This is a genomic window from Francisella sp. SYW-2 (assembly GCF_008711475.1).
Classification (GTDB): domain Bacteria; phylum Pseudomonadota; class Gammaproteobacteria; order Francisellales; family Francisellaceae; genus Francisella; species Francisella salimarina.
In genome coordinates this window covers 56,519-114,189 of sequence record NZ_VXKO01000002.1, presented here as the reverse complement: position 1 = coordinate 114,189, position 57,671 = coordinate 56,519, and the positions used below count along the sequence as shown (strand labels likewise).

The following is a 57,671-nucleotide window of genomic DNA, read 5'->3' as shown; positions in this document are numbered from 1 at the left end:
AATAGTGGTACAACCTCAATATCCAAATCTGCCATATATGATGCAAAAAAACTATAATGTTGCTCAGCCAAAATCTCTGTAGGCGCCATCACAACTGCTTGGTATCCAGATTTAACCGCGGTATATACAGCCATAGCTGCCACAATTGTTTTACCAGCGCCAACATCACCTTGCAGAAGCCTTATCATTGCACTTGATTGACTTATATCCACTAAAATCTCTGTGATTGTACGTTGCTGAGCTTGGGTTAATTGATAAGGTAACTTTTTATAAAATTCATTTTGCTGAGACTCTTCTAAAGACAATCTTGGAGCACTACTATTTATTATGCTTTTACGAATACTCTCCTCAGCAAGTTTGTAGGCAAGCATTTCTTCAAACTTTATAGAAGATCTAGCAATATTTATAAATTTGTCATCTATAGAATCTGTAAGAGCATGGACATAATACAAGGCATCACTAAAACTCATCAAACCAAATCCACGCAATAGCTGTCTTGGTAAAATATCTGCAACACTTTTACTTTTAAGGCAAGATAAAATTATTCTAGACACCACTTTATCAGAGACCTTTTTTAACCGATAAACTGGTGAAAACTCTTTTTTGATAGCACACACACCATCTTTTATAACTGCCCATTCTGGATGAACCATTTGTGGACTCAAAGATAAATCGACTTTACCATAGCAACGCACATATTCAGCATTTTCAAGTGCAACTATTTGATTAGGGTAAAATTTAAACATTACAATAGTACAAATTCCAGTCTCATCATTTACTACAAAGCGTAAGAATTTTTTGCCAAACTTCTTGTATGTTAAATTGGTTATTCTACCCTCAATGAGATACTTCTTATCCGCCACCAAAGAACTTATGGTGCTGACAAAACGAGTATCTTTATACTCTTTAGGGAAGATTGTCAAAAGGTCATCCGGATTATACAGATTATATTTAGCTAGCGCTTTAATAGTTGCCTCACCAACACCTTTGACTTCATTAAATTGCATAAACTTTTAAACTAGAAAGTCGACTAAACTGAATTTTAACATCTCAAAAGTTAAATTAACAATTCAATTGCTAATAGTACCATTTATTGTTAAATTTGAATAAGCAATTTATAACTAAAAAATATAAACATCATGAAGAGAAAATTACTAATTACTATTTCAATCGCATCAATTTTAGGATTAACTGCTTGTGGTCAAACTGGAGCCTTATACTTACCAGATGAAAAGAATGCAAGCTCAGGTTCTACAATTGCCACTTCAGGCTCTAGCATGATGAACAAATCAAAACAACAAAGTTCATCATCAAGCAACAGCGATGACAAAATAGATAATGACCCAAACACCCCACCAAGATACGCTAATCCAACTCTTGCCGAAGGATATGAAGGAGAAACTAATTTCACCTATAACAATAACATTCAAGACTCTGCTCAAGCAGGAGGAATGCCTCTTGTATAAACATTAAAGCTTATAATCAAAAATAAACAGTAAAACTTATTTATATTACTAGTTTACTTTTTGGACAAAAAATAATAAAATCATCGAGATATTGTATAAAAATAATAAATAAATTTGCCCAGGGAGGGTTTCTAGATGTCTAAAGTTTGTATAGTTACAGGTAAAAGACCTGCTACTGGTAATAATGTTTCTCACGCACAAAACAAAACAAGAAGAAGATTTTTACCTAATCTTCACACTCATAGATTTTGGGTTGAGAGTGAAAATAAGTATATCAAGCTAAAGGTTAGCTCAAAAGGTATGAGAATTATTGATAAAAAAGGTATTGATGCCGTTCTTGCTGACCTAAGAGCTCAAGGTCACAAAATTTAATTAAGCTTTGTATAAAGAGGAATAAGAAAAATGAGAGAAAAGATTAGATTAGTATCTTCTGCTAAGACTGGACACTTCTACACTACTACTAAAAATAAAAGAGAAATGCCAAACAAAATGGAAATTAAAAAGTTTGATCCTGTAGTTCGCAAACATGTAATGTATAAAGAAGCTAAAATCAAATAGAAATAATATATTCTTAAACTTTTAAGGCCTTACACATGAAGCAAGCTTTTCATTTTAAAGGTGGTAACTATACTATCAGTGCCATTAATATTAATGTAACTGAAATTACACAGATTGAGAGTTTACTCAACTCAAAACTCTCGCAATCACCATCTTTTTTCCAAAACACTCCTTTTGCGATTGATATTCGCGATATAGATAAAAGTGAAAAGTGTTCTCTCAATTTTTTAGAGAAAGTTATAGAATCATTCAAAAACAATGGTATGGTTCCAATAGGCTTTGTAGTTGATAACAAAGAGATAAAAACCCAGCTAGCCAAGTCTGGACACAATATTCTTAAAAGTGGTAAAGCCAAAGAAGCAGCTATTGATGAGGCTAAACAATCCTATTCAACAAAAATAATTACCTCTCCTGTGCGTACTGGTCAGTCTATTAATGCCCGAGATGCAGATGTGATTGTCACGGCAAATGTTAATAATGGTGCTGAGATTATAGCCGATGGTAGTATTATTGTATATGGCAGGGTTGGCGGTAGAGTAATTGCTGGCAGCTCAGGAAACAAAGATGCTAAAATAGTATGTAAAGACCTTAAAGCAGAATTAGTCTCTATCGCAGGAAAATATGTTACACTCAACAATGAAAGTATACCTGTTGATAGTTCCAAAACTGATGGGTATATAGTATATCTACAAGATGATAAAATCCATATAGAAGGTTTTTAAAGTAATTAAAAATAAGAGGCTTAAACTAAAATGAGTGAAAAAAAACAAGGTAAGGTTTTCGTAGTTACTTCAGGTAAAGGCGGCGTTGGTAAAACAACTTCTAGTGCAGCTATTGCATACGCTTTCGCAAGAAGAAACCTTAAAACAGTTGTTATTGATTTCGATGTTGGTTTAAGAAACCTCGATCTTATTATGGGTTGTGAAAGAAGAGTTGTTTATGACTTGATAAATGTTGTAAGAGAAGAAGCTACTATAAACCAGGCTATTATCAAAGATAAGAGAATTGATAACTTATATCTTATACCTGCTTCACAAACTAGAGATAAAGATGCTCTTACTGAGGAAGGTGTAGATAGAGTAGTCGAAGAATTAAAACAGTCTTTCGATATAATTATTTGTGACTCGCCAGCAGGTATTGAAAAAGGTTCTTTAATGGCTATGAGATGTGCAGATGCTGCAATTATAGTAACTAACCCTGAGGTTTCATCTGTAAGAGACTCTGATAGAATATTAGGAATGCTATCTAGTAAAACTCTAAAGGCACAAAAAGAAGGTGAGTTTAAAGAAATTCATCTACTTCTGAATAGATATGATTCAGCTAGAGCAAAAGCTGGAGCAATGCTAAGGGCTGAGGATGTTAGTGAGATACTATATACTCCTATCGTAGGAATAATTCCAGAATCTAAAGATATTCTAGAAGCTTCAAATAGCGGCCATCCCGTAACTCATCTTGACGATACTATAGCTGCCAAAGCATTCTTTGATGCAGTAGATAGAATTCTTGGTAAAGATATACCAATGAGATACACAGAGCAAAAAACTGGTTTCTTTAAAAAATTAATAGGTAAATCGTAACTATGTTAGCTAAACTTTTTGGATTAGGCAAAAAACAACAGAGCGCCTCTTTAGCAAAAGAAAGACTTCAAATCATTGTTGCACATCAAAGAAATGAGTTGCATCCAAGATCTTCAAAAATCAGTAGTCATTTACTCGCTGAACTTAAAGATGAAATCATTGAAGTTGTTAAAAAATATGTCGCTTTATCCGAAGATAATATTCGTGACATTGATATAAAAGTTGAAGATAGTAGCAAGAATTCAACAATAGAAGTTAATATTCCTTTTAATTAGTCTATTATTTTATAATGAGTAATATTGAGTTTAGGAATGTTTCCTTTTATAGAGATGAGCGCTGTATTTATGATGATATTTCATTCTTAATACCATCTAACAAAATAACTACAATCTTAGGGCCATCCGGAGCTGGGAAAACAACTATCTTACAACTCATTGCAGGGCTAATAAAACCTGATTCAGGTGATATATATATTGATAATTCTATTATCAGCAAAAGCACACGAGAGAAACAATTAGCCAGACTACGCAAAAAAATGGGGTTTCTCTTTCAATCAGGGGCTCTTTTTACACATCTAAGTGTCTATGATAATATTGCTTTCCCGCTACGAAAAAATACAAACCTTAGTGAAGAATTAATTCATAATATCGTTTTACTAAAACTTCAAGCTGTTAGGCTAGCACACACAATTGATATGATGCCAAGTGAACTATCTGGAGGAATGGCTCGTAGAGTCGCGCTTGCAAGATCAATAGCTATGGATCCTGACATCATGATGTATGATGAGCCATTCACAGGTCAGGACCCAGCCTCTTTTAACAAATTATTAGAACTTATTTCTACACTAAATGAATCATTAGGAATGACTTCTTTAATTGTCTCTCATGATATACAAGAGTCATTAAGTATCTCTGATCATATTATTATAGTAGGTAACAAAAAAGTCATAGCTAGCGATACGCCTGAAAATATAAAAAATAGTAAAGATAAGCAAATACAAGACTTCTTAGCTGGTAGACCTCTAGAAAATAGAGATAAAAAATCAGTAGATAAAAACTTCTTTTACAATGAGATTTTAAGGTGAACCATGTTAGCGTTTAGTAATATATATAAACTTACAATCTCTCTATCGTATAACTTATTAAGATCTGTTGATCTTATATTAAGAATAATTTTCAGTAAACTAAACATAAGAGATTGCATAACACAGATAAAAGCTGTTGGTGTAAATTCTATTATTATTATAGTTACATCTGGAATTTTTATAGGACTAGTATTAAGTCTACAAGGCTATTATACACTATCAAAATTTGGAGCTCACTCATTACTAGGTGTAATGGTTGCTTTAAGTGTTCTAAGAGAACTTGGCCCTGTAGTCACAGCAATGTTATTTGCTGGACGAGCTTGTAGCTCGATCACATCTGAAATTGGATTGATGAAAGCAACAGATCAAATCAATAGCTTAAAAGTTATGAATGTTAATCCTATTAGTTTTATACTATCCACAAGATTCTGGGCATGTGTAATTAGCGGACCAATCTTAGCACTTATCTTTGCAACTGTTGCAATACTTGCTGGGTTCGTACTTGCAGAGGCTGGATTAGGAATCAGTTATGGGGAATTCTGGAGCAATATCCAATCATCTGTCACAATTTCAGATATTACAAACGGTATTATTAAGAGCCTTGTTTTTGCATTTATAACTGCATGGATAGCGCTATACCAAGGCTACTACTGTATCGCTGACTCAAATGGTATTGCTAAAGCTACTACAAAAACTGTTGTATACTGCTGTATGAGTGTCTTAGGTGCAGATCTAATTTTAACATCGATTATGTTTGGAGGAATTTAATGAGGAACAAACATTTTGAAACCTCTGTAGGAATTTTTATTATCATAGGTGTTTTATGCCTTGTATTTTTAACATTTAAGGTAAGTGGAACATCTTTTAAATCATTTGGATCAAACGAATACACAATTGAAGCAGATTTCAAAAATGTAGGATCCCTACGCACAAATGCCTCTGTAAAAATTGCTGGTGTAGAAGTAGGTAGAGTTACAAAAATTTCATTAGAAAAAACTTATAACGGCTTTATGGCTGCAGTCACTATCACAATAAATAGCGATAAGAAAATTCCTGCCAACTACTCTGCTGCAGTAGCAATGTCAGGCATTTTAGGAGATAACTATGTTGCACTAACTCCACCTAGTGAAGATATAATGTCTATAGCAGGTATTGGTGATACTGAAAGTAACTCTGAGCAAGATAAGTACTTACATCAAGGCAGTGTAATAGAGCTTGAAAACACGCAATCTGCTTTAGATCTAGGATCATTAATAAACACCTTTGTAGCAGGAAAGGATGACGATAAAGGCAAGTGATAAGATTTGCTACTTTAAAATATATTATTTTTGTATTAAAATCTATGCTGGTAAATTAAATCTAGGAAAACTGACTATGCTACGTAAAATTTCAATTTTATTTATGATTATGGTGTTAACTATATCAAGTGCTTGGGCTATAGAGAACCCAGTTGATATGCTCAACAGAACTATAGTAAAAACTCAAGATAAGCTAATCAAGAATGCAGAAGAGTACAAGCAAGACCCTTATAAATTGTTACGTCTTGTCGATGCAGAAATTATTCCAATAGTTGCACCCAAAGTAATTGCTCAGCTTGTAGTTGGCACACCAAAATGGAAACAAGCAACTCCAGAGGAACAAAAACAATTTATACGTTCAGCAACAGAGATGTTAGCATTTATGTATGCCAAAAATGTGGCATACGCAGGCAAATACAAGTTAACACTATTCCCGTTCAACAAGGATGACAATAGTTGGGAGAAAAAACCAATAGTTGTAGTAAATGGTAAAATTACTAACATTGATAACAATCAAAGCTCTGACTTTGCAGTGAAAATGTTCCAAAAAGATAATCAATGGCATATATATGACTTTGATGTTGCAGGTGTAAGTATTCTAAGAACATACCAACAACAATTTGCAGCCTATAAAACTGTTCCAGAAATGACAGAAGCCGCTAAAAAAGTTACTCAAAAAATTAAAGAAAAGACATATCCAAAACTTTTGGACAAGAACTATAATCTTCAAAGTATAGAATGATAGCAATAAATAATAATAAATGGATTATAGAATCAGAATTGACTCTAAAAACAGTTTCACAACTCTATAAGACATACAAAAAAGATCTAACTAAGCTAGACATTATATGGATTATCGATTTTTCACCATGTACAAAAATTGATAGTTCGGGTTTATCACTCATAATTGAATATATAAAATATGCCAAAAGAAATAGTATACAACTAAAGCTAGAAAACATTGATCAGAAAACATTTTCTCTAGCTAAAGTTCACGGCGCAGATACTATACTAGAAGAGTACTTAATTTAGTAAAATTGGGAGAAAATATGACAAAAGAACAACTTAAAGACATTTTAGAAAACTCACTAATAAACTGTAACGCTGACATTCAGAGCGATGACAATGTACATTTCTCAGCGACTATAATTGCTGATGATTTTAACGATATGAAAAGTAAAGTTAAAAGACAGCAGTTAGTTTATTCTAAAATAAATGAATATATTCTTTCTGGCGAGCTTCATGCCATTGCAATGAAAACTATTGCTACAGATGAAGCTAAGTAATTATTTATTACACCCGCTCTTAAAAACTTAAGTCAAAGCCAATATTCCTCTATACTTAAATCCTAATAATCTTACTATACTAAAAGATTAATGACAGACCATTATAAAGAGAGCAATGAACTTATCGTTTTAGCAGCACCAATTTCAAATTATTATAAAAAATTTAAAAAACAACTAATTAACTTTCAGATAGAATATGCCAAGAAGATTTTAGCTAGTAAAGATGATGTTATTATACTTACTAATAAGTCTAATATGTCTACATATAGCGAGTCATTAGGTAAAAATCGAGTATTAGATTTCCCAATGCATGATATATGGATGCGAGACTTTACGATAACAAACCCTCATAAACCTATCATGTTTAGATACACTGCTGCTGGACAGGGAGTATCGAGAAATGCACAAAAGCTTGCTGACAATACTCAATATCAATTTCTTAAATTAGCAAACAAATCTAAACTTTCCTTTATCAAAACCGATCTACTAAATGATGGCGGAAATCTAGTTGATAACTATTATGGTGATGCCATTCTTAGTAAGAAATTTCTTGTTGATAATAAATTAAATATTTCACAAGCAACGAAGAAACTCTTAGCTCTTGGTTTTGATAGAGTTGCATTTATAGAACCTGATGAGCCATATGGCTTACAACATTCTGATGGAATAGTAAGTTTTATCAATAAAGATAACGCTATAATTAATACTTATCAAGATAGGAGATACACAACCAAACTAAAATCTGATATATCTAATGCTTTACCTAATGTTAATATCTCAGAGATAGTTACTTCACATTGTGAATCTACTACTTACGACAAAAATTTTGGATCAGCGTTTGGGCTATATGTAAATATGCTAGTCACTAATAATAACATATATCTTCCACAGTATGATATTGACACCGACATGGTAGCTATAAGCCAGATGGAGAAGATTACTACCAAAAATATAATCCCTATTAACTGCGCTGAAATTTCTAAGCTTGGAGGATCAGTTAGATGTATGTCTCTGCAGTTAAAAGGCGAGAATAGAGATAAACTTATGACATTAGCAGAAAAATCTCTATGACTGTGAAGAATTAACCTTGCTCTGCAAGAGTTTGTATAGTCGAAGCTGGTGAATCTGCATCGCCTGGCAGATCTGCCTTAGCATCATTAATTTTAGTTTGAAGCTTTTCAGACTCTGTTTCGATAGTGTCATCTTTATCAACATTAGCCAAATCAAGAGCACTACTATCAGTTGAGTAACTTTGATCGAAGGCCTCTTGAACTTGAGTAGCTTTATTAACTGTACCAATATTACTTTTGAATATAACTGGTGGCTCTGAAGACTTAGTCGCAGCAGACCCTGTGCTAGCAATCTTACCTTCTACATTCTCACTATCCATTCCTAGTACACCCAATACAGCCATATCTGTCTGAAGTGCCGCATCGTCTTTACGTAGATCTTGCTTAAGCACTTTAGCTATACCATAGTCATAACTTTGTAGATAAGCATTTCTCATTGCTATATATGGATCTACTGATACCTCTTTCAAATTCGAGTAAGAAGGCAAGTATGATACACCCTGATTCACATAATATGTACCGGTAGTACCAACACTCACACCCCAAGAAATAGCTGGCGCTACAGGCGCGAAGAAGAATATATACGTCAATGGATTAAATAACGCATCTACACCTGTTGTAACATCCTCTAAAGTACCTGGTCCAATCAAAGGCCATACAACATAAGGAGATGCCTCATTATCATCATACACACCCCATTTATGTAAAGTAACAGCGAAGCTTTGATGATATCTCATTGGCTTATCAAACCAGCTATCAGCAACATCAAAATAACCAGCTAAACCTAAAGTAGTATTTGTCAAAAATCTCACACTATCATCACCTGCATAATCTATTTCACCTTGGAATAAATCATTCACGATTCTTGCTGGCTCTGCTAAGTTTTGGAATATATTGAATATACCACTCTTGAATGAATCTGGAACAACAGTATCATACGCATTTGCTGCTGGAGTCAGAGTATCGTAAGCTTTGTCATTAAAAGCATACATAGATCTGTTATAGCTCTCAAAAGGATCTCTATTATCTTTAGTTGCTTTCATACTAGAACAACTACCTAAAGTTACTCCAATAACAGATAGCATTAAAATATTTTTAACATTAAATTTCATTAAAATTAGTCTCTTATTTCAGGTTGGCAAAAATATACAGAGCCTATTATAGTAAATTAACACCAAAAACTCTAATAAAAATTTTCTTAGATATTATATCTTTGGTATTATTTAAAAAATATATACATAATAAAAGAATATTAACTATGAGTAATATTGACAATAATGAAGTTGATAAATTTTCTCGTTTAGCTAGTGATTGGTGGAATCCAAAAGGTGAACTAAAAACTCTACACCAGGTGAATCCCCTAAGATTAGAGTTTATAAAAAAATTTACTAATCTAAGTAGTGAAAAAATAATTGATGTTGGTTGTGGCGGAGGAATTCTAACTGAATCTTTGAAGAATCAGACAAATAATGTTTATGGATTAGATGCTTCCTCACAAGCTATTAATGTGGCTAAAGAGCATGCAAAACTGAATAATCTTGAAATAGAATATATAAGTTCCACTATTGAAGATTTTATTACCAATAATGATACTCAATTTGATGTTATAACTTGTATGGAAATGTTAGAACATGTCCCAGATCCTGAAAGCATTATTGCCTCTATTTCAAAGCTTATCAAAAAAGATGGACTATTTTTTGCATCAACACTAAATAGAAATATTAAATCTTATCTATTATCTATAGTTGCTGCTGAACACATCTTAAAAATGGTACCTCAGGGAACACACCAATACGCTAAATTTATTAAACCTTATGAGCTTATAAAAACAGCTGAAAAATATGGTTTTAGTGCTCTAGAAATAATCGGCGTACACTACAATCCTATAACTGATAGTTTTAAACTTGGTAAAGGTACTGATGTTAATTATATTGTCGCATTCAAAAAGGTATAAATATGCAGTATAACTATTTTAACTATCCTAATGAGAAACTGCCTCCATATGGGTCTGTGATGTACTTTGCATATCGTAAATTGGATACTGATAAACAAGAAATACTTTATTTACTAGATCAGATAAAGTCTCAAATTATTTCATGCACAGAGCTATATAATAATATAGAGATTGCCAATGAAAAAATGAATTGGTGGCTAAAAGAGGTAAATACCTTAAATAATGATAAAAATATTTCGTCTCCTCAACTAAAAAGATTAGCTGAAGTTTTTGATGCTAAAACCTTATACAAACATTTAGTAGATGATATAGGTACATCTATAGATAGTAGTAGCGCTACAGAGAGAGATTTTAATCAACACATATCTAATAATTTTTTGGGTATAGAAACTTTGAAAGCTACATATCTAAATGATTTTGCAGCAATTGATGAATCTTTGATTAGACAAGTTAATATTAATAATGAAATAATAAGACATATTTTCTGTATGCCTAAACATTTTTATAATCAAATTTCTTTTGATAATAAGATTGCACCAACCATGACTAAAGATGATTTTAGAAATATAGCTAATCAATGGTTGCAACATTACAAAAAGATAAGCCTGAGCAAAAAGCTTAAGCCATTAGAGAAAATCAACAATATCCATTATAAAATGGTAAAAAAATATATTAAGAAAGTTGATAATCCCTTTAGAGAGACATTACACTTTTCTCCATTAAATTTACTATTTTACTCAATTTAAAGATAGTGCTAGATGACACCCAAATATAAACTACTCTTATTCTTTTCATACTTACTTAGCATAAATCTAGCAACTGCAATCCCATCAACCTACCCTTATACAGGGTCTACAGAACAACCAGACTTCAAGTATGATAAAAATCTAAGCCCCTATGTTAGTAACTATGGTCCACTCTATAATCAACAATATCAACCTATTAAAACAAACTCTTCTCCATATCAAGTTGATATCCAAGGTCAAAACAACTCAGGAGGGTTTTATACAGGTATCAGTAAAAATTTTACCTTCTAATTTTTTAGTTTACCAAATAACTCTATTGCTAAATAGCTCAATTAAAGTGTATATTCTAAATTACCTGTGTATTTTTTAAAAATAGGAAAACTTATAATGGGGACGATTAATTCGAAGAAAATGTCACTAATGAGTGCAGTACTTATAGGTGTGACATCAATGGTTGGCTCTGGATGGTTATTTAGTGCCCAACTTACAGCAAAAGCAGCAGGAAACTGGGCTTTCTTGGCTTGGGTGCTAGCATCAATTATGATTATGATGGTTGGCCTATGTCTAGCTAAAGTTGTTTCTGTATTTCCAGTAAGGGGTGCTACTACAAGATCAAGCGCCCTCTCTCATAATAGCCTTTTTGCTATGCCTTTTTCATTTGCTAACTGGTTTGGTGTTGTAGTTATGATTTCTACAGAGGCTCAAGCAACTACCCAATATTTGGCCGGGCTAAAAAGTTTTAGCTGGTTGATGGACGGCGGAGTAATCTCTACTTATGGAATGATATTATCATTATTTATTCTTTTTCTTTATCTGATTATCAACTTCTACGGTGTAAAACTGTTATCAAGTGTTAACAATGGTATAACCATATTTAAGATGACAGTACCTGCAATTATAGTTTTTATATTTATCATCTACGCATTTACACATAGTGGCGAACATCATAGCTTACTATCTCCAGAAATACCTAATAATAATTTCACAGCCTACAATGCTCTTACTGCAATTGTCGCTGGTGGACTTGTATATACATTTAATGGCTTCCAAATAGTTGTTGCCTACAGTAGTGAAATCAAAAATCCTTCTAGAAATGTTCCTATTGCAATAATATTATCACTAACAATAGTTTTAATACTCTATATTGCTTTACAATATGCCTTTATGGAGGCTGTACCTCATAGCTACCTTATAGAAAAAGGTGGTTGGGCAGGACTAGATTTTGAGTCTCCTTTACTACAGGTTGCGACAATGATAGGACTAGGATATATTGCAGTACTACTAATCATTGATAGTATTGTTAGCCCTTCTGCAACTGGCTATAGTTATCTTGGTGCTTCTTCTAGAATGTTATATGCAATGTCTGCTGAAGGTCAAATGCCAAGATTTTTTGCGAAAATAAATCAAAAAGTTAATATTTCGAGAAGATCACTGATTGCTAACTTTATTTTATGTGCAGTATTCTTAATGTTTGCTGATAACTGGGCTGCTTTGATGTTATTTGTCACGGGTTTCAATATTATAGGTTATATGGCGGCTCCTGTTAGTATGGGCGCTATTGCTCCTAAACTAAGAATATTCGGCCTAGTTGTATTTGTACTTTTAACTCTTCTATTAAATACTGTTGATATCCTGTCAAATATTTATCTTGGTGTAATTCTCGCTGTACTGGTTATTATATTCTGCTTTTTTGAATATAAACGTGTCGGTATCAAAACTCTAATGATACTAGTACTTCCTTTTATAATATTTATATGTGCCACAGCTCCTATTGAGAACTATATAGTTAATGCTATTGTGGGGGCTATATTCTATATTATAGTTACTGATAAGCGTTATGTTGCATATTGTAAAGAAACAGCTAATAAAGATAATATTGTTGAAGATTAAAATATCTCAATTATCTAACTAAAATCCTCATCTTACCTAGCTTGTTATAAGCGAACATTTTAGCTAAACTCTAGGTCAAATTAATATTTTGAATAGCTAAAAAATGTTAGTAGATAAGCTAATTAGCCTTAAAACAGCTATAGATGTAGTTAATGATAATAAAAACAGCTCTTTTGGTTACGCTATAAAGAATGCTAAAGGACAAGTAATAACTTGTAATCGCATGTTCTTAGAGTGCACAGGAGTGGCCAATTTGAAAGAGCTACAAGGTCTATCAGATCAAGATATAGATCTGTGGAAAGATGATGTCTATGACTATGCTATAGGAGAGAAGATATCAATTGATTCAAAATCATATTATCTTTCGACTGAATCTCTAGCAAATCAAACAAGTATTGAACCAATAACAATTCTGACAGAGAAGATTCCATTTTATGATGAAGATGGTAAAAACTATGTTCTGGTCAGAATTAAGATTCTAGAAAATAATGATTTAACCAAATGTAGAATTTACACGCTCAATGATGCTCCAATAATTGAGTTTAAATATTATTTTGAAACATTGAAATTCACATCTAAAGAATATCGTATTCTTAAATATCTAATTGAACACAACCTAGAATATAGCCAAATAGCAAAACTGATGAATTATACTCCTAGTTCGATAAAAGCTTGTATTTCAAAGATGTATGACAATCTTAATATATATTCTAAAGACTATAGAAAACTAAACTTTTTACGCTCATTATTAAAATATATGTTCCTACCAGAGCTAAATAAGGAAATTTCAAAAATTATAAGATTTTAATTTTAAACAAAAAAACTAGGAGATAAAAATGAATCAATCTACACAGTCAAATAATAACCCTGTTACTAATTTTCTAAAAAAATTTATAAGCTTTGAGAATTTTATTACACCAACGATTATTGTTTTTATTTTTTGGCTTAGTATTATTGGAGTGTGCTTAAGCGGTTTAGCAGCTATATTTTCGGGTTATATTTTATCCGGTATTCTAGAGATTATTTTTGGTGCAATTTTCGCTAAAATTTTTTGTGAAATACTTATGGTGCTTTTTAAGATTAACGATAGTCTCAAAGAAATTGCAAAAAACACTCGTAAATAATCTATAACGGATCTCTCAAATGTTTGTTACGCCAATAGACAAAAAGCATAAATAATGAGCAAACAAATAAAAATCCGCATAAATATAATCCTGCATAAGTTAATGAATCTATACTTACCAAATTTTTCGGCATAACAAATCCTGCTATCATGGCAACTAAGATACCTAAAATACCCATAATACATAAACTATAAAAAACTAGCTCATTGTGTATTATAGTCTTTTTTGATGTTCTTCTAAGTCGTAAAGCTGCTAAAAACATCAAGATATACATAGTCAAATATACTTCTGTATTAAGTGATATTAGCACCCAATAAAAAGAGTTCATATTATCCACCATAGTTATCGTCAATGATAATCCAATAACAATTAACCCTTGTATGTACAAAATATTACTAGGAACACCATAATTATTATTTGTAGAAAATCTCTTTGGTAAATAGCCTCTTTCAGCAGCTTGGCACAAACTCACAGCAGGACTTAAAGCCCAACTGATAGCCGAGCCAAATGCTCCTAAAACCAAACCAATACTAATCAAAGGCATTGCTGCTGGTAATCCTAGCCTTTCAAAACCAATCTTAAAAGTCTCAAAAAGACCATTATATAAACTTATAGAACCAGCTGGAATTAGAAAAGCTATAGTCAAAGCTCCCAAAAACATCATTAATACAATAAATATTACAGCTAAAAAAATTGCTCTAGTAAATGTTTTCTGAGGATCTTTTAGCATCGGAACATATACTGAACATAACTCTATTCCCAAAAAAGAAATAATAACCACTGTTAATGCAGATATGTCTTTCAGTGCTGATAGGTTAAATGATATCTGTGATACTTTAAGCTCCAGAGGATACCCTTTTACCAACCAAAAACCAAGAAATATAAAAAGTACTAAAACAGGAATTACTACTCCAAGAATCATACATATAAACGATACTATGGCAGATTCTTTGACACCAAAATGATTAATAGCCATTATTAACAAATACAAAGTTACCATAATACTAGCGATAGCTGGAGGACTGGCAAAACCAAACACCGAGCATATAGTTGATGACATAAATAGCAAGCTAGCAGGAAACCAGATTACATTACTACTCCATTGTGCCCAAATTGCAAACATACCAGCATTATCACTGATACCTTTAGAGCACCATTGGAAGATTCCATTTTGATGCTGATCGGCAAAACTTGCACTAAGTTCAGCCGAAATAAATGCTACAGGTATAAGAAAAAATACAACACCAATTATAAAAAATAATGGTAAATACTCGCCAAATACAGCTAAAGAAGGCAAATTTCTCACAGAATCTACTGATATAATTATCAAACCTGTTAACATTAATAGAGATAGATTATTTTTCATCAACATTGATCTTTTATGAATTTAAGTCCTATAGTAGAAATAAATAGCAAATTAGTAAAGTCAAATATTGAGTATCTACGTAATAAAAACCCTCACTCAAAAATAATGTTTATCGTCAAAGCTAATGCCTATGGCATAGGTATAGAAAACATCTATAAGGTAACCAATGATCTAGTTGATGCTTACGGCATAGCTCGCATAGAAGAGTACTATGTTTTAAAGAGTTTAGGCTGTACAAAAGATATAGTTTTCCTAAGTGGTATATATGCAGAATGCTTTGACTTTAAAATACCTAAAAATGTTATTCCTATACTTGGTAATGAATTACTAATCAAAGACTATATAAAGTATGAAGATGATAAGTCAAAACAAGTTATACTTGATTTTGATTGTGGTATGGGAAGATTTGGTTTTTATAGAGACGACTTTATAAAACATCTTGATACAATAAAAGGTTCAGGATTTTCAAATATAACATTATTTTCACATATTCCAACAGGCTATAATGGCTATGATAGATCTAAAAAATATATTGATAAAATTCTTTCGTTAGCTGAAGAAACAAAACTTAAATACACTTTCTCTAACTCACCAGTTTCTCTTTTTGATACAGACTTTCAACAAGAGTATATCCGTTCTAGCTCAGCAGTATTAGGCTATGATCAAGAGCCTAAAGTAATCAAGTTTAGTTTATCTCTTAAAGCTTGTATTATCTCTATCAGAGATATCCCAAAAGGAGAATATATAAGCTATGGTAATGAATATTTCTGCAATGAAAATACGACTGTAGCTATTTTAAATATTGGCTATGCCGATGGTTTAGGTTGTGAAATTCATCATGACTCATATCTACTTATCAATGCTACTAAGTGCTCTATCCTATCAATAAATATGGATTATTTATACGTAGATATATCAGCGATTAAACATCAACTAAAAGTGCTTGATATGATTGAACTATTTGGACCTAATAGCCTAAGCTTAGAACAACATGCCAATATGTACAATATAACTAAAGATGAAGCACTCACTAAGCTTAATGCTCTGAGAGTTAAAAAAGAGATAATTTAACTTTATATCTTGCATTTTTTAATATCTATAGTCTTGAGTATGACTATCAATAATGGTGGTACCATCATTAATAATCCAAATAAAAATTGATTATTAAGGCTAATACTAGAAACAAGTGATGATGAAATAGTAGTTACAGCTATCTGTATAAATCCGAATATTGCCGATGCTACGCCAATCTCTGTGTGTATATCCTTATAAGCACAAATGTAAGTAGCTGTATATTGAAAAACATTCCCGCAAAAGGCTAAAGCACATAATACAACAATTACCTTAGCATCTAATCCAAAAATAAAATATGATAAAGCCAGTAATATACCACTTAGTGCAGAAAAAGATCCACAATAAAGTATTACCTTATCCATATCTAGTTTACTAATCTTATTTTTAAAGATTATTAAAAATATTGCTGAGGGTATAATTACTGCTGCTGATAAAAATGAAAACTCAACAGCAGAAAATCCTAATTTTACTTGGAAGAAAAATGGTGAAAGTGTTGCAAACACAAAAACAAGCGATAATGCCAAACCGCTACATATTGCATTAAGGACAAAGACCTTATGAGATAATATTCTCTTATATGACTCTAGAAGCTTATAATTACTTTTTGGTATAGCCTCTAGATGTAAGTACTTGATAATCAAAACTGTAATCGTAAGTGCCATTATTGAATGCAAAGCAAAATTACCACGCCAACCAATAGTCTCTTGGATAATTCCTCCAGTAATCGGAGCTAGAGGTGGAGTTAATGAAACTATACTAGTGATTACAAGACTAGCCTTTGCAAGTGATTGGTTATCACTAAAACATCTTTCATAATTGCACGAAAAGATACAAAAGAACTACCCATTCCAATACCCTGTAAAAAGCGAAAAAATAACAACTGCTTTTCACTTTGAGCCAGCATACACAAAATACTTGCGATACAAAATACCAAATATCCAGCTAATAATGCTTGTTTGCGACCATATTTGTCAGATAAGTAACCAAATCCAAGCATTGAACATGTCATACCGAAAAAGTATATCCCAACAGTTAATTTAATATCTTTGGCAGCTGCATGAAAATAATCTGCAATATGTGGTAGTGATGGTGTGAAGCTGTCAGTAGCAAATTGTGACATCAAACCAAAAAGACAAATTATGAGAATAACTGTTTTATCAGATGATATTTTTTTAAAAGGATCATTAGGCATTCACTAATCCTAAATTTTTAAAAGATTGAATTCTGAAGAGATTATAGACTAAATATTAGCTTTGGAAATATTTTTTAAATGAATCTTTATATTTAACTAGTTCATCATAAGTAAGTAAAAACACACCATCACCACCATCAGCAAAGCTTAACCACGTAAAAGGAATATCAGGACACATCTCCATAAGAGCATACTGACTATTGCCTACCTCAACGATCAATACTCCCTTTTCTGTCATATACTGATCAGCTTCAAGAATTATTTTTTTTGCTAAGTCTAAACCATCATCTCCAGCTTCTAGAGCAAGTTTAGGTTCATAATGATACTCTTGTGGCATACTATTTAAATCTTCTCTATCAACATACGGAGGATTCGAGACAATCAAATCAAACTTTTGGCCCTGAAGACTACCAAATAAATCAGACTTAACAGCTTTGACCCTATCACCTAACTGGTGCTTTTTGATATTATGATTTGCTACAGCTAAGGCATCATCAGATATATCAACCAAAGTTATATTTGCATCTTCAAAAACATTACTACAAGCGATGCCTATACAGCCACTACCCGTACATAAGTCCAATATATTATTAACATCATCAATATCATTAATCCATGGTGAAAACTCATTACGTATAAGCTCAGCTATTGGTGAACGAGGAATAATAACTCTCTCATCAATATCAAACTCCATACCTGCAAACCATGCTTTTTTTAGAATATATGGTAAAGGTCTACGCTGACAAGCTCTTTGATAAACATAATTAATAATTATTTTTTTCTCTTCTTTGAGCAATCTTGAGCCTACCATATTGCTATCAATATCATGAGATACATTTATTGCACTAAGTACAAGATGTACAGCCTCATCCCAAATAGATTCAGAACCATGACCAAAATAAACATTATTTGCTGTCATCTCCGAGATTGTCCAACGGATATAATCTCTAATTGTATGTAGATTATCTATAATATCTTGTTGTTTTTCACTTGAATACATCTATTAACCTTTCTTCCATGTAGTACCAGTTGCACTATCTTCTAATATTATTCCCTGATTATGAAGCTCATTTCTAATCTCATCAGCTCTAGCATAATTTTTATCTTTTTTAGCTTGAGCACGCTCTGCTATAAGCTTCTCAATTTCGCTAGCATCTACACCATCACCCTGCTTGAAGTAATCTTCTGTATCAGTAAATAAAATACCCAATACATCACAAAGCTTGCGTAGTAAAAATGCATAACCACTAGCTTTATATTTATTTGTTGTTTTTAATGTATTTATCTCTTTAGCCAAGCTAAATAGAACTGCTAAAGCCTCCGGGGTATTAAAGTCATTATCCATAGCTTTGATAAACTTCTCTTCATACTCGTTAGCATCATCAGGCAGATTTACTTCAATTGGCTCAATATCTCGAAGAGCATTAAATAGCCTTTCGACAGACGCTTTGGCATTATCAAGATTCTCTTTTGAATAGTTGATTTCACTTCTGTATACAGTAGAAGCCAAGAAATATCTTATAACTTCAGGATGGTATTCTTGTAATACTTCTTTAATAGTAAAAAAATTATTCAAAGATTTTGACATCTTCTCTGCATTAACTTTTACCATGCCAGAATGTAGCCAATAATTTACATATTTACAATCATTACAAGCTTCTGATTGAGCTACTTCATTTTCATGATGTGGAAATCTAAGGTCTGAGCCACCAGCATGAATATCAAAGGTATCACCCAAAATCTTCTTTGACATTGCTGAACACTCTATATGCCAACCCGGACGACCAGCGCCCCAAGGCGACTCCCACGCAGGCTCACCCTCTTTTGCTTTTTTCCAAAGTACAAAATCCATTGGGTTCTCTTTTTCTTCAACAACATCCACTCTCGAACCCTGCTCAAGTGCTTCAAGATTTTGTTTACTTAATTTACCATAATCAGCAAACTCAGCCACTCTATAAAACACATCTCCATTTGCACCTTGATAAGCAAAGCCTTTCTCAACGAGAGTTTCAATCATAGCTATCATTTCTGGGATGGTTTCTGTTGCTTTAGGTTCAAAAGATGGCTTAAGAATATTAAGTTTATTAAACACTTCATGCATTGCTTTAATATTTCTATCAACTAGCTCAATAGTAGATTCACCATTTTCTTTAGCTCTTTTGATAATCTTGTCATCTATATCTGTGATATTACGCACGAATGTAACATCAAAGCCACGATACTTGAAATATCTATTAATAACATCAAAAGCTATGTATGTTCTAGCGTGACCGATGTGACAATCATCATACACTGTAACCCCACATGCATACATCTTAATTTTATTAGGCTCAATTGGCTTAAATTCTTCTTTTTTACCAGATAAAGAGTTATAAAAAATCATAAACTAAAAGTCCATCTCTCGAATCTTATAATATAAGTTATCAGTATAACTAAATTTTAATATTTTTGGAAAAAATCTTAATAACTGAAATTCTTATAAACTATATTTAAGTACGATGACAAATCATCAAGCTTAGTCATCGCATCGCAACCACCACTATATACACCACAACCACTATCAAGATAAACCCTAGAAGAAGTATTACAATTGCCATTGATAGTACATGTAAAACCATCTGGCATAGCATAAATTCGACCACTACTATCTCTAGCAATTTGATAATTTGCTCCAGATATAGCAACTCTACTTATAAGTGCTGAATCTGATACATCTTCAACATAGATATTACTGTCTGTAATAATAAAAAGAGCACCATACTTAGCAACAACTTTCTGAACCGTTTGCCCAAAAAAACTATTACTTAATACTAACGATGGTGCTGACACACCAAAACTATACAGATATTTATACACAGTACTACCATTGAAATAAACTATATAAAACTGTGTAGCATTCTTTTTGAGGATAACTGGTTTTTGTGTAACATCAGCTGTTAAAACTGATTTAGTTGAACCTACCCCATCACCTAATGTATAAGGAGCATCATAATTAAAGTCTATGATATTCTTACCTTGAAAGATTAATGGTACTGCACCGAATAATGTAAATAAACTATCCGGAACGACTGTAAAAACCTCTTTATCATTAAAATCGGCCGATCCAGTAACAAATCTATCCGTTAGCGTAGCTGCATAAGTTTTGCTAGCTGAAGCATAAGTTGTTCGATAAACATCCATATCATAGTCACCATCTCTAAGAAATTTTTCCAGAATTAGTAACTTTGGAACATCTTCTACATTATCAAAGTACCATGTTACATTAACAATATCACCACCATCAAACTCTTCTAATCCAGAGACCTCTTTCCAGTTTGATAAAGATACTTCTGCTGTTGATGGATTGTTCTTGATATCATTGAGAGCAGCTGAAGAAGTATAGACTCTATCTAAATCATAAACAGCTAAATAAAGAGTCCATTGACCATTTTCAAGACCCCAACCTACACTGAAATGATAATAACTCAAAGCCAAAACCTCAGGGAAAGTCATAGTTAAAGTATTACCATATACATTTATCGTAAAACTACGTGAACCATTATCCAGACAAGGTCCTCTATAATCACCATGATCATGGTGAGCGTCCCAAGAATTTTCAGATACAACTATTCTATTTCCACCATCCTCTGGCTTATGACATAAAATATACTTTATATTACCATTACCTTGCTCAACGATATAGTCATCCTTTGATCCAGTACCATCATAACCATCTATCACAGGCTTTTGTAGATATCCAATGTATCCTCCTTCCACAGGAGCGTTATTCTGACCTCCTACTTTATAATCATATTCTGCCTGACTCATAGCTTCAGTGTTAACATATGGAAGATTTAGAGGAATAATTGACCTATCGTATTGAGTCATATTATAAGAAACTGGTAATGTATTATATATAAATTCTCTGGTGTATCGGTTGATCTCATTCTCAAAAAATCTATGAGTATAATTATAAGTTATTATATATGGCTCTGCTTCATATAAGTCAGCATTATTGTTATCATACAAAAATTTCAGGACTGAAGAATCAATAGTTGTCTGAAATCTATAACCATCTATTGTTTCTTCTTTATCTTGTGAAGTATCCAAGCCTCCTATAATGCTGCCAAAATAGCCCTCATCCACACCTATATTTTGCTTTTGATCAAGCATAGTACTAACCGCTAAAGAATCCATCCTGTAGTTATACGCAAGTGCTGATACTACTACCAATATTACGAAGGCAAATATTAAAGATGCTAATAGTGCAGAGCCTTTAATTTTTTTTGTCATTTTAATAACCTATAAGTTAATTATCTTACGAAATGTTTGCCCATCTAAGTCAAAAGATATCTTAATTGATGAATAGTTAGAACTACTAACATCTATATCAGTAGAAACATTATTCCATGTTATATTACCATTACTAATAGTTGCTAACTCAACTGTTAAGTTATCAACACCCCTTACAAGTTCGTGAGATACCCCATTAGAATTACTATCTTTGATAAATACATATAACGAATAAATACTTTGTCCGTCATCATCTTTCTCTCCAGTATCTCTAATATACAAAATTTGTAAAGAATATTTACCGACATAGTCTCCAGGGTAATAATCACTACCCTGTGGTGCTCGAGATAAGTCAACAATACCACTTCCACTATTGATACCCGTTGCTTTGACAAGATTAATATGATTTTTATTACACAGAAACAAATAGTCTCCAGCAGATATATCTTCTACTGAAGTAGTATGTAATTCTGAACTAGAGGAGTTTATTTGTGTAAGATAAGCATGACTTTCTTCTTTCTTTATCATTATGTAATCTGTGCCACTCTTAAAGCACTCTCCAGAGCATCCATTTTCTAAAGCCTCTGATAAATGATCAGAAACTGGTAGAGGCAACTGGCCTACTTGAATCATTGCTGAGTTATAAAAGAAATTATCAAGAGAATCGGAGGTACTATCATAATATGTTTGATTTAAGCTACCAAAATTACAGGCAAAACCCACATCTTTAATAAAATCATATAAAAAATTTTTAACCAGTAACTCACTAGATTCTGCAGTTGTTTTATCTTTATACTCTGTATAGCTTTGCTTAACTCCCATATATGTATTAATCAAAGCAGAAAGTGCAATCACTGCAATCACTGTAGCAACTAATAGTTCTGTTAAAGTGAAGCCTTTTTTATTTCTTTTGTTCAAAAATGCTAGCATCTCTATCCTCTACTATAAAACACACCAAGAAGGAAGCAAATCAGAATCAAACCCAAAAGCCGTACAGTGCCATAAAATAGCCGGAGTAATATCAGCATTAGTAAATGGTGCTACAGTTATATAAGCTCCAGAACCAAGTGGCGCATCGGCTAATGGAACTGTCGTCACAATCTGAGTGGTACCTAGATTCAATAGTACTGCTGTACTTGATGACCACTTACTCGTACTAGCTGACAAATACTGATTCCTTGCCACCTCTATATCCGCTAATACCGCTGGATCATCAATCACACTTGCATTTTTCTCAATATATATTTCATTAGCACGACGCATATATGGACCCAGCTCACGATCAATAATCTCAGCAACTGTTATAGGCACATAAGCTCTCTTGATAACTTGTAATGAAAAGTTAGAATTTGTTCCTATGAATTCACGTATACCACTGCCACTATCAACCCTACTAAAAGTCAATTCTCCTGATGGACTATCATCAAAATTTCCCGCTAACATATAATTGTCTACTCTAGCCTCTAACTCATTTGCTAGTTCAACCCTTTTCTCAGTTAAAACCCCATTTGATAGTATATTTCCAACCGCATAAAAAACAGCAATAAGAACAAACACACCCAATAATGAAGCAATTAAAACTTCTAGAAAGGTGAATCCTTTACATTTTTTAGTATTTAAGCTCTTATTGTACTTTCTCAAGATATAAATCACATCAGCATTTCTATATAGATAACTAATATAATATCATAAAAACACTCATCTATCCTTTACTAAATTTAATATTAATCTAATTTTTGGTAAATAATGCCAAAATTTAGATAACCCAAAACTTTTTGTAACGATTTATGATTTTCTAAATTATTTTGATTTAGAAGCTTTATCCTACCATCACAATCATCATTTAATGTACATTTGAAGCCATCTTTAATTGCAAAGATATCTTTTGATGCAGTTCTATAAAACTGAAGATTATTACCACTACTTTTTTGAATTTTGTATGAGTTTTTTACAATCCCGCCCCAAAGAACCTCATAATTCAAGTTACTATTCTTTTTCACAGTTATTTTTAGTTTTACTGGTTTATCCTTATATGCAAAATAATCAAAGTCGATAAACAAAGTTTTTTTTGAGATATTTAAACTAACTCTTTTAACATTTTCAGCAATATCATCAACAGAGTATTTAACATCTGCATTTGCAAGATCTATTGAATCAACATCAACACCCTTTCCAATTAGATAAAAAACAATTTTATTATCATCAAGCGATATTTCCGCATCACAACTAAACTCTAAAAATCCCTTATAGCCACTCTGATTATCAATAAGCTGACAACTACTAGCATATACCAAATTAGAGACCAGAAAAAAAATAGATACTAATACAACATATTTTAGCTTTATCAAGTTATTCACCTATATCTCAACTGTCTCAACACGCTCATTATTAAAGTCCTCTATATAAACTTTCATCCTAGTAACTATAAACTTTAGACCGTATTTAACTATTATATTTTGGATTTTTTCTTTGGGATATCTTATTATTTTTACAACTCTAATGAGCTTAGTATTATTAGTATATAAATACTGATAATAGTGATCCCCATTATAAGCCAAAATATAATTACTATATTGATTTTTCCTAACAATTATAGGAGGGTTCTCAACAACTTTACCTAAATCAACCTCTTTTTTACTAGCTTTGAAAGAGTTATCTAAACCATAAACTATTAATTTATTTCCAATGAATAGATACAGTAAGCTTTTTGAAAGAGTTCTACTTGGGTCTAATGCCTGTACATAAATATTACTATTATTAGTTTCCTCATTCGTATTTATTATATCTTTTATCAAAACTGTATATCTACTATTAGACTCGTCATATTCAACATCTTGCACAATAATACTCATACTACCTGAACTATCTCTACGTGTAGATAAAACTACCAAACTAGGTTGCGTTTCATCTAATTGATAGTACCAACTTAATGCTGCTATATCCTTGGGTGTATTAATTATTTTACATGGCGTTGACAAATCTAAAATTGCCTTAGAAAAATTATTTGTCAGATCGCTTAGCCTAGTTTTGAATATATACAAATGCTGACTATCATATATGGCTAATAATAAGTGCCAGTTACCCTTACGAAGCTGCCAACCAACTTTAATATTATAATTTTCAGACAAATCTAAATTTTTCAGATTTATAATTTGGATATTATTATTAATCGATACCAACAGCCAATCATACTCTTTTTTGATGTATCCTATATAGCCTCGCTCTGAGTCACTAATCTCCTGATTTGTATTAAGTCTATAAAATTTCTGTGAACTACTCATTCTTGCAACATCAACATACGGAACATTAATTGGTATCAAAGATGAGTGATAGTCAGTCATCGAATGTTTTGGTAACTCTTTATAGATTATTTTCTTAGTTAACATTAGCTTATTTTTATAAAAAAGCTTATGCTGCATATCCATACTTATTGCCGTCGGCTCCGAATCATATAGATTTACCACAGTATTACTATTAGAGAAAATAGCTTGTCTATTACGCTGTAACGCATTTTCTATGAGATAATCGCCAAATTCAGAACTTCCTGTAGCTATAGCTCCTTTGCGAGATATTTCTTGAATATATTGCTGCTCCACCGTTGATATTATTTCTTGTGACTGGAGACTTTTTATGCTCAATAAATTGTATCTAACAATATATGCAAGGCTTGATACTGTAACTAACACCACAAAGGCGAATATCATTGCCGATAATAATGAAGATCCTGACTCCCTTATCAAACTCACTAAACGAAAATATTTCATAATAAAACTACTTTATCATAATACAGATTATCCAATTTAAATGATATTTTTAGTGCTTTAACTCCTATTTCATTCAAGCTTGTATCTTGATATATTTCTTTCCAAGAAAGATTCTTGTTATCTGAAGCAGCATAAGTTAACTTAAGATCAGAAACCCCTTCCACGATGGGATATACTGTTGCATGAGCTTGACCGTTTTTAACTAACATATACAAAGAATACTTATATTCACTTGGTTTCTTAGGATCGACTGTAGCAGCTGTAAAAAAAATTTGAATATTTATCTTACCTATATAATCACCGTTGTTAAATTCATTAGCTGGCGCTGAGGCAAGTCTTATTTGTTTTGTTTCATTATTAGTGCTAGATATTTTAACAATATCTATATAGTCATTATTACAAAGTGCTAGATAATCACCATTCTGCCATTGCTGAGTTTTGTCTAAATACAAACTTAAATTTAATGGTTTTTGCGTAAGTTCTGCAGATGAGTTTTCTGTTTTAACCATCAAGTAGTCTGTACCAGAATGGAACAAAAATTTTTGCTTAGAAGAGTTTTTTAACAAATTTTCTATGGTCGATAACTTTCCTAATCTAACTGAATAATTATCGTAAAAAAACTTAAATCTACGAGAGTCTTCTCCAGTTCTATTGACATAAAGTTGATGATCTGATCCATATTTACATGATAAACCTGCATTTACAATAGCATCAGAAAGCACTTTCTGCGCTGAAATAACTTTTATATTTTGCTCAATATTAAGCTTTGCTTTTTGATAACTCCTTTTTGTAGACACATATATATTGACTGCCATCGTAATCACTATGATAGAAATAGTGATACCAACCATGAGCTCAACTAGCGTAAAGCCTGAAATCAGCCGATTCCTATGAATTTGACACATATTTCATAACTTCCTTAGAAACACAAATATCAAAATTCTTATTTTTAGCGATAAATTTAATCATTTTAGGATTACTAACTCTTTTCTGAAAAAAATAATCACTACTGACTGCCTTAGTATTAAATTTACCAGTTAAAACATAAATAGCTATTTTTTTATCTAACTCCTGTATTAGTTGTGTTTTCTTTTCTGCTATTACTGAAGTGGTTATCGAGGAATTTATTATCAAAAATGATGATGACAAAACAAACAAAATTAACCCTGATGAGATTATACTCTCAACCAAAGATATTCCTTTTTGTTTGTTAGTTTTATAGAACCTAAAGTTAACCATTTAATCATTTTTTCTTAATAAAATTTCTGCCATATACTAACACAGCTATTTTTTTAAGTCACTTTTTCATACTTTGAATTTTAGGCATCCTACTTAAGCTCTAGAATAACCTCTTCTAGAGAATTACCCTCAAACCTATACGGTCTAATATAAAAACTCTCCTGCTCCCATACATCATCTATTGTTGGCTGATGCCCAAATAAAGCAATTAGCAAATCAATAACAGTATCTACTGGATATTCAGAAAGATCAACATCTGCTAATTTTTCTATTGCGTACACAGGTGCCTGAGCCTTTATCAAGAATTTGTTATTCGCTAATGTTACCCATGGCTCTTTAACAAGATGGAATTCATCAGAGATTCTACCAATCATTATTGTTAATAAGTTATCTAACGTAATAAACCCTATAGGTTTATTTTTTTTATAGACTAATGCAAAGTGAGGCTTACCTTGCTGGAATTTTCGCAAAACATCAATTAATTGATCATGATGAGACACTTTTAATATCGGCCTTAAACTCTCTTGTCGCAAATCATTATCTAAGGCACATAGAATATCCTTTGTATGAATTACCCCAATAATATTACCTTTATCTCCTTGATAAACAGGGTATCTGGTATAAAGATTGTCTTTGACCACTTCGAGCTTTTGTTTAACTGATGAATCATAATCAATAACTACCATCTCTTCTATAGGCCTCATAGCATCGATTGCCTGTAGATGCGAAAACTCAACCATTCTTAATAAAATATCTCTATGCTCTTCTGTAAGAGGTTTTTTTAGGTGGCTACTTTTTAAAATAATTTTGACCTCATCTGTAGTATACCCATACTCAGCCTCTGCCACAGTGTCTAAATTAAATAACTTCAAAAGCTTGTTTGCTGTAATATTTAATATCCAAATAAATGGAAACATTAACCAATAAAAAACATATAGAGGTATACAAGTAAGCAAGGATAGCCTTTCAGTTTGCCTGATAGCCATTGACTTAGGCATAAGCTCGCCGATCACTATATGCAGAAATGATATAATCGCAAACCCAATTGCAAAAGCAATAATTCTTGAAAGATTCCCTGTAACTCCAAAAAATACAAAAACTGGCTCTAATAGTTCAGAAAAGGCAGGTTCTCCAACCCATCCCAAACCTAATGAAGCTAGTGTTATACCAAATTGACAAGCAGAAAGATAGATATCTATATTGCTATGAACCTTGTAAAGTATTCTACCCTGTAATCCATTTCTCTTACTTAAAACCTCAACTTGCGAACTTCTTATCTTAACTAATGAAAATTCAGCTATAACAAAAAAAGCATTAAGAAGAACAAAACCAAAGGCCACAATCAAAAAAATAAGATTATCATACTCCATCATCAATATTACTCTAGTATTTCGCCCTACCTAATACTAACACACACAGTATAGTATTTAAAAAAAGCAATATACTTGGCAACATACATAACAAGTATAGATAAAAATCTACTTGGCTATAAAGCTTAGAAATAGAATATATTGCTATTGAAAGACCTAAAATAGAAAAGCTTAATTTACCAAAATTATCATAGATAACCTGAGTCCAGCCTTCAACCTTATCAAAAACCTTACTTGTTGGTTTCCAGCCTTGGGGTTTATTCAAATAGTAGTTAATCTCAGCTTTTATACCACACCAAAATACAAATGATGACAACATAAACATCGCTATATAAATCTGAGAAATTTTACTTATAAAATTACCTTTAATATCTCCATATAAGTAATACCATACACTCAATATAACTAATGGGATAAGGGTAACATTTACTATTGATACAAAAGCTACATTACTTCTTGGAAAAAGTACTAATAATAATGCAAATATTGGAAAACCTGAAGCTACAACCTTAAAAAGTAAATACAACATATCAAGCTTAACTCTAAAATTCAGATTTGAGGAGCTTATTATCTTTGACATATACTTATGCATAACTTGCATACCACCAAAAGACCACCTTAACCACATTTTCTCAAATTCTTTGAGAGATGTAGGAACCCATTCACCTGTTTTAAGAAATATCGGCTTACTATTGAACCCTGCTTCATAACATCTAAATCCAGCAGCAATATCTTCTGTTACCATCACTTGAGATCTATAGTACTCTTCCCATTTAGATGTCGCCATCAGAGCTTGCTTACTCCAAATACCATTATGCCCTTGATAGTTACAATATCCATATTTACCTACGAACTCGTTAAAATAGCGAATTGTATTTTGGAAAATACTGGCCACTTTTGTAACTAAATTAGTGCTATAGTTAGTACTTTCTATCAAAAAGCTAACAAAACCAAGCTTAGCGTCTTTTTTGAACTCTGGTAACCCGACTTTTAATGTACTTTTAGGTAACGTTGAGTCAGCATCTAAAAATAAAACATAGTCATAGCAAATATGCTCCATGGCAATATCAAGATTGCGTGGCTTAAATCCCTCTGTGCCTTTTCTATGGATAAATTTACAGCTAACGTCACCTTTCATATTATGTTTACTAACATAGTCTTGCCATTTTAAGAAGTCTGGATGATCTAAGTCACTGTTATCAACAATTATTATCTCAAATTTATCAGTAGGATAATCAAGCTGATACGCCGAATCAAAAGTTAACTTACAAACTTCAAAAGGTTCATTACGAGTAGTTATAACTACGGAGCATCCTAATTCTTGCTCAATTCCCTCATAACTCGTGCTTCTACCAAAAAGACTATCAATAAAGCAATGGATACTCAAAATAATTCTATACCCGAGTAAAAAAAAGGTAGGCAATAAAATACACAATATCAAGATGGATATGAAAGGATGAGAACCATAATCAACATTCAATATAGCTTTTGTCACAAATGTAACAAAAACAAAGCTCAAGCATACGTATACTATAGTTACAAAATTCAAACTGCGAGATTTAGATGTTACAAAAAGATAAATAACAAAACAACACAGTAAGGACAACAAAGCTATACTTGCAAGATCTTCACCAGCTTGAGAAAGACCATAAAAAACTAGCAAGGCTGTTATAGATGATAACAGTTTTTTCATAAAAAATTACAGAATTCAAATGATGAGAATTTTACTTGAAAAAAGTAACTCTCACAATAAGTAATTATAATGATTGTTTATATTTTTGATATTCTAACTGCACAGATTCTTCAGGCTTAGATGTTAGTAAGCTAACCAATACTATACATATACTACTTAAAGTAAATCCTGGAACCATAGCATAAACTTTAAACCATCCACCTAAATCACTAAACAATGGCCAAATCAAAACAGTCAGCGATCCTACTAGAACCCCTGCAATGGCGCCTTTTTTATTCATCCTAGACCAAAATAGTGAAAAAATCACCACAGAACCAAATGAGCTACCAAGTCCAGCCCATGCATAACCTACTAACTTTAAAATACTTGTCTCTGGATTATACGATAGTATAATCGCAAAAACTGTCACCAATAACACTACCAAGCGGCTAATATTAAGAAGTTCTTTATGGGAAGCATTCTTCCTAAGAAACTTGGCATACACATCAACAGAGAAAGCACTTGATAATGATAACAATTGCGCTGATGACGTACTCATCACCGCTGATAAAACTGCAGCAAGCAAGATTCCTTCCACCCAAGGGTTAAAAAATACTGCCGACAGTTTTAAGAATACAGATTCCGGATTAGTCAAGCCATCACTATAATAGGCAGCTCCAAGAATACCTACACAAGCTGCTCCTATCAATGCTAAAATCATCCATATCATACAAATCCACATTGCTTGTGAAGTCTTATTTGGATCTTTTATTGCCATAAAACGCACAATTATATGTGGCTGACCAAAATATCCCAATCCCCACGCAAGTAACGATACTATAGTAATCAAAGGCACTCCTGAAGTAACATCATAAAAACCCTGAATTTTTATATTTGATAAATTATCTATAATATTCACACTACCTAAATTGAAATAGACTACAGCTGGTACAACCAATAATGCCAGAAGCATTAAAGTTCCTTGGAAAAAATCAATCCAAGATATAGCTAAAAAACCACCCACACATGTATAAATAAATATAATTGTTGCCGTTAGTAGCAAAGCTTCATGATAAGAAATACCAAACATTGAGCTAAACAAAATACCACCTGATACAAATCCAGCGCCTGTGTATATCGTAAAAAAGATAACTACTACTATGGCTGTTAACGATCTTATTACTCCTTTATTATCATGAAACCTATTTTCAAAATATGCAGGAATTGTTATCGAATCTTTGGCAATTTCCGTGTAAATACGCAATCTCCTAGCGATAACTCCCCAGTTAACGAAGGCCCCTAATGTTAAACCTAATGGCAACCATATCTGGTTAAACCCCGAAGCCATAAATGCTCCCGGCAAAGCTAATAACAACCAAGATCCCATATCAGATGCGCCAGCACCTAACGCTGCTATTGGAGCACTCAAAGACCGCCCACCCAACATATAATCCGAAACTTTTTTTGTTTGAAAATATGAATATATTCCTATACTAAATATAATTAGAATATATATTATGAATGTAACCCAAAGTATACTATTTTGACTCATTTTCTAGTGACTATTTAAAAAATACATCCTATAAACTTAACATTTTCAAAAGTCATTTTAAAGTTTACTATGCAAGCTTAATAATATAGAGATTTATATATTGAATAAGTATAAAATAGAATAATGGGAGTTTGAAGTAAGTTTAAGACATAAACTTCTCAACACCATCCTTAAAATCAAAGCTATGCTCTGCTGTGATATGTCTTACAGTCTTAGTTGTTGAACGCATAACCACACTATGAGTAACTGCATAAGACCCTCTACGAGTACTATTAACTCTCTTCACGCCTCTAAGCATATTACCATCTGTAACACCTGTAGCAGCAAAAACTATATCTCCTGATGCTAAATCATCAATATCGTACTTTTTATCAAGATCTGTAACGCCTAACCTATGCGCTCTCTGAACTTCTTCATCACTATGAAATTCCAGCCTAGCTTGCATTTGACCACCAAGACATTTAAGAGCTGCAGCTGAAAGAACACCTTCAGGAGCTCCACCAGTACCAATAAATACGTCAATACCTGATCCTTCTGTAGCTGTAGAAATAACTCCTGATACATCACCATCATCAATAAGCACAACTCTAGCACCACACTCACGTGCTTCTTTGATAATATGTTCATGACGAGGCCTATCCATAGTACAAACAACTAGCGCAGACATATGCACACCCTTAAACTCAGCAACCCTTCTTAGGTTCTCAGTAACTGAGTCATCCAAATCTACTATACCTTTAGGTGCATCAATACCACCAACAGCAATTTTTTGCATGTATACATCAGGAGCATTTAAAAAACCTCCTTTATCTGCCACAGCTAAAACTGTAAGCGCATTTGGGCCACCTTTAGATGTTATAGTTGTACCTTCTAGTGGATCTAAAGCTATATCAACCTCACAGCCACCTGCTCCAACCTTTTCTCCAATATATAGCATAGGAGCTTCGTCTAATTCACCTTCTCCAATAACAACAGTTCCGTCAATAGCTACTTCATTTAATGCCTTTCTCATCGCATCAACAGCTGCTTGGTCTGCAGCAATTTTATCGCCTCTACCCATCTGACTCCATGATGCTAAAGCTGCTAGCTCAGTGACTCTTACTGCTTCTAGTGCTACATTTCTATTCATTTGCTTTGGTCCTTTTTTGTTTTATAGTTCATCTACGGTTGGTATTAAAAATTTTTCTACCTCATCTTTCAACTGTATAAGCTTACCATGAAAAAAATGTCCAACCTCATTCATTTTAACTAATGTTAAATCTGATTTAACTGTTTTAAGAGTAAAATCAAACACAGAATTAGGATTTACGGTATCATCATCTATTCCCTGTACAACAAGCCAAGGAATGTTATTAGGCTCACCAAACTTAGTCAAATCAAACCTGTCAACAGCTGGCGCTATGGTTACTAGACCCACAACATTATCAAGTTTATTCAAACCCATATAAGCTATAGCTCCACCAAATGAAAAACCACACAATATGATTTTTTTGAAAGAAGTATTTTCCTTAATCCATTTACAGACAGAAAGAAGATCTTCCAGTTCACCAACCCCCTCTCCATACTCTCCTTGACTATCTCCAACACCTCTATAATTAAATCTATATGACTCAATATTTAATGTCTTCATAGCTCTAGAAAGAGTTGTCACAACCTTATTGTGCATACTGCCTTGATATAGCGGATGAGGGTGACATATAACTGCGACAATTTCTTGATTAGCACCTTTGACTTTATCATAGACTGCTTCAATCCGGCCAGTCCTGCCTTGAATAAAAAAAGTGTTCATAATGCTACAACTACGACTCCCTTGAAAGATCACAATCCTCAAGTTTTATTAGTTTTGTTTTTTTGATTATTTTATATGCAAAATATAGTATCACAAATGCAAAGAAACCTACATAAGTTGATAGAAACTCAATTATAACACTAGACCAACTTCTACCCTCCATAGTCAGCATAGTTGCTCCTTGACCAACTATTACGATAGAAACCAAAATTAATGCAATAATCGGAGCCCAAGGGAAGAACTTCGCAACAAATGGTAAATCATTCAAGCTCTTACCTTGTTTAATATATGCTCTTCTAAAGCGATAGTGGCTCAAGGCAATTGTGAACCAAGCTATAAAACCAGCTAAGCTTGATACATTAACTAACCATGTAAATATTTTCCCACTTCCGACAAATGATACAAAAAAGAACGAACTACCAATTAAAGCTGTAATTAAAAGAGCAATTATTGGCGTGCCTTTTGAATTAGTAGTTGCAAAAAACTGAGGGGCTTGCTTAATCTTACCCAAATGCCATAAGACCCTAGTCGCACTATACATACTAGCATTACATGCTGATATTATCGCAGTAAGAATAATCACATTCATAATAGTAGCTGCTGAGCTTAAGCCAACGCTCTCAAAAACCATTGTAAATGGACTAACCGAGACATCATCTCCAGCACTAGACTGTATCAAAGAAGGATTATTATATGGAATCAAGAAACTAATTATCACTACTGCTAATATATAAAATATAAACAAACGCCAAAAAGTTTGTTTAATAGCTTTAGGAATAGACGTATCAGGATCTTTAGCTTCACCAGCTGTCACACCTATAAGTTCACTCCCTTGAAATGAAAATCCGGCAATCATAAATACAGAGATAAATCCCCACCAGCCATTATGAAATGGTGCATCGCCTATACGCCAATTTTCAAAACCTACACTGCCATGATTTCCAACCATACCAAGAATCGATAAGAAACCAACTATAATAAATATAATAACTGTTGAAACTTTGATAAATGATAACCAATACTCAACCTCACCGTACACTTTCACTGAGAATATATTCAAAGCGAATACGAGCACAAAGAAAAATGCACTCCATAATAATATAGAGCTTCCTGGAAACCAGTACTGCATAATTATCGCAGCTGCAATTACTTCAGTTGCCACGGTTATCGCCCAATTAAACCAATAACTCCAACCTGTACTGAAACCCAAAGCAGGATCAACATAGCGAGTTGCATACTCACAAAATGTTCCACTAACAGGACTATGAGCTGCCATCTCACCAAGACTAGCCATTAAAAAATATACCATTATTGCAATTATGACATACGCTAAAACAGTACCTCCAGGCCCTGCATCGGCTATGGCCCCACCAAGTGCTACAAATAAACCTGTCCCTATACAGCCGCCCAAGGCTATCATTGACATATGACGAGTATGTAATCCACGTTTAAGCTTTTGTGACATCTATTATTTTTCTCTCCCATAGGCAATATTAAAAAATCAAAGAGGCAAATTAATAAGCTACTCTTTACAATTAGGTCGGTATCTAGGAAATTTAAGATTTTTTTAGAGCGATTAAATAGTTAGAAAGTTAGAGATAAAACAATGCTTCTCTATATATTCCAAACCTCTGCCATAAAAATAAAACCTAAATCCATAATACTGCTCCAACCAATATCTTCAATCTTCAATTATGTATGTTTATAACCTATAAATCAACGTTATTTTTCCGGTACATAATTGCATAAACAACCCATGTACATATATAAACGAATACTCCACAGAACACCACATCACTAAAGAAATGGCCTCCTTGTGCTATTCTCATCAACCCTAGACCACCTCCGGCTAATATTGCAGCAGTAAATACTATGGCTTTTTTTCTACGTGTAGCAACCAGTGGCATAAATGCAAATATCCAAAAGCCCATTGAAGCATCACCACACACAAAAGAGCAGTTCTTATCACACTGTGATGATATCACAAACGGGGGTTGAAAGACCTTATCACCACTGAATTCCTGAACCATAACTGGTCTAGGTCTACCCCAGTGATCCTTAAATACATAATTGACAACCAAACCTGGTCCAATCCATAAGCAGACAGCCACAAAGAATATAGCCTTTCTAGCCTTAATCTTAAACTTATCTATGAAAAGGGACCCCAACAAAAATAAAATAACAGCTATAGAAAAAAATATTGGAAAAAATCTCGCAAACCAGTGAAGAAAACCCAAAAAACCATCATAACCACCCATAAATTGGTGCATAGATGAATCATAAAAATAGCCTGCTATTTGTATGTCAAGATGTGGAAATATTAAAAAAAATACCCACGCAAAAAAGCAAACTATAAAACCCAATACGATATGAAATCTAGCCAAATCTTGTCCCTTTAATACTTATGCTTGATAAATTAGTAGTATAGTCTAACATTTTTAGAGTTTTTTTTGTTAGAATTATGAATTGGTTTTTATCATTAATTTTTAAACATTTTACAAAATCATGGCTGACAACAATATAAACAAAACAAATCATGCGGTAGGTAGGCTTAAGATAACTCTCATAGTTATATTAACCGCGATAATAGTATATCTATTCATAGCACTATTTAGCTTTAATATAAATGATCCAGGCTGGAGCAGTATTTCTTCTGAAACTACAATCAAGAACTATGCAGGTCCTGTCGGAGCTTACATATCTAGTTTTATACTCGCAATTTTTGGAATTATTGGCTTCATTCTACCTTTTCTGCTTATCGATTTTGTTAGGATTCTTCTGCTAAAAAGAAAACAAGAAAGCCTCAGCTACTTGATGTTCACGATCAAAACAGTTGGAATCATTACATTTATACTCTCTTGTTGTGGATTATCTGAACTTTATCTTAATTTTTTTAACTACTGGGTACCTCAACGTTCAGGAGGAATCTTAGGATATGAAACAGCAAAATTTGTTATAAAATATTTAGGTTCCGTAGGTGGGACATTTACATTACTAATATCACTATTTGTTGGTTTAATACTATATTCAGGCACAACATGGATTTATATATTCAAAAACATAGCTATGTTTTTGGGCAGAGCCTTGAACTACTTATCAAAAGCTAAACCTAAAAATGATAAAGATATACCTGACATAAATGATTTTGACGCATTCGAAGGAAAAACAAACTCAACAAAAAACCTTGAAAAAAATAATTCAAATGAATTATCTGTTGATATAAAAAAGGATAATTCTCCAAAAAAGAATGATACTTTCCGTGAAGTTCTAGAAAACACAGATATTGATAACGAACTTTCATTCAAAGATCCTAAAAAAGATTTGAATAAAACAGCTTCAATAGAACAAGAACCTATCTTGGACCTTGATATCGATTTTGATGACGTCAAAGCTGAGGAGTCTTCCCCCTCAAATAGAATGACTAAAGAAGATCTAAGAGAAATTACACGCACTCAAACTGTTACCAAGCCTCTAAAAAAGTCTAGTTTACCATCACTGGATCTACTTACAGAACCCGAGCCAAAACAGACTGTTATTTCACAGACACAGCTTAATGAAACATCATCTTTACTAGAGCAAACATTAAATGACTTTAACATAAATGCTAAGGTAGTCGCCGCTTATCCTGGTCCTGTAATTACCAGATACGAGATAGATTTAGCAAGAGGTACAAAAGTTAGCAAACTTACCAATATTGCTCAAGACTTAGCTAGAGCCTTATCAACTACAGCTGTTAGAGTTGTAGAGGTTATACCAGGTAAGCCTTATGTAGGTTTAGAATTACCAAATCCAACTAGACAGATGGTACGCATCAAAGAAGTACTTGCCTCACCTGAATTCATGAAGTCAAAAGCCCCTACCTTAATGGGAATAGGTGTCGATATATCCGGTAAGCCAACTTTTGCTGAACTTGCTAAAATGCCTCATTTACTAGTAGCTGGTACAACAGGATCTGGTAAGTCTGTTGGTGTTAATGCGATGATTCTCAGTATGCTATACAAATGTAGCCCTGATGAGCTTAAATTTATTATGATTGATCCTAAGATGCTTGAGCTTTCTATCTATGATGGCATACCTCACCTACTAACACCAGTTGTTACAGATATGACAGAAGCTGCTAACTCTTTGCGTTGGTGTGTTAAAGAGATGGAGCGTCGCTATGCGCTAATGTCTGCTGCTGGAGTTAGAAATATCGCATTACTTAATGATAAAATTGAGCAGGCAGAAAAAGCTGGCAGACCTCTCAAAGATACAATGTTCATCAAAATGAATCCAGAAAGAGCTCACGAGGCTCCAACTCTTACAAAAATGCCATACATTGTAGTTGTTGCAGATGAATTTGCCGATATGATTATGGTTGTCGGTAAGAAAGTTGAGGAGCTAATTGCAAGACTTGCGCAGAAAGCTCGTGCTGCAGGTATCCATATCATTTTAGCAACTCAAAGACCTTCAGTTGATGTTGTAACAGGATTAATCAAAGCAAACATTCCAACAAGGATGTCATTCCAAGTATCTTCAAGGATTGACTCTAGAACAATCCTTGACCAGCAAGGTGCTGAGCAACTTCTTGGACAAGGTGATATGCTCTATTTAAAGCCCGGCTTTGGAGCCCCTATGCGTATTCATGGTGCTTTTGTTGATGATAATGAAGTACATAGAGTAGTAGAATCATGGAAGGAGTATGGCGAGCCTGACTATGTACAAGATATTTTAGAAGCCTCTGAGGATGCTGATAATGGTAGTGGTGGCTCTAGCAATGGTAGCGGAGACAGCGAAGATCCACTATATAATGAGGCTGTAGAAATTGTTATCAAGACACAAAAAGCTTCTATATCTGCTGTCCAACGCAAATTAAAGATAGGTTATAACCGTTCTGCAAGGCTGATGGAAGAAATGGAAGAAAACGGTATTGTTTCTGAAATGAATCAAAATGGTATGCGCGAAGTTCTAATTAAAAGAGATTCTTAAATGAAAAAAATAGCTTTACTCCTAACTCTTATATTTAGCATCAACTATAGTTTTGCTAATGCTAGTGATGATCTTATAAATAAAATCAAAAACATTCACTCAATGACTGCAAGCTTTGATCAAAAACTCATTAATGGTGGAAGAGCTAGCAATAATATTAGCTCAAAAGGCCACATGAGTTTAAAAAAGCCTAAGTTCTTCAGGTGGATAACTACTTCTCCTAATAATCAAGAAATCATCTCAAATGGATCAAAGCTTTGGATATATGATGGCGACTTAGAACAGGTTATCATAAAGAAAGTATCTAATAATATAGCTCAATTCCCTTATCTTATTTTGCTTTCTAAAAACACTGACAATATAAATAAACTATTTACTGTTAAAGAGCTCGACAAGAACACATACCTACTAAAACCCAAGAATGATCAAATGATTGATAGTATACAAATTAAATTCTCTAATAATGAAAATCTTGAATACCTAGCTATATCTACATCTTTGAATCAATTTACCAAAATCTCTTTCTCAGATGTGAAAACCGATATTGACATAGATAATACTAAATTTGATTTTGACATCCCTAAAGATACTGATGTAATTGATGAAACTAAAGATTGATAGTTTTATTTTATATACTTCTTAAAAATCACTCTAAAGAAAAAATAGTAGTAAGCAGCTAGCAACACCGGCAATGAAGTAATCCATACAAAAGATACTACCTGAGTCAAACTATGCACTCTTATAACATCTAAAATTTTAAAAAATATTGTTGAATTTTGCACTCTAGCAAACACATAACTATAAATTGCAACACCAATAAAAAAAGTTATAACAAAAACAATCAGCAGCAATATTTTTATAAAAAAACTTTTATTTAACATTATTTCATATCCTACTTTTAGTTAACCAACAGTCTTACAAGCGACACTTTTAAAACCATAAAAATCAGCATAAGCTTGATTATTATAAAGATCTTTATTAGGTGTAATATCATCAATAAAAACAGTTGGTGATATATAATCAACTATACACGGTAATGTTGGATCAGTAACTCCCGAATGTTGATATTGTTCTACTAAAACATCACGCTTTTGCTCAAAATCATAAAAGAATAAGCTCATACTAAATATTAAATATAACTGTACTATCAACAATAACACAAATATTGGACTTAGCTTTTTGAGTGTTGCATATAATTGAGTAGCAAATAAGCCACTATGACTGTAAATTTGCATATAAGCAGCCATAAAAAATATCGCATAATAAATAAGTAATACTCTTTGATTTAGATCGTATGACTTTGCCACAGGCACCAATACAAAGAGAGATAATATAAGCGCTGTAGAATATATAGCCACTGATATTTTTTTGAAGTTTTTATTTGTATAAACAAACATTAAAAAGATCACAATCATAATCAACAGTATAAGCGTATACTGTGGCGTAAATATAAGCTCACTTATCAAGCGAGTAACATTTTGCAATAGTGATGACTGAACTCCCGATGATAAGTGATCTAGCCTTGCATAGTTACCAGGTGCTGTTATTAATACAACCCCTCCGACTCCACACGCCACAAAAAAAGCAACAAGCGTATCGTTTATAACTTTCTTTGTAAGCACTCTTTCAAAAAAGTATGCCAGACAAAGTAAAATACTGACACATACAAATATCTCATTATATAAACCAATAATCGAGCCAATAAATAAGCCAAGTAACATACTGTTTTTATTTTTGACTATAGAGAAATAGTATAAAACTGTAAGTAGTGTCAATCCCCAAAAGTATTGAATAGCCCCTGTTTTCCATAGAATATTTGCCATAAACCCTGTTTGATAAAAGACAAAAACAAAGAAAAAACTATATATAACAAAATCTTTAGATAATATTCTACCTCGATCATAAGTGACTATTTTGAAGGTCAGCAACATGAATATATAAAATGCTATCGAATTAACCACATTGACTATAAATAGTGACAAAGTTATATATGTTTTACTCATCAGAAAGTAGATTAAAGCCTGAGCAGAAACTCTGCCTGTCCAAGTAAAATAATCAGCCTGAATAGAGTGAACCATAATTATTAAACCCTTTGCCAGGGTATCCGTATTAGCTCTACCAAAATCATCTGCTCTCATTGGTTGCAGATAATTTAGAAGCAAAAAAAATGCAACTATAAAAACCGATATAGTAGCGATAATAAAATAATTCTTTTTCATAACTTACTAATAATCAAAAAAGGTACACAAATGTACCATAAGTGTATTATATTTGGGATACTAATAAAAGCTGATTGTAAAAGTAGAACTAACTAAGAATATATTAAGTTGCTTTTATAAAAGAACTAACCATCAAGAAAATCTGTCTTAGGCTTAGCTTCTCTTTTGTAGATATTTCTGTGCTTTAATATTTCTTTTTTTTGTGATTCCGACTTCTGTGGGTTAGCTTTATCGAATTCCTGTAAAAACTGGTCTATTTCACTCACATAGGCTCTATCTTTTTTGTTATCGAACAAGTGAGCCAAACGCAATATAAGCTTCATCATACTACGACTTCTCCTAAAATACTAAATATAAATTATCTTGTAGCTTGTGTATAATTATACTAAACTAAACATCAAAGTCATATACAAAACATTAAGCTTTTAAGTATTAGCAAATTATGTTGAGTCAAAAACCAAAGATAATTGGTATATTCTTAATGTTTTTAAGCATCACTATGCTTAGTCCATTATTAGTTGACTACATATATGCCGAAAAAAATGCCTATCCTTATATTTTAAGCTTTGCTGTGACCTTTTCATGTGGCTTCTTTTTATGGTTTATCTCCAGGAACACCCAAAAAAAACTTTCGAATAGAGATGGGTTTTTGATAGTAACTTTAGTTTGGATGTTTGTGACTGTATTTGGTGCTATTCCTTATATGTCATTTCCAGGCTTAAACCTCTCATTCACTGATGCTGTATTTGAATCAGTCTCTGGCTTTACAACCACTGGTGGTACGGTAATTGAAGGACTAGACAAACTACCACACAGTATACTATTTTATCGTCAACAAACTGAATTTTTTGGCGGTATGGGGATTATCGTTTTGTCAGTTGCCATCTTACCACTTTTAGGTGTAGGTGGCATGCAGCTATATAAAGCTGAAATATCAGGACAATGGAAAGATGACAAAATCGCTCCAAAAATTTCAAGTACTGCCAAAGCTCTATGGCTAGTATATCTATTGCTAACATTCCTATGCTTTATTTCTTATTTATTAGTTGGCGTAGATCCCTTTAATGCTATATGCTACACATTCTCAACTGTATCTACAGGAGGATTTGCTCCATCTGACTCAAGTATGGCTGATAAGCCTTTTGGAATGATTCTAGTTTGTGGAATCTTTCTTTTCTTGGGAGCTACTAGTTTCAAAGCTCACTATATAGCTTTATCGAAATTCAAAATAAGTCACTATTTCAAAAATGTTGAATTTAAAGCATATTTTTATTTTATATTTTTTGCGTCTTTTATAGTATGTATAACAATGATTGCTCACACTGATGACTTGTCTAATGTTTTTAGCATAGTCACAAATAGTATTTTTCAAGTGATATCAATATCCTCTAGTGCTGGTTTTGTTTCTGATACAAACTACTACTTATGGCCTAGCTTCTTACCAATAATGCTAATGTTTATTGGAATAATTGGTGGTTGTGGTGGCTCAACCGCCGGTGGCTTGAAGATGATTCGTGCAATTCTTTTTAAGGAAAAAGCTATCCTAGAAGCTAAAAGAGTAATTCACCCTCAAGGAGTATTTACTGTTAAGCTTGGTGACATCCATATCTCTGAGCAAGCTCTAAATAGAGTATCAGGATTTATTTCCGTCTATATTATCATCTTTGCTGGTGGCTGGTTAGCTTTATTAGGTTGCGGTCTAGACGTCACTACAGCATTCTCCACTATCGCAACTACGCTATCAAATGTCGGTCCAGGTTTAGGAGAAATAGGCTCTAATTTCAAAAACCTGCCCAAAGAAGCTCTATGGATATGTGATTTTGCAATGATTGCAGGACGTCTTGAGATATTTACTATTTTAGTATTATTCATGCCAGATTTTTGGAGAAAGTAGAGCTAGAGTCCTCCAGAAGCAACCAAATAAGACAGATTCCCTATTTTGTCGTACTCAGTATTATTAGCATAGACAACAATCTTATAATCAATATTAGAATCTTCACCCTTACATTCAAGCTTCAGTAACTCATTACTACCTGACAAGTATGACTCAAAAGAACTAGTTTTGCTAATCTCTTCTTTTTTGCCATCTTTATTCATAGTATAAATAAACTTACAGCCATAATTATCGCCAATATATACGTTAACCAAAAACTGAGTAGGCTTTTTGTCAAGAATATTGTAAATACCTCTAGGTGTATTTTCGAACTTAAAGCCGTATATATTATAAGCCATCTGTTTTTTCTTTGAATAACCATGCTTTATGACAGGAAGCGGTTGACCTTGATAGCCATCATCAGTTGCACAACTGGTTAGTAGCACAAAAAATACCGATAAAACCGAAACTATTAAAAAATTTTTAGAGAAAATTTTATTTATTTTTGAATTCACAACATAATATAAATTAGTAATTCATACGTAAAAGAATAAACTTAAAAGACAAAAGAGGCAATAATTTACGGTGATTTAAAATGATTTAAGAATTTACTCTTCTGTATCTACTTTTTCTTCTTGCTGCTGCTTTTTGTATTCATAATAATCTTTCATAGTCAAACCTTTTGCTCTAAACTCAGCTTTCTCAGCAATCTCATCAAGACGTTTTTTAGAGTACTCAACATGCTCAGGAGCATAATCCTCAACGGGTTGACCTTGTAGATTAAATCTCTGTTTAAGCTCAAAAACAGCTCTATGATAGCGTGTATCACCAACATATCGGCGCAATACATTTCTAAGAACCATTTTATCTACCGGAGCGAAATGCTCATTTTGATAAATTATTTCAATTTCTTCGCTTATACCAATTTTTAGTGGCTTTTTATTGATCGGATCAAAACATTTTGGAAAACGGTGGCATAACCACTTAAAGAGCTTAGCTTCTTCTTTTTGTCTTTCTTTTTCAACATCAACAGTAACTACAATTTCTTGAGCATCTTCTAATTGAGGATTCTGTAGCTCATTTACTGTCTTGTTGTTTATCCTATGACCATATTGTGGAATACGTATAAAAGAGGTATCTCTATCTTCTACTTTCTTAGCAGGAGCTTTAGGAGTATTTTTACTCTTAGAGATATTCTTATCTCTAGCTTGCTTCATTCTAGAAGTCTTCTCTTCTATCTTAGATGACCCACCTAACAATGATTGTAACAATGAAAAATCGTTTAATTTATTTCTACCTTCAGACATTTCTTATTTTATTAATAGTTATATAGGGTAAACCCTGTGTATACTTGGTTTATATCGTACTACAAAACTAATATATTTAGCAAGTAATAAAACATCAGTAATATTTTTTTTAACATCGATATGAATTAATATTGACAATTTAACTAAATTACATATAATATCAATCATCTTTTGTGGCTATGTAGCTCAGTTGGTTAGAGCACAGCATTCATAATGCTGGGGTCGGTGGTTCAAGTCCACTCATAGCTACCACAAGTTTTCCCTTTATTTTCAATAATTTCAGCATATTAGTTACTTATAAAAGCAAAAATGATAAAAAACTTTTAGGTAACAAATAGGTAACAAATCATAAATTTTTTAAAAGCTTTTTACTTACTATTACCATCATAAATCTTTTTCTCTTCAGCAATAGCTGCTTTTATATTTCTTGCGAATCTACCTCTAGAATGATAATCAATGTTATTCACATCTAAAGCTTTATATAAATCTTCCGGTGTGTTTTTCGGTAATTTTGTGAATATTTTTGTCATTAATGTTTTACTAGCATATGTATTATTACTATTTAACAGAAAATCATGACCAGTATCATTTTTAGGTATGTCTTGGGTTACTTCTGATAACTTATCATTTGGTAAAAAGTATGTATATTTACCTCCTTTTATGTCAAATTCACCTCTTAGCCTAGCTCTTACATAAAGACCAAACATTTCATTCATATCTGAGAAGCTTTCAAATATTGGCAAATGTTGATCAAAGATCTCTGTCACAACCTCTTTTGTATCTCTATCTGGAAACTGTTGTTCAGTTGCTCGAGTAGTTAAATATACTCCTGCATATACTAAATTTCTTATATTATCTTTAAATGTATTTTCTGTAATTTCACATTTCAAACCACTAAGTTTGTCATAAGAATTATAGAGAGCTTCGAACTTAACATTATCAATTTTATATGCTATTAATACTTCTTGCTCACCTTCATATGTTTCTCCCGATGAGTCATCTCTTAACTCTTTTGGCAAAAATATGGAGCTAACTTTCATTGAAGAAATTACGAAAATATCTTTATCTAAGTCATCCGCTGAATCTATACCTTGTGGTGCTTTTATCACTACATTAAAGCAATTTGTATCTTCATTATTTTCTATATCCACAACAGGAGATGAAAATAAACCAAGTAACGCTGCATACTCATCATTTTTACTAGCAAATTTCTTATGATCTGACATACTTCCCCATACCTTTAACTAATTTTTTCTAACAACTTCTCAGCACTTACTAAATCCAAGCCTTTTTGTGGTGGACAATGTTTTAAAACTTCTTTACTTGGTTCTTTGTTTTCTTTATATAGTTCTATAGATTGTATCAAATAGTTTTTAGCTTGGTTGTCACTTACTGGTAACCCTGCATCGCCATTTATATATGATTCTGCTACTAATTGCTGTCCCATTGCTAAGCAATATCCAGCTTGTTTTTTCATATCACTTAAATGAGTAAGTATATAACTTTGTTTAGCTTTTTGATTTCCATTTATACTAGCTATCTCAAACCATTTGTAAGATATAGCCATATTTTGGGCAGGATATTCTCCTTCAGCAAGATAAAAATTACCCAATTGCTCTTGAGCAATTGAGTTACCCAATTGAGTTACCCAATTGAGCCCCTTTAATTATATACTCAAGTCCTTTTTTAATATCTTTCTTTGCTCCATACGCTCCAAAATAATAAGCATTTCCTAAGCTAGCATAAACTCCGCCAAGCAATACTAGATTATTTTCAGTCTTACCATATTTATCAGCATAAATTTGAAAGTACTTTTGGGCTTGAATACCATCTTCGAGTTCAGTATAAGCTCTTGCAACTAGACCTATGGCATCTTTGTTATTTTCATCCGCTAAGGGTTTACAGTATTTTATTCCATCATCCCAATTATCTTGTCTTATTGCATTTACACAATCTTCCATACTTGCAAAAGCACTTATCGACATTAATAGTAAAATAGTCAATGTTATTAATCTTTTCATAGAATATCCTTTTAAAAAATCTATTAATCTTTAGCAAATTGAGAACCTTTTGCCCAGCTTTCATATAAATTATCTTTAAATAATGAAGCTATCCAACTACCTATCTCAAATGCAAATGCTATAAATGATAAAACATCAAATACTGGAATAAAGGCTAATACAGCACGACCAGCAAAAGTTCCTATTATTTCTGTAGTGTCTGATGTCATAGTATCTTTTATAATCACCTATTTCAAACTAGCCAACAACTTCTCAGCACTTGCTAAATCCAAGTCTTTTTGTGGAGGGCAATACTTAAGTTCATCTTCACTAGGCTTTTTAGCTTCTTTATATAGCTCGATCGCTTGGATTAGATACTTTTTAGCTTGGTTGTCACTTACTGGTAACCCTGCTTCGCCATCCAAGTAAGCTTTTGCAACAAGATGGTCTCCAAGCGCTACGCAATATGGAGCCTGTTGAGTATAAGATGTCATATGTTGAGCAAAATAATTATCTATTGCTTTTTGATTACCATTACTAGCTGATATTGTGTACCACATATAAGCTAAAGGATAATTAACAGGTAAATTGTCTCCATTAAAATAAGCTGTAGCCAATTGCTCCTGAGCTGTATCATTACCTAACCCAGCTCCTTTAGTTATATATTTAAGTCCTTTTTTAATATCTTTTTTTGCTCCATCTTCACCAAAATAGTAGTAGTTTCCTAAACTCATAAAAGCTAAAGCAACTGATTCTGTATCTTTATCATTATTAGCAAATTTATCTATATATATTTGTAAGTATTTTTGTGCCTCAAGACCATTATATTTATAAGCATAAGCTCCTGATAGAACTTTTGTTATATCTCCATTATTACTTGAATACTCTGGACAATATTTTATTATATTATCCCAATCTTTGCTTTTCATAGAGTTCATACAATCATGTATAGATGCATAACTATTAGAAAAAACTATGACAAATAAAAAATAGATGGATATTTTATATTTAAATTTCATCTTCAACTACTCCTTTGCAAATTGAGAGCCCTTTGCCCAACTCTCATATAGATTATTTTTAAACAGTGATGCTATCCAACTACCTATCTCAAAAGCAAATGCTATAAACGATAAAACATCAAGTACTGGAATAAAGGCTAATACCGCTCTACCTACGATACTAGTTATAGTTTTTTCTGCTAACATAACAGTCCCTCTTCTACCTGCTTGATCTTCAGCTGCTTTAGCACCAAAAGCAAAAGCCTCTTGCTTAGTGGTAGTTTTAACAGCCTGCTGAATAGCAGAAGCAACATAAAAACCATCCGCTGCAAGATCTAACCAGCTACTAACTTTCATTGCCTTATCATTATAATTATATGAGTTCCACAATCTAAATACAGATTGTACAACCTCCAATGAAGCTATAGCTATAGCTGTCTTCTTTAGCTTACCTTCAATATCTAAATCTTTTATAACTTTATTGTTGTTTTGTGTTATCTCTGCTGATTTATAACTTGGTTTTTTGATTGCAGAAGCATTAGCATGTCTTTCAACACCCATTATCGCCTCATCACTAAATATTTTGACTAGACTTTCATTTATCTCTTTAAATGCTTTAGCTGATGTCTGCACTAACTCTACATAAGATTTTGTCAATTTAGCAATCGCTATAGTGTTAGTCAGAATATCATCAACACTATCACCTTTAGCATTTGCAACTTTCTCATAATTATCTTTAAAGTCACTAATCGCCATAATAGTCATCATACTATTAAAAACTATCAATCCAGTTGCATTTATTTTATAAGATCTTAATAAACTTTTATCTACACTTATTGTTTGTGTTCCTTCTGACTCATACAGCTTTCGTGCTAGAGCTAGCTCTTGGGTTTGCTGTTGGCTTAATTTATCCTCTAATTCATTTACAAATCTTTCTTTATCAACTGCTTTGTCATTACTTATATATAAATTGTGTTTTAATCTACTACTATAATTACCACTTTCTGATTCATGTAAATATTTTAGTAATCTATAATCAACACTATCTTCAAAAGATGACTTTTTGAAACCAATTACTGATCTAGGTAATTGCAATCTATCACAAGTGATTTTTAATAATTTTTCATTAATAGCATTATATGACTTGGTTGAGTATTTACTTAACATCGCCATAAAGCCATCTAAATAATTACTAATAGGAATTATTAAATCACCCTCTTCAATCCTTTTATATAATTTCTCAAGAAATTGTTCTTTTATATTATCTGTATATGTGCCTTGCGCAACATCTCTTTTTGCTAATATCACTTTATTGCTTGTATCAGCATTCTGATCTAATAATTCTTGTAACCCAAGACCTCCAATACCTATATATGTACGATTATATTTACCATCTGCATTCTCATCTTTCTTAAAGTTATTATAATCATACTCATCTGCATCATCTGATGGGAAAAACATTTCATGAAGATCGCCACTTTTACTAATGATATGTTCTTTAACCCAGTCAAAGCCAGCAGGTTTCTTTATATCATTTGGGTAGTCTGTTATTGTTGGAATACTTGCTTTTCCATTATTAGCATCATAGCTTCTTATAACTTTTTTGATATTAAAGCTACCATCTAGTCTATACTCTGTTGTTTCAACACCAAAAAATCTACCTTGCTGGTAAGTATCAGCAACCTTATATGATGGGCTACCTTTTATATTAATAATATCTAATGGTAATACATTTTTTTCTAATACTTGGTCTAATTCATTAGGATTACTACATAATGGTACAAAGAGTGCTAATGATTCTCCATGTGCTGATTGATAGTCTACTACACCTCTACTAAAATGATCTTGCCATCTAAGTTTCATCTGTGATGCTTTTAAATAATTGACACCATTTTCTTGAGCTTTTTCAATTAGTGTTTTTAATAATGATCTATAGTAGTACTTCAAAGCCTTCTTAAACTTTTTCTCATCTAATTGAGCTTGCCCTCTCGTTATTACTTCTTTTTTTCTATCTGCTAAAGAGTTCCAACTACCATTTGTATATGCTTGATATAAATCACTATCAGATTTATAACTCTTAATATATTCCATACCTGAACCGCCAGTATTATCAATAATATCTGCAATACCAAGTGTTCTAGGATTAAAAAATATTTGATGCCCTAACACTGCTGATTTTAGTTCTACACTATTTTGTATATTGTCTAGTTGCTCTTTAATCAATGAATTAAGGTGGTTTATATAATCATTATTTTCTAGCAGCATCCCAAATGGATCATCTACTAACAAATTCACTTCGCAACTTGATGTTATACCACTAAAGGTTGCTTTAGATTTACGAATAGGATAAACATCTACCTTATCCCATTCATCTTGTGTTACTAATAGCCCTTTTGTACCATTAACATTATTTGTACCTTCTACTTCAAGATTACCATTATATTTATCTACAAATATCTTCTTAAGGTCATTAGAGCTAAGTTTTTTCAAATGTTCTAGCTGTTTATCACAGATTTTTTTAAGTCTAACTCCACTTAATTGACTATGACTAAATAACACTCGAACATCTACATTATGTAGCTCCTTATTTTTATCCAAATAACATACTGGAAGTTCTATAGATGAATTAGGTGTATCAGCTGATCCTCTTTCATCTACATTTTCATAATCACTAATATCTATTTCTTTAAATGAATAACTTTCTTTTGTGGAGGTTACATAATGCTCACTATATAACTTTAATTTTGTATATGGTCTATTTCCCTGCTTATCTTGTTCTAATTCAGTCTGTAAAAAAAGATATAAATATCCAGATTTTAATTTATCAACATTCTTTAAAGACAATCCGTTATTTATTAAGCTAGTAATATAGTTTTCATTTTGAATACTGGCTACTACACTAGAGTCTTCTTTTAACTCAGTAACTCTTCTATTTATAGTTTGCTTTACAAACTGTTTTGAATTTTCAAATTGACACTTTGATATATTGATGCGTCCCATATCTAAGCTATTATCTGAAATTACTTTAGCTAAGTCTTCACAATCTTTTGCTTGATCTACCTTAGCTATACTAGCCTCTAATTGACTTATATTACTTGTTGCTGTCCGTTGTGAGTGTACTTTGAATTGACTTACCAGTGTTGACCAAAGTTTAGCATCAAACTTCTGATCGATATTATCCTCATCATATACCTCTAAAAGACTTCCTAATACTGCTATTCTATCTTTGTAACTCAAACGATTAATTATAGCCATTTTAGCAAGAGTATCAGCATTCTCATCTTTATTTGGAGTGTTTTTTCTCCATTTAGGTATCACTGATAATGTTTGCAATCCTTCAGGTAAATTCTTATCTTTATAACTACCATCCACACCAGCTCTAGCATTAGCTGAAAGACTATTTATTTGGTCTTCTTTGTTTTCTAGCTGATCAATATTTGAATCTAATTCCTTATTTGTAATATGGACAGATGATGCTAAAACTTTATTATCACTTTTAGTTATAAAGACAGTTTTTTCTTTTGACATTAAAATCCCTTATAAGTTATTGAGCAAATAACCCAAATGCTAAAATTGTTTTATATGTATCCGTTTCAGTATAGTACTACAAGTTATCTTACTCAATGATTTTTGATTTTTTTATCATCTGAAACGCTAGTTGATTTAGATAGCCCTGAGGCTATATAAATCTTTTACAATAGCGCTTCTAAGTATTAAATCATGCGAAGCATTACGCACTGCCCACCGTCGGCCCGATAGGGTTGACCAACGGGTTTTACCAGTGAAACGGGAGGGACTTAGACTAGCAAACTTGTTACTGTGCCCTTAGCCTGCGACAGGGTGCTTTGCTCGGCTTTAGTCCATCGTGTGAAACTCGTTGGTCAAGCGTAGCGCAGACGGTGGGCTGAGCATTCCCCAATTTTTTGGGGAAGCGGCGAAGAGTTAATCAAATATCGGCTCTGTCCAACGCCCAGTAATGCTTGTAAAAGCATAAAGGGCGGACGATATTGAGAAACTCTAGCCTTTGGGGTTTATTTGATAGTTTGATAAATCTGCTTGATTATTTACTTACTTTGACAAAAGTAATAAATAAGCTTAAAACTCAATCAAAAATATTGTTTTTGTTGTGATGTTTTAGTACAGATTTTGAGAATATCTAAAAGAAATAAAAATATACCAGCTTGCATTAACACCCTGCTATTTTAGCTAGGGGTGGATGGTATATGTTTTATATATTTCTGTTTCATATATAGAGAGTGCATTTCAATATCACCTTTTACTAAAAAATATAAATCTTTGATCAACAGATCAATATCATTAGAAATTTTATGAAAGATTAGAGATAAGAACTCTTTTAAAGCCATATGAAGACCTTTTGTAGTAGCTATCATCAACTGATTTTCAACTAAGTGGCTATGTGCTATTTTATTACGATAAAGGTAGGCATATGTCACTATTTTTTTAGATATTTGTTTACATTCTTTTCTTCTAGATTTCTCATCATAAATATATCTTTGAGACTGTAAATATAATAACTCAACGAATGTATAAACAATCTCGTTAACAATCTCAATTTTATCTTTACTCTTATCTATGTTACTTGCTATAAATTCTAAACAATTCCATGTATAAAATAACATATCACTATAGCTTTTAGCTTCTATAGATTTTTGTAACTTTTCATAAATTTGGACAACTATTTTTTCAGAAGATGATAGCTCATCCTTCATTTGCTTATCAAATAATCTACTAAAAAACTGATTCAATTTTGTATTCATCTCTTCTTTTACATAGTAATTATCATGGAGAAGGTTATTATCCATTGGATTATCACTATCATCAATAGTCCAATATCCTCCAACTTTATAGTAATCACTATCTAAAATATCATAGCTATAGCTTACAGTAATACTCTTATTTGAGGGTTCAAATATAGTTTTATCTTTCTGTTGCCTATTGTACATTAACTTTAAGAAAGATAAGTTTGTCTTAACTGCATCTCTAGCTCGTAGAGCAGAAACTTCTGGAAAATAAGTTTTTACTCTAAATGGAACTAAAGCTTTAACTTTTATTTTACTATCAAGCTTTTCTTTACGATTATCATAATTTAGCTTGTCAAACTTTTCTTTAGCATTATCTTTATCGTAGTAGGTTATTTCACCAAATTTTACTTCTCCAGCTGACTCCCTACCAAACTTTAAGTTAAACACATCAAAAATGTAATAAAAATCTTTCTCTTCTTCCAACATCTCCAAAAATTTATTAAACCGTTCTTGTATAGTAGTGTTATTTACCGCATTGATTACAGCTTCTTGATAATTCTCATCACTAGCAAAACTTGATTTCTCTATACCATGAGGGTAATTACAATAAAATTTCTTCTCTTGAGTTTGCGGGTTCGTGAAATACTCAGGATATGCACATATTTTTCTAAATAAGTTATTTATATTTTTCTGAGATATATTTTTATTCTGTAAAAGATTTAATAATATTTGATAATTTGCTTTTACGCTGTTTTCAATATCTTTTTTCCAATAGAGTTTTCTTCCAATAAATATAGATAAATTTTCAATATTATAAGCTAACTTTAAAATTACTTGTTTAATAATTTCAGGTTCCTCAAGCAAATATTCTCTAAGTAAATTTTTCGCTTGAGCTATAGCCATTTCTGTATTTTTTGTCTCTTTACCTAAAGTATATTTTCTAAGGCTTTTCTCATAAAAATCAATATTAGTATCTCTAACAAGACCTTCTTTTTGTAGTATCTCTCTAGCATACTTTAAGTCATTTAATATGGTTTCTAACCTATCCTTATTATCAAGTCCACGCTCTTTAAACTCATCAACAAGCTCTTGAGCAAGTATATCTATTGTAGGAGTAAAGAACTCGGTTATCTGATTGTACTTATCTAATTCAAGAAACTCTTTACTATTTATTAAAACTTCTGAGAAATATCTCAAACTTTCTTGATTCTGAAAAAGCTTATTCTGAGGAGTTCCATACAAATATTTATTTGTTTCAGCGTTAACTGGAAGATAAACCCTATCCCTCACCATGCTCAAAAGCCTCTTTTAACACTGTTTTCATAAGCATATCGACATTTTCTTTTGAGCTATTGATTTGCTCTTCTAACTGATCGCAAATAGCAAATAGCTTTTCAATGATAGATACTATTTCTTTTTGTTCTTTAATTGGGGGAATTGCTACAACGAATTTTTCTAAATTATATTTTGGCAAGCCTTCTCTACCTGCACCTGTTGTATAGCCAAATATAAGGTTTTGAAAAAATGGTGATAACACAACTTTATGCAAAAACTTACGATAAACAGTCAAAGCTCGTATAATACAGACATGCTGATTAATATTACCCTCACTAAAAGAAGCTGGGACATAAGCACATCTTCCTAAAGACCCTCCTGTAATATTCAGCAACAAATCATTCTTAACAACCCTAGTTCCCCTCATACTTTGATGAACTTCTTCTGTTATATATTTAATATCCTTATACACCAGCCCTTCATCATAAATATTTTGTGATCTTAAAAATGGATAACCTTTAGCACTATAGTTACTTCCTTTAGGCGTACTCCCAGAGCCAATTTTTACACTTACATCCCCCAACCTACACCACTCCCAACTTTCTGGAATCTCAAAAGACTTTTCATCATCTGTTATTGGTGGTAATGATTTTTGTTTTTTGATTTTTTTGTCTTTTATTAGCTTTTCTTTTTCTGCTTGTATTTTCTCAAGCAGGATAGATGCTGGCTCTATATCTGAGTTTTGCTCTCGCCACTTAGAAGTTAGCTTACCTTCGATAGCTTCTTGTAAAATTGTTTGTTTTAGCCGTTTCAATAGATTTTGTTGATGTCTAACATCATAATCAAGTTCTGAAATATCATTTTCAATTTTTTCAAAGTTAGAAACTATCTGATTCTGAGTAACAATATCTGGCAAGCTTATTTCTAATGGTAAAATATGCTTTGGTTTAATTTCAGTTTTTATTCCACCTTTAACTTGTTCATTAAGTAATCTTATAAACTCTGGACTTTTAAGAAATCTTTTAAAATACCCTAAATTAATTTTTGTCTTATCAAAAGTATATGATGAATAATGAATTGTTGCGACAACATCTTCTTCACCCGTATATATACCCATAGCACCTTTTGCTACATTTATTCCTGATATTACTAGATCACCTTTTTTAATTAAAATCAAATTAGTCTTTGATGGCTTTGCTCCTATATGAAAGTTGCCTTTAAAGTCAATTTTCTCTATTCTTAACAAACCCTCTACTTCTTTAGCATTTGGTTTATATTTCCCTTCTCTTTCATATAAAAAATCACCAATCTTTACTTTCTGCCAAGTACTCACATTTTCACCTTCAGTCAAACAACAGTCAAACAAACTTTTTAATCTAGGATCCTTATTTTATAAGGGTTTAGTTTGTCTCAACTATTTTATAAATCCTTTTTAGTCAAACAACAGTCAAACAAAAATACACTTCTGTTCAACAAATTTAATATACTTTTTTGCTAAAAATGTATATCATAACAATATCTAGGCAGCCAATAGCGACTAACCAATTGGTTTATCCTTTACATTGGTTGCCAATATTTTTCTCAAGCCATTCTAATATTGGGTGTTGCCCATAATCGAATTTTGGTTTATATACATAATCTTTAAAAACTTCATAAAGAGCTTTTCTCTCTTTTATTTTGCTATCAGAAAACTCTTTTATATCACATTCTAAATATCTTTTGAGATTATAAGCAACTATATCAGCAAGCTGAATCATATTACTCTCACTTGAATCAACAAAAAAACATCTATCAAGAAGTTTTTCAATTTTGACTTCTGGCTCGCCAACTATGGTTCTAAGAATATTAAATGTTTTATTTGCTGGTTTTTTCCATTCATCTTGCTCATCTAAAATCAAAATACCATTACTATCATTATCTATCAGATAAGAGTCGCCTATTTGTAGAATATATGAGAATGCTAATAGATATGGAGAGATATTAAACTGTTGTTCAAAGCCCTTACCATACTTTGATTGAAAGTAGTTTTTAAAATTCTTCTTTTTGACCTCAAAGAAAATTATATTTAACTCAAATTTCCTTATTACTTCCAACATCTCTGTAAAAAAATCAAGCTTCTTTGCATAATCCCAGTTTCTATAAGGTGTCCCTTTCTTGCCATTGATAACATCAATAGCATGAATCTCAAAGTCTAAAACATCATACTTTTTCTTGACTTGATTTATATAACCATCTACCTCTCGCCAAATCTTCTCATCTATTATGAAACCAGCTAGCAAGAATAGTGGCTGTAACTCATCATCTAATTTTTTGCCGGTATTTCCAGAATCATCTAAAAAAGTAGCTATATCGTAAACAGTATTTTGCTCACTAATCTCATTTGAATGAAGTGATATTCTAAAGTATTTGAGCACTCCGGCAATGGGTGCCCCACCAACAGGTCTGCCTGATGGTGTTTGATTATAAAATACAAAATCAACTCTTTTAGGGTTAAATGTTTCGATATTTTCCAAAACATATTCAAAACCAGACCTTGGTAAAAACACTCTCTTAGTGTTCAAAATGTAATACCAGCTATTATTAAAATATGAATATTTTCCTTCTGTATAATCTTTTGGAGGGGTGTAAAAACTCTCCAATCCCAAAAAGTTGGGATTTTCTATAAATTCTGACTTATATAGGGCATGTAAGGCCGTATTAACACAATCATAAGATATTCCACCAGTATCTCCAGAGGTGCGCATATATTCTAAATCTCTACCTATTACCTCAGTCATTTTTTTAATTTTATCCTTATCTACACCATATACCAAAAGAGTATACGTAGGTCTATAATTCTGCTGACCTTGTGATAAATGTCCAAAATAATCTTCATAAGAAACCTTTGTTGGCATCATTAGTTTCTTATTCTTAGTAGTATAAAAATTATAAAAGCTAAAATTCTCGAGCTGTCCATGTTTAACAGTTGCTTCACCTAAAACAAAATGTCCTCCAACTGTAACTAGATCATCGCCTTGACGACCCGACAAAGAAATAATCAAAACATGATCACCATTTTTAACTTTTGCATCATCAAATAAAGTAGCCTTAAATGGCTCTAGATTTTTACTAAGAGCATCTTCCATTAAAGTATCTGTCACAAACTCTACATAATCCTCTTCGATAAGTTTTTTATAGTTACTATCTAAAGGGAAGAGGTTATTTATACTCTCAAAAACATTACTAATCACAATCGCTGATATGTAAAGGATCCCATGATCAAATTCAGCTATAATATTAACTTTCTTATTAAGATAGTAGCCTATGGATTTTTGATCAAAATGATTACCTCTAAAACCAACTGCTTCTATAAATTTAACAGGAATATCTTGATCACCAACCTTCAAATATAGGTCATGATTTTGTCTAACCAAAACTCCTGTTAGTCTCTCGCTCCCACTAATAGCAGTCGGGACATCATTAATATACAAAGTATTATCATTAATTTGGTTTTGACTATCTATGAATACCAACGTATCAAGATAAGCCATACTTTTTGATTCACTCAAAATACTTGAACTACCTAGTACACTATACTATCTATCTTTTGTTACAAGCTTCAGATTATCATTCTGTAAACTTAGTTTACCTATAAGTGCCCATGAATAATTTGATTCCATAAGTAATAAGAAACAAATAAATAATCTACATAAAATTCTTTTCATGTTATTTCTAAACCTAAAAATCATAAATATAAATAAGGGATTTAACTACCTAAAAAGGCTTGTGCTATCATAGCACAATTTCTCAAGAAATATAGTTACAAAAAGTTTAGATATCTTTAACAGCAGATAACGCACTTATCATTTCTGATGTTAGATTATTGAAGCCTTTTGGAGAATTTGGAGTAAAGATTACATTTGATTTACCTGATTTTGTCATATTCTCTAACGTATCTAAATATTGATACATCATTACTAAAGATGAGATATATTCAGAAGAAATATTTCCTCCAGTACCCTCTTTGACATCTTCTATCGATACACGCAAACCTCTTGCTATTGCCTTACGCTGCTCTGCTATACCTTCACCAAGTAGCTTCATTGACTCTTTTTGCCCTTCTGCTTCTTTGATTTTGATAAGCTTCTCTGCTTCTGCTTTTGCTTTTGTAGCCTCAAGCTGTCTTTGCGCAGCATTAATCTCGTTCATCGAACGCTTAACATTTTCCTCAGGATTAATATCAACAACTAATGACTTAATTATCGTATATCCATAAGTACTCATTTCTTCTGATAACTCTTTTTTAATATCTAGTGCTATTGCATCTTTATTTTCAAAAGACTCATCCAAACTCATACGCGGTAGTGATGATCTAATCACATCAAAAACATACGACTCCATTTGCGCTCTGGCATTTGTTAGCTTATAAAAAGCATCCACAGCCTTCGACTCTTCAACTAGAAACTGTACAGAAACTTTCATGTGTACAAATACATTATCTCTTGTTTTGGTCTCTGCAACTATATCAAGCTGTTGTACTCTCAAACTGACTCTACCAGCTATTCTTTCAATAAAAGGTATTCTAAAATTAAGTCCAGCACGCTGGATTCTAACAAACTTACCAAATCTCTCTATTACATTTACTGACTGAGTCTCAACTATACTTATTGAGAAAGCCAATAAGAATATAGAAACTATTACCAAAAATATCAAAAAAAACATAACATCTCCTCTTATACCTTATGTAAACTATGACTGTGGAAAATCTACTATTATAGTATAGTTATCTTTACCATCTTTTTGCCAAACAAGTAAATCATGCCCTGAAGCAACTTTGCCATCAGAACTTGTCCAAATAAACTTTAATATGACTAGCTGATTATTTTCATCAAGGCTTCTACAATACTCATAGTTAAGTTTTAACTTACCCATATCTCTTTTACCAG

The 57,671-nt window shown here is 32.3% G+C and carries 59 protein-coding genes, 1 tRNA gene and 1 pseudogene (2 of these 61 running past the window's edge); 24 read left to right on the top strand and 37 right to left on the bottom strand.

The genetic code is table 11. The features are described from left to right. Positions 1 to 1,007: the 5' portion of an ATP-dependent DNA helicase RecG gene (locus F3D57_RS01625; RefSeq protein WP_150464952.1), read on the bottom strand. Its footprint begins 1,033 nt before the window's first position; only the first 1,007 of its 2,040 coding nucleotides appear in the window; the start codon lies at positions 1,005 to 1,007; its stop codon lies beyond the left edge, outside the window. 132 nt (positions 1,008 to 1,139) lie between these two features. On the opposite strand from F3D57_RS01625, the gene lptM reads away from it, so the two are divergent. The 13 genes from lptM to F3D57_RS01560 all read left to right on the top strand — a co-directional run bounded on the left by lptM (position 1,140) and on the right by F3D57_RS01560 (position 8,340). Next, positions 1,140 to 1,466, top strand: a complete 327-nt coding sequence (gene lptM / locus F3D57_RS01620; RefSeq protein WP_150464951.1) for an LPS translocon maturation chaperone LptM — start codon at positions 1,140 to 1,142, stop codon at positions 1,464 to 1,466. A gap of 135 nt (positions 1,467 to 1,601) precedes the next feature. Next, positions 1,602 to 1,838, top strand: coding sequence for a 50S ribosomal protein L28 (gene rpmB / locus F3D57_RS01615; RefSeq protein ID WP_013922135.1), 237 nt, complete (start codon positions 1,602 to 1,604; stop codon positions 1,836 to 1,838). Positions 1,839 to 1,868: 30 nt separating this feature from the next. After that, entirely contained in the window at positions 1,869 to 2,024 is a 156-nt protein-coding gene (gene rpmG / locus F3D57_RS01610) for a 50S ribosomal protein L33 (protein ID WP_004286519.1), read from the top strand. Between the two features lie 35 nt (positions 2,025 to 2,059). Continuing rightward, positions 2,060 to 2,746 (top strand): septum site-determining protein MinC, encoded by a 687-nt coding sequence (minC, locus tag F3D57_RS01605; RefSeq protein WP_013922134.1) that lies wholly within the window; start codon positions 2,060 to 2,062, stop codon positions 2,744 to 2,746. A gap of 30 nt (positions 2,747 to 2,776) precedes the next feature. Next, the gene (gene minD, locus F3D57_RS01600) at positions 2,777 to 3,601 is read left to right on the top strand and encodes a septum site-determining protein MinD (RefSeq protein WP_013922133.1); all 825 of its coding nucleotides are present in this window, start codon (positions 2,777 to 2,779) and stop codon (positions 3,599 to 3,601) included. Between the two features lie 2 nt (positions 3,602 to 3,603). Continuing rightward, positions 3,604 to 3,876 carry a cell division topological specificity factor MinE gene (gene minE / locus F3D57_RS01595; RefSeq protein ID WP_012279974.1) on the top strand — a complete coding sequence of 91 codons (273 nt, stop codon included), beginning with the start codon at positions 3,604 to 3,606 and terminating at the stop codon, positions 3,874 to 3,876. Between the two features lie 14 nt (positions 3,877 to 3,890). Next, positions 3,891 to 4,685, top strand: coding sequence for an ABC transporter ATP-binding protein (locus F3D57_RS01590; protein WP_150464950.1), 795 nt, complete (start codon positions 3,891 to 3,893; stop codon positions 4,683 to 4,685). Positions 4,686 to 4,688: 3 nt separating this feature from the next. Then, entirely contained in the window at positions 4,689 to 5,453 is a 765-nt protein-coding gene (locus tag F3D57_RS01585; protein ID WP_013922131.1) for an MlaE family lipid ABC transporter permease subunit, read from the top strand. Further along, positions 5,453 to 5,983, top strand: a complete 531-nt coding sequence (gene mlaD, locus F3D57_RS01580) for an outer membrane lipid asymmetry maintenance protein MlaD (RefSeq protein WP_150463588.1) — start codon at positions 5,453 to 5,455, stop codon at positions 5,981 to 5,983. Before F3D57_RS01585 ends, mlaD begins: the two co-directional genes overlap by 1 nt. Positions 5,984 to 6,059: 76 nt before the next feature. Beyond that, positions 6,060 to 6,725: a phospholipid-binding protein MlaC gene (locus F3D57_RS01575; protein ID WP_013922129.1), complete on the top strand. Its 666-nt coding sequence runs from the start codon at positions 6,060 to 6,062 to the stop codon at positions 6,723 to 6,725. Then, a complete protein-coding gene (locus F3D57_RS01570; RefSeq protein ID WP_146421785.1) occupies positions 6,722 to 7,015 on the top strand; it encodes a lipid asymmetry maintenance protein MlaB in 294 nt (97 codons plus the stop codon). Before F3D57_RS01575 ends, F3D57_RS01570 begins: the two co-directional genes overlap by 4 nt. Positions 7,016 to 7,032: 17 nt before the next feature. Further along, positions 7,033 to 7,269: a BolA/IbaG family iron-sulfur metabolism protein gene (locus tag F3D57_RS01565; protein ID WP_150464949.1), complete on the top strand. Its 237-nt coding sequence runs from the start codon at positions 7,033 to 7,035 to the stop codon at positions 7,267 to 7,269. Positions 7,270 to 7,359: 90 nt separating this feature from the next. After that, complete coding sequence (locus tag F3D57_RS01560; RefSeq protein ID WP_150464948.1) at positions 7,360 to 8,340, top strand: agmatine deiminase family protein; 981 nt, start codon at positions 7,360 to 7,362, stop codon at positions 8,338 to 8,340. Between the two features lie 10 nt (positions 8,341 to 8,350). Here F3D57_RS01560 and F3D57_RS01555 read toward each other — a convergent pair whose 3' ends face one another. After that, positions 8,351 to 9,451 (bottom strand): VacJ family lipoprotein, encoded by a 1,101-nt coding sequence (locus F3D57_RS01555; protein ID WP_013922125.1) that lies wholly within the window; start codon positions 9,449 to 9,451, stop codon positions 8,351 to 8,353. Positions 9,452 to 9,597: 146 nt separating this feature from the next. On the opposite strand from F3D57_RS01555, the gene ubiG reads away from it, so the two are divergent. From ubiG to F3D57_RS01525, 6 genes are all read left to right on the top strand, one after another. After that, the gene (ubiG, locus tag F3D57_RS01550) at positions 9,598 to 10,293 is read left to right on the top strand and encodes a bifunctional 2-polyprenyl-6-hydroxyphenol methylase/3-demethylubiquinol 3-O-methyltransferase UbiG (RefSeq protein ID WP_150464947.1); all 696 of its coding nucleotides are present in this window, start codon (positions 9,598 to 9,600) and stop codon (positions 10,291 to 10,293) included. A gap of 2 nt (positions 10,294 to 10,295) precedes the next feature. Then, positions 10,296 to 11,039 carry a hypothetical protein gene (locus tag F3D57_RS01545; protein ID WP_150464946.1) on the top strand — a complete coding sequence of 248 codons (744 nt, stop codon included), beginning with the start codon at positions 10,296 to 10,298 and terminating at the stop codon, positions 11,037 to 11,039. A 12-nt stretch (positions 11,040 to 11,051) separates the two neighbouring features. After that, entirely contained in the window at positions 11,052 to 11,330 is a 279-nt protein-coding gene (locus tag F3D57_RS01540) for a hypothetical protein (RefSeq protein WP_150464945.1), read from the top strand. 96 nt (positions 11,331 to 11,426) lie between these two features. Then, positions 11,427 to 12,929: an APC family permease gene (locus F3D57_RS01535; RefSeq protein ID WP_041263586.1), complete on the top strand. Its 1,503-nt coding sequence runs from the start codon at positions 11,427 to 11,429 to the stop codon at positions 12,927 to 12,929. 103 nt (positions 12,930 to 13,032) lie between these two features. Continuing rightward, positions 13,033 to 13,737 carry a hypothetical protein gene (locus F3D57_RS01530; RefSeq protein WP_150464944.1) on the top strand — a complete coding sequence of 235 codons (705 nt, stop codon included), beginning with the start codon at positions 13,033 to 13,035 and terminating at the stop codon, positions 13,735 to 13,737. Between the two features lie 28 nt (positions 13,738 to 13,765). Next, entirely contained in the window at positions 13,766 to 14,053 is a 288-nt protein-coding gene (locus F3D57_RS01525) for a DUF4282 domain-containing protein (protein WP_150464943.1), read from the top strand. A 1-nt stretch (position 14,054) separates the two neighbouring features. Here F3D57_RS01525 and F3D57_RS01520 read toward each other — a convergent pair whose 3' ends face one another. Next, positions 14,055 to 15,419: an APC family permease gene (locus F3D57_RS01520; RefSeq protein ID WP_150464942.1), complete on the bottom strand. Its 1,365-nt coding sequence runs from the start codon at positions 15,417 to 15,419 to the stop codon at positions 14,055 to 14,057. Between the two features lie 15 nt (positions 15,420 to 15,434). On the opposite strand from F3D57_RS01520, the gene alr reads away from it, so the two are divergent. Beyond that, complete coding sequence (gene alr, locus F3D57_RS01515; RefSeq protein ID WP_150464941.1) at positions 15,435 to 16,490, top strand: alanine racemase; 1,056 nt, start codon at positions 15,435 to 15,437, stop codon at positions 16,488 to 16,490. Positions 16,491 to 16,492: 2 nt separating this feature from the next. On the opposite strand, the pseudogene F3D57_RS01510 reads toward alr, so the two are convergent. From F3D57_RS01510 to lpxF, 17 genes and pseudogenes are all read right to left on the bottom strand, one after another. Next, positions 16,493 to 17,685 (bottom strand): annotated as a pseudogene (locus F3D57_RS01510) (MFS transporter). 55 nt (positions 17,686 to 17,740) lie between these two features. Continuing rightward, positions 17,741 to 18,685 carry a 50S ribosomal protein L3 N(5)-glutamine methyltransferase gene (gene prmB, locus F3D57_RS01505; RefSeq protein ID WP_150464940.1) on the bottom strand — a complete coding sequence of 315 codons (945 nt, stop codon included), beginning with the start codon at positions 18,683 to 18,685 and terminating at the stop codon, positions 17,741 to 17,743. 3 nt (positions 18,686 to 18,688) lie between these two features. Then, positions 18,689 to 20,068 (bottom strand): cysteine--tRNA ligase, encoded by a 1,380-nt coding sequence (cysS, locus tag F3D57_RS01500; protein ID WP_150464939.1) that lies wholly within the window; start codon positions 20,066 to 20,068, stop codon positions 18,689 to 18,691. A 77-nt stretch (positions 20,069 to 20,145) separates the two neighbouring features. Then, positions 20,146 to 21,957, bottom strand: a complete 1,812-nt coding sequence (locus tag F3D57_RS01495) for a hypothetical protein (RefSeq protein WP_150464938.1) — start codon at positions 21,955 to 21,957, stop codon at positions 20,146 to 20,148. Positions 21,958 to 21,966: 9 nt separating this feature from the next. Then, positions 21,967 to 22,887, bottom strand: coding sequence for a PilW family protein (locus F3D57_RS01490; protein WP_150464937.1), 921 nt, complete (start codon positions 22,885 to 22,887; stop codon positions 21,967 to 21,969). Between the two features lie 12 nt (positions 22,888 to 22,899). Further along, the gene (locus tag F3D57_RS01485; protein ID WP_150464936.1) at positions 22,900 to 23,598 is read right to left on the bottom strand and encodes a type II secretion system protein; all 699 of its coding nucleotides are present in this window, start codon (positions 23,596 to 23,598) and stop codon (positions 22,900 to 22,902) included. Between the two features lie 83 nt (positions 23,599 to 23,681). After that, on the bottom strand, positions 23,682 to 24,314 hold the full coding sequence (locus F3D57_RS01480; RefSeq protein ID WP_224728135.1) for a hypothetical protein: 633 nt from the start codon (positions 24,312 to 24,314) through the stop codon (positions 23,682 to 23,684). After that, on the bottom strand, positions 24,315 to 25,721 hold the full coding sequence (locus tag F3D57_RS01475) for a hypothetical protein (protein ID WP_191092327.1): 1,407 nt from the start codon (positions 25,719 to 25,721) through the stop codon (positions 24,315 to 24,317). Next, positions 25,718 to 26,626 carry a PilW family protein gene (locus F3D57_RS01470; RefSeq protein ID WP_150464935.1) on the bottom strand — a complete coding sequence of 303 codons (909 nt, stop codon included), beginning with the start codon at positions 26,624 to 26,626 and terminating at the stop codon, positions 25,718 to 25,720. Before F3D57_RS01470 ends, F3D57_RS01475 begins: the two co-directional genes overlap by 4 nt. Continuing rightward, positions 26,610 to 26,960 carry a type II secretion system protein gene (locus F3D57_RS01465; protein ID WP_013922107.1) on the bottom strand — a complete coding sequence of 117 codons (351 nt, stop codon included), beginning with the start codon at positions 26,958 to 26,960 and terminating at the stop codon, positions 26,610 to 26,612. The genes F3D57_RS01470 and F3D57_RS01465 overlap by 17 nt, the downstream gene beginning before the upstream one ends. Positions 26,961 to 27,049: 89 nt before the next feature. Beyond that, the gene (locus F3D57_RS01460; protein WP_150464934.1) at positions 27,050 to 28,333 is read right to left on the bottom strand and encodes a hemolysin family protein; all 1,284 of its coding nucleotides are present in this window, start codon (positions 28,331 to 28,333) and stop codon (positions 27,050 to 27,052) included. Positions 28,334 to 28,343: 10 nt separating this feature from the next. Further along, complete coding sequence (locus F3D57_RS01455) at positions 28,344 to 30,023, bottom strand: glycosyltransferase (RefSeq protein ID WP_150464933.1); 1,680 nt, start codon at positions 30,021 to 30,023, stop codon at positions 28,344 to 28,346. Between the two features lie 64 nt (positions 30,024 to 30,087). Beyond that, complete coding sequence (putP, locus tag F3D57_RS01450) at positions 30,088 to 31,554, bottom strand: sodium/proline symporter PutP (protein ID WP_150464932.1); 1,467 nt, start codon at positions 31,552 to 31,554, stop codon at positions 30,088 to 30,090. Positions 31,555 to 31,696: 142 nt separating this feature from the next. Continuing rightward, positions 31,697 to 32,683 carry a class II fructose-bisphosphatase gene (glpX, locus tag F3D57_RS01445; protein ID WP_013922103.1) on the bottom strand — a complete coding sequence of 329 codons (987 nt, stop codon included), beginning with the start codon at positions 32,681 to 32,683 and terminating at the stop codon, positions 31,697 to 31,699. 21 nt (positions 32,684 to 32,704) lie between these two features. Continuing rightward, on the bottom strand, positions 32,705 to 33,343 hold the full coding sequence (locus F3D57_RS01440; RefSeq protein WP_149369173.1) for an alpha/beta hydrolase: 639 nt from the start codon (positions 33,341 to 33,343) through the stop codon (positions 32,705 to 32,707). 10 nt (positions 33,344 to 33,353) lie between these two features. After that, positions 33,354 to 34,808 (bottom strand): amino acid permease, encoded by a 1,455-nt coding sequence (locus F3D57_RS01435; RefSeq protein WP_146421762.1) that lies wholly within the window; start codon positions 34,806 to 34,808, stop codon positions 33,354 to 33,356. 244 nt (positions 34,809 to 35,052) lie between these two features. Beyond that, entirely contained in the window at positions 35,053 to 35,727 is a 675-nt protein-coding gene (gene lpxF, locus F3D57_RS01430) for a lipid A 4'-phosphatase LpxF (RefSeq protein ID WP_150464931.1), read from the bottom strand. A gap of 121 nt (positions 35,728 to 35,848) precedes the next feature. On the opposite strand from lpxF, the gene F3D57_RS01425 reads away from it, so the two are divergent. Both F3D57_RS01425 and lolA read left to right on the top strand, forming a co-directional pair. Next, entirely contained in the window at positions 35,849 to 38,311 is a 2,463-nt protein-coding gene (locus F3D57_RS01425) for a DNA translocase FtsK (RefSeq protein WP_150464930.1), read from the top strand. After that, positions 38,312 to 38,929: an outer membrane lipoprotein chaperone LolA gene (lolA, locus tag F3D57_RS01420; RefSeq protein ID WP_150464929.1), complete on the top strand. Its 618-nt coding sequence runs from the start codon at positions 38,312 to 38,314 to the stop codon at positions 38,927 to 38,929. A 5-nt stretch (positions 38,930 to 38,934) separates the two neighbouring features. Here the strand turns inward: lolA and F3D57_RS01415 are convergent, their stop codons facing one another. From F3D57_RS01415 to F3D57_RS01405, 3 genes are all read right to left on the bottom strand, one after another. Next, entirely contained in the window at positions 38,935 to 39,192 is a 258-nt protein-coding gene (locus F3D57_RS01415; RefSeq protein ID WP_013922097.1) for a hypothetical protein, read from the bottom strand. A 21-nt stretch (positions 39,193 to 39,213) separates the two neighbouring features. Next, on the bottom strand, positions 39,214 to 40,530 hold the full coding sequence (locus tag F3D57_RS01410) for a DUF6056 family protein (protein WP_150464928.1): 1,317 nt from the start codon (positions 40,528 to 40,530) through the stop codon (positions 39,214 to 39,216). 125 nt (positions 40,531 to 40,655) lie between these two features. Continuing rightward, a complete protein-coding gene (locus tag F3D57_RS01405; protein ID WP_004286565.1) occupies positions 40,656 to 40,856 on the bottom strand; it encodes a CBU_0585 family protein in 201 nt (66 codons plus the stop codon). A 113-nt stretch (positions 40,857 to 40,969) separates the two neighbouring features. On the opposite strand from F3D57_RS01405, the gene F3D57_RS01400 reads away from it, so the two are divergent. Then, positions 40,970 to 42,424 carry a potassium transporter TrkG gene (locus F3D57_RS01400; protein WP_149377251.1) on the top strand — a complete coding sequence of 485 codons (1,455 nt, stop codon included), beginning with the start codon at positions 40,970 to 40,972 and terminating at the stop codon, positions 42,422 to 42,424. A gap of 2 nt (positions 42,425 to 42,426) precedes the next feature. On the opposite strand, the gene F3D57_RS01395 is transcribed toward F3D57_RS01400, so the two are convergent. Together F3D57_RS01395 and F3D57_RS01390 are read right to left on the bottom strand one after the other, a co-directional pair. Beyond that, positions 42,427 to 42,906: a hypothetical protein gene (locus tag F3D57_RS01395; RefSeq protein WP_150464961.1), complete on the bottom strand. Its 480-nt coding sequence runs from the start codon at positions 42,904 to 42,906 to the stop codon at positions 42,427 to 42,429. 105 nt (positions 42,907 to 43,011) lie between these two features. Further along, positions 43,012 to 43,710 (bottom strand): ProQ/FINO family protein, encoded by a 699-nt coding sequence (locus F3D57_RS01390; RefSeq protein ID WP_150463562.1) that lies wholly within the window; start codon positions 43,708 to 43,710, stop codon positions 43,012 to 43,014. Between the two features lie 175 nt (positions 43,711 to 43,885). Between F3D57_RS01390 and F3D57_RS01385 the strand changes: the two genes are divergently transcribed. Beyond that, a tRNA-Met gene (locus tag F3D57_RS01385) sits at positions 43,886 to 43,962 on the top strand. 116 nt (positions 43,963 to 44,078) lie between these two features. Here the strand turns inward: F3D57_RS01385 and F3D57_RS01380 are convergent. The 12 genes from F3D57_RS01380 to F3D57_RS01330 all read right to left on the bottom strand — a co-directional run. Next, positions 44,079 to 44,936, bottom strand: a complete 858-nt coding sequence (locus F3D57_RS01380; protein ID WP_150464927.1) for a hypothetical protein — start codon at positions 44,934 to 44,936, stop codon at positions 44,079 to 44,081. A gap of 14 nt (positions 44,937 to 44,950) precedes the next feature. Further along, entirely contained in the window at positions 44,951 to 45,349 is a 399-nt protein-coding gene (locus F3D57_RS01375; RefSeq protein WP_150464926.1) for a hypothetical protein, read from the bottom strand. After that, a complete protein-coding gene (locus tag F3D57_RS01370; RefSeq protein ID WP_150464925.1) occupies positions 45,342 to 45,731 on the bottom strand; it encodes a hypothetical protein in 390 nt (129 codons plus the stop codon). The genes F3D57_RS01375 and F3D57_RS01370 overlap by 8 nt, the downstream gene beginning before the upstream one ends. A gap of 23 nt (positions 45,732 to 45,754) precedes the next feature. Next, positions 45,755 to 45,940, bottom strand: coding sequence for a hypothetical protein (locus F3D57_RS01365; RefSeq protein ID WP_191092326.1), 186 nt, complete (start codon positions 45,938 to 45,940; stop codon positions 45,755 to 45,757). 18 nt (positions 45,941 to 45,958) lie between these two features. Next, positions 45,959 to 46,729 carry a tetratricopeptide repeat protein gene (locus F3D57_RS01360; RefSeq protein WP_150464923.1) on the bottom strand — a complete coding sequence of 257 codons (771 nt, stop codon included), beginning with the start codon at positions 46,727 to 46,729 and terminating at the stop codon, positions 45,959 to 45,961. Positions 46,730 to 46,735: 6 nt separating this feature from the next. Next, positions 46,736 to 50,236, bottom strand: a complete 3,501-nt coding sequence (locus F3D57_RS10410; RefSeq protein ID WP_263478289.1) for a hypothetical protein — start codon at positions 50,234 to 50,236, stop codon at positions 46,736 to 46,738. A gap of 674 nt (positions 50,237 to 50,910) precedes the next feature. After that, positions 50,911 to 52,764 (bottom strand): hypothetical protein, encoded by a 1,854-nt coding sequence (locus F3D57_RS01350; protein ID WP_150464922.1) that lies wholly within the window; start codon positions 52,762 to 52,764, stop codon positions 50,911 to 50,913. After that, positions 52,751 to 54,079 carry a restriction endonuclease subunit S gene (locus F3D57_RS01345; RefSeq protein WP_224728134.1) on the bottom strand — a complete coding sequence of 443 codons (1,329 nt, stop codon included), beginning with the start codon at positions 54,077 to 54,079 and terminating at the stop codon, positions 52,751 to 52,753. Before F3D57_RS01345 ends, F3D57_RS01350 begins: the two co-directional genes overlap by 14 nt. 217 nt (positions 54,080 to 54,296) lie before the next feature. After that, positions 54,297 to 56,294 (bottom strand): DUF3800 domain-containing protein, encoded by a 1,998-nt coding sequence (locus tag F3D57_RS01340; protein WP_150464921.1) that lies wholly within the window; start codon positions 56,292 to 56,294, stop codon positions 54,297 to 54,299. A gap of 27 nt (positions 56,295 to 56,321) precedes the next feature. Further along, complete coding sequence (locus F3D57_RS10405; RefSeq protein WP_263478288.1) at positions 56,322 to 56,450, bottom strand: hypothetical protein; 129 nt, start codon at positions 56,448 to 56,450, stop codon at positions 56,322 to 56,324. Positions 56,451 to 56,556: 106 nt separating this feature from the next. Continuing rightward, positions 56,557 to 57,447, bottom strand: a complete 891-nt coding sequence (locus F3D57_RS01335) for an SPFH domain-containing protein (RefSeq protein WP_146421753.1) — start codon at positions 57,445 to 57,447, stop codon at positions 56,557 to 56,559. 27 nt (positions 57,448 to 57,474) lie between these two features. Next, positions 57,475 to 57,671, bottom strand: partial view of a nuclear transport factor 2 family protein gene (locus tag F3D57_RS01330; protein ID WP_150464920.1) — the 3' end only. 253 nt of this gene lie beyond the right edge of the window; 197 of the gene's 450 nt are visible here — the last part of the coding sequence; the start codon falls outside the window, past its right edge; its stop codon occupies positions 57,475 to 57,477.

Coding starts and splice junctions, on each gene's coding strand:
- F3D57_RS01405 (WP_004286565.1), bottom strand. CDS start 40,856: ATGATGAAGCTTATATTGCGTTTGGCTCACTTGTTCGATAACAAAAAA.
- mlaD (WP_150463588.1), top strand. CDS start 5,453: ATGAGGAACAAACATTTTGAAACCTCTGTAGGAATTTTTATTATCATA.
- F3D57_RS01560 (WP_150464948.1), top strand. CDS start 7,360: ATGACAGACCATTATAAAGAGAGCAATGAACTTATCGTTTTAGCAGCA.
- F3D57_RS01585 (WP_013922131.1), top strand. CDS start 4,689: ATGTTAGCGTTTAGTAATATATATAAACTTACAATCTCTCTATCGTAT.
- lptM (WP_150464951.1), top strand. CDS start 1,140: ATGAAGAGAAAATTACTAATTACTATTTCAATCGCATCAATTTTAGGA.
- F3D57_RS01590 (WP_150464950.1), top strand. CDS start 3,891: ATGAGTAATATTGAGTTTAGGAATGTTTCCTTTTATAGAGATGAGCGC.
- F3D57_RS01410 (WP_150464928.1), bottom strand. CDS start 40,530: ATGAAAAAGAATTATTTTATTATCGCTACTATATCGGTTTTTATAGTT.
- ubiG (WP_150464947.1), top strand. CDS start 9,598: ATGAGTAATATTGACAATAATGAAGTTGATAAATTTTCTCGTTTAGCT.
- glpX (WP_013922103.1), bottom strand. CDS start 32,683: ATGAATAGAAATGTAGCACTAGAAGCAGTAAGAGTCACTGAGCTAGCA.
- F3D57_RS01415 (WP_013922097.1), bottom strand. CDS start 39,192: ATGTTAAATAAAAGTTTTTTTATAAAAATATTGCTGCTGATTGTTTTT.
- F3D57_RS01570 (WP_146421785.1), top strand. CDS start 6,722: ATGATAGCAATAAATAATAATAAATGGATTATAGAATCAGAATTGACT.
- F3D57_RS01360 (WP_150464923.1), bottom strand. CDS start 46,729: ATGAAATTTAAATATAAAATATCCATCTATTTTTTATTTGTCATAGTT.
- F3D57_RS01440 (WP_149369173.1), bottom strand. CDS start 33,343: ATGAACACTTTTTTTATTCAAGGCAGGACTGGCCGGATTGAAGCAGTC.
- F3D57_RS01530 (WP_150464944.1), top strand. CDS start 13,033: ATGTTAGTAGATAAGCTAATTAGCCTTAAAACAGCTATAGATGTAGTT.
- F3D57_RS01475 (WP_191092327.1), bottom strand. CDS start 25,721: ATGAAATATTTTCGTTTAGTGAGTTTGATAAGGGAGTCAGGATCTTCA.
- alr (WP_150464941.1), top strand. CDS start 15,435: ATGAATTTAAGTCCTATAGTAGAAATAAATAGCAAATTAGTAAAGTCA.
- F3D57_RS01370 (WP_150464925.1), bottom strand. CDS start 45,731: ATGAAAAGATTAATAACATTGACTATTTTACTATTAATGTCGATAAGT.
- rpmG (WP_004286519.1), top strand. CDS start 1,869: ATGAGAGAAAAGATTAGATTAGTATCTTCTGCTAAGACTGGACACTTC.
- prmB (WP_150464940.1), bottom strand. CDS start 18,685: ATGTATTCAAGTGAAAAACAACAAGATATTATAGATAATCTACATACA.
- F3D57_RS01525 (WP_150464943.1), top strand. CDS start 13,766: ATGAATCAATCTACACAGTCAAATAATAACCCTGTTACTAATTTTCTA.
- F3D57_RS01455 (WP_150464933.1), bottom strand. CDS start 30,023: ATGAAAAAACTGTTATCATCTATAACAGCCTTGCTAGTTTTTTATGGT.
- F3D57_RS01540 (WP_150464945.1), top strand. CDS start 11,052: ATGACACCCAAATATAAACTACTCTTATTCTTTTCATACTTACTTAGC.
- F3D57_RS01470 (WP_150464935.1), bottom strand. CDS start 26,626: ATGTGTCAAATTCATAGGAATCGGCTGATTTCAGGCTTTACGCTAGTT.
- F3D57_RS01565 (WP_150464949.1), top strand. CDS start 7,033: ATGACAAAAGAACAACTTAAAGACATTTTAGAAAACTCACTAATAAAC.
- F3D57_RS01380 (WP_150464927.1), bottom strand. CDS start 44,936: ATGTCAGATCATAAGAAATTTGCTAGTAAAAATGATGAGTATGCAGCG.
- F3D57_RS01465 (WP_013922107.1), bottom strand. CDS start 26,960: ATGGTTAACTTTAGGTTCTATAAAACTAACAAACAAAAAGGAATATCT.
- F3D57_RS10405 (WP_263478288.1), bottom strand. CDS start 56,450: ATGAAAAGAATTTTATGTAGATTATTTATTTGTTTCTTATTACTTATG.
- F3D57_RS01365 (WP_191092326.1), bottom strand. CDS start 45,940: ATGACATCAGACACTACAGAAATAATAGGAACTTTTGCTGGTCGTGCT.
- cysS (WP_150464939.1), bottom strand. CDS start 20,068: ATGATTTTTTATAACTCTTTATCTGGTAAAAAAGAAGAATTTAAGCCA.
- F3D57_RS01335 (WP_146421753.1), bottom strand. CDS start 57,447: ATGTTTTTTTTGATATTTTTGGTAATAGTTTCTATATTCTTATTGGCT.
- putP (WP_150464932.1), bottom strand. CDS start 31,554: ATGAGTCAAAATAGTATACTTTGGGTTACATTCATAATATATATTCTA.
- F3D57_RS01460 (WP_150464934.1), bottom strand. CDS start 28,333: ATGATGGAGTATGATAATCTTATTTTTTTGATTGTGGCCTTTGGTTTT.
- minC (WP_013922134.1), top strand. CDS start 2,060: ATGAAGCAAGCTTTTCATTTTAAAGGTGGTAACTATACTATCAGTGCC.
- F3D57_RS01535 (WP_041263586.1), top strand. CDS start 11,427: ATGGGGACGATTAATTCGAAGAAAATGTCACTAATGAGTGCAGTACTT.
- F3D57_RS01435 (WP_146421762.1), bottom strand. CDS start 34,808: ATGTCACAAAAGCTTAAACGTGGATTACATACTCGTCATATGTCAATG.
- F3D57_RS01425 (WP_150464930.1), top strand. CDS start 35,849: ATGGCTGACAACAATATAAACAAAACAAATCATGCGGTAGGTAGGCTT.
- F3D57_RS10410 (WP_263478289.1), bottom strand. CDS start 50,236: ATGTCAAAAGAAAAAACTGTCTTTATAACTAAAAGTGATAATAAAGTT.
- rpmB (WP_013922135.1), top strand. CDS start 1,602: ATGTCTAAAGTTTGTATAGTTACAGGTAAAAGACCTGCTACTGGTAAT.
- F3D57_RS01555 (WP_013922125.1), bottom strand. CDS start 9,451: ATGAAATTTAATGTTAAAAATATTTTAATGCTATCTGTTATTGGAGTA.
- F3D57_RS01390 (WP_150463562.1), bottom strand. CDS start 43,710: ATGTCTGAAGGTAGAAATAAATTAAACGATTTTTCATTGTTACAATCA.
- F3D57_RS01520 (WP_150464942.1), bottom strand. CDS start 15,419: ATGAAAAATAATCTATCTCTATTAATGTTAACAGGTTTGATAATTATA.
- minD (WP_013922133.1), top strand. CDS start 2,777: ATGAGTGAAAAAAAACAAGGTAAGGTTTTCGTAGTTACTTCAGGTAAA.
- F3D57_RS01545 (WP_150464946.1), top strand. CDS start 10,296: ATGCAGTATAACTATTTTAACTATCCTAATGAGAAACTGCCTCCATAT.
- lolA (WP_150464929.1), top strand. CDS start 38,312: ATGAAAAAAATAGCTTTACTCCTAACTCTTATATTTAGCATCAACTAT.
- F3D57_RS01495 (WP_150464938.1), bottom strand. CDS start 21,957: ATGACAAAAAAAATTAAAGGCTCTGCACTATTAGCATCTTTAATATTT.
- F3D57_RS01350 (WP_150464922.1), bottom strand. CDS start 52,764: ATGGTGAGGGATAGGGTTTATCTTCCAGTTAACGCTGAAACAAATAAA.
- minE (WP_012279974.1), top strand. CDS start 3,604: ATGTTAGCTAAACTTTTTGGATTAGGCAAAAAACAACAGAGCGCCTCT.
- F3D57_RS01575 (WP_013922129.1), top strand. CDS start 6,060: ATGCTACGTAAAATTTCAATTTTATTTATGATTATGGTGTTAACTATA.
- F3D57_RS01490 (WP_150464937.1), bottom strand. CDS start 22,887: ATGCTAGCATTTTTGAACAAAAGAAATAAAAAAGGCTTCACTTTAACA.